Origin of the sequence: Herbiconiux sp., from assembly GCF_023264855.1 — a bacterium.
Taxonomy (GTDB): Bacteria; Actinomycetota; Actinomycetes; order Actinomycetales; family Microbacteriaceae; genus Herbiconiux.
In genome coordinates, this window is record NZ_JAHFUW010000023.1 from 1 (window position 1) to 55,421 (window position 55,421).

Here is a 55,421-nt window from a genome sequence, read left to right on the forward strand (position 1 = left end):
CCGGCGAGGTCGCGCGTCCACTGCCCGCTCGCGCGGCCGTCACCGCCGACCTGCCCGCCCAGAAGGTGCACCTCGGGCGGATCGGCCGCGAGGGCCGCCGCCATGGCGACCGGCACCGAGGCGGTCACGATCCGCACGCCCGACGCCGCGCGTGCCGGCGACCCGCCAGCCGCATCCGCTCCGCCACTCGCACCCATGTCCACTCCGCCACTCGCACCGGGAGCCGCCACCGCACTCGCACCGGCACGCGCATCCGCATGCCTTCCGGCAACCGGTACCGCGCTCGCACCGGCACGCGCGCGCTCATCCGCTCCAACCCCACTCGACAGCATTCCGGCCAGGGCCTCCCCCACCGCCCCGCCGTCGAGGTACACCGCGTCGCCATCGGCGATGCATCCGGCCACCGCCGCCGCCAGCCCGTGCACGGCGCGCACCGCATCATGATTCGAGTCGCCGGCACCGGCATCCGGATGCTGCGTCCCCCGCTCGTTCGCGATCGCCCCGCCGTGCGCCCGCCGTAGACGCCCCGCCTGCTCCAGCGCCCGCAGATCGCGGCGAACCGTCTCCTCGGCCACGCCGAGCCGCTGCGCGAGCTCGCCGACCTCCACCCGCCCGGATGCGTCCAGCACCCGCACGATCCCCTCACGTCGAGCGGCCACGCCCCCACCGGACACCTCGACTGAAGCCCCGCTCCCGGCGGCGCTCGCGTCTCCGGTCCCACCGGAGCCCGCCACCTCGACCGAAGTCGCGCTCCCGGGCCCGGTCCCGGCCGCCGCACTCGCCACAGCTCCGGCCCGGCGGCTCACGCGCTCGGTCCCGCGCCCGGCGCCGGCGCCTGTTCGGCCGCCCGCGCACTCCACCACGGCCCCATCGCCTCCGTCGCCTCGTCGAAGGCGCGGATGACCCCGGCCCAGTAACCGGCCGACTCGGCGGTGGGGTGCACCGGTTCCGACCGTGTCACCAGCTCCTGCGCCGCCTCCACCGACTCGAACACGCCGACGGCGGCCCCGGCCACCGCGGCCGCTCCGAACGCGCCGGCCTCCTCGTTCTGCACCACGGTCACCGGCGAGCGCAGCGCGTTCGCCACCAGCTGCACATAGAGCGGAGCGCGCGCGATGCCGCCCCCGAGCACCACCGGCTCGTCCCAGTCGAACCTCTCGCCGAGCGCGCGGGTGTGCCACACGTGCATCAGCGCGATGCCCTCGAGCGTTCCGCGCAGCACGTGCGCCGGCGTGTGCCAGCCGCGCACCCCGGCGAGCGCCGCCGAACTCGAGGCGCCGAGCGGCGAGTCCACCAGGAAGGGCAGCACGAGCGGCACCGGCTCCTGCGGGTCGAGGGCCGCCGCCTCGGCGAAGAGGCGGTCGCGGGCGGCCTCGCCGCCGGGAGCCGCGAGGTCGATCCCGAGCAGCCGCAGCATCCAGTTCAAGGCGGGCGACGCCGTCGCCGAGGTCGACATCGCGATGCGCAGCCCGGGCCGGATCGACAGCCGCGACTGCCAGCGCACATCCACGTCGGGTCGCGTGGTCGTGACCCCGTTCGTGCTGAACGACCCGGCCACCAGCGCGAGCCGGCCCGGAACGAGGGCGCCCATGCCGATCGACGCCGACTGTACGTCGTGCAGGCCGGCGATCACCGGTGTTCCGGCCGCCAGGCCCGTGGCCTCCGCCGCCGCCGGCAGCACCCGGCCCACCACGTCGCCACTCGCGTGCAGCGGTGGCAGCAGCCGCAGGATGTCGGCCGGCAGCCCGTAGGCCTCGATCACCTCGGGGCTCCAGGTCGCCGTCGCCGTGTCGAGGAACGAGGCGGTGGCATCCGAGTAGTCGGTCGCGACGACCCCGGTCAGGCGCAGCCGGATGACGTCTTTGCAGAACAGCATCGCCGAAGCCGCCCGCACCCGTTCGGGGTCGTGCCGCAGCAGCCAGCGCAGCAGGTTGCCCGCCGCACCGGGGGTCGGCTCCTGGCCGGAGCGCGCGAGCACCACGCGCATCCGCTCCTCGTCGGCGGCGAGCTCGGCCGCCTCGACGTGGGCGCGCGAATCCATGGCGGTGATCGCCGGACCGACAGCCTCTCCCGACGCGTCGACGAGGTGCAGTCCGTCGCCGTGACCGGTGATCCCCACCGCCACGATGTCGCGCGGATCGACCCCCGACGACTCGACGGCTTCGGCGATCGCGCCGGCAGCCGCCGCCCACAGCTCGTGCTGAGAACGCTCCGCGTGACGCGGCGTGCTGCGGTCGACCGGGCTCGAGCGCCGCCCGATGCCCAGCGGCCGCAATCGTTCGTCGTGCACCACGGCCTTCACCGCGGTCTGGCCGGCATCGATGCCCAGCAGATAGCGGCGGCCCTCGGCGGGTGTTGCCATGACGATCCTCTCCGATCGAACACCGGATGCTCGATCGGCTCCGGATGCAGCGAACGCCCGTTTCTGCCCGCTTTCGCCAGCATATCAACTCAACCGGTCATTATATCTCCCGAATCCGGACTCATTCGGGTAGAGTCGGCCCGACACGACCTGGATCGGCGGAGCAGATGTACCCAGCGGAGCGGCACGCCGCCATCCTCGCCGCTGCGCGCGCCGCCGACGCCGGCGAGGTGGAGGTGCAGCAGCTGAGTCTGCAGCTGGGGGTCACCGCCGAGACGGTGCGCCGAGACCTCACCGCTCTCGAACGCCGGGGCCTCGTGCGCCGCAGGCACGGCGGCGCCGCGCTCGTCACCCGGCCTCCGTTCGAGCCCACGCTGCACCAGCGCTCCCTCGAAGAGGCCGTCGAGCGCGCGGCGATCGCCGCCGCGGTGGTCGAGCTGCTGCCGGAGGAGGGGGTGCTGCTGCTCGACAGCGGCTCGATGACGCTCGAGGTGGCGGCACTGCTGGCTCGCCGGAAGCCACGGGCCGGTGCATCCGCCGCTCTCCTGGTCGTGACCAACAGCCTCCCCGTCGCCCGGCTGCTCGGCGGTCTGCCCGCCTTCACCGTCTACGCCCTACCCGGTGCGGTGCGCAGCGTCACCCAGGCGGTGGTGGGGCCGTGGGCCGAAGAGCGTCTGGCGGGCCTCCGCGCCGACGTGGCCGTGGTCGGCGCCAACGGGGTCGTTGCGGGCGAGGGCGCCTTCACCACACTGCCCGAGGAGGCCGCCCTGAAACAGCGGATGCTCGCCGCGGCCGCCCAGCGCATCCTCGCCGTCACCGCGACGAAGTTCGGCACCGCATCGCTCTGCCGCTTCGCCGGGCTCGACGGTCTCGACACGGTCGTCACCGACGACCGGCTCGACGCGGCGACCGCCGATCTCGTGCGTGCCGACGGCCCCGAGCTCGTGCTGGCCCATCCCGGCGGCTGACGACACCGGCCGGCCGCGCCCCACCGACCACACTCCGCACCCCGAAGTACCACCCGAGCACCCCGAAGTACCACCCGAGAGGAACCCACCCATGACCCTTGTCGCATCCGGCGGCATCCTGGCCGAGCAGCGCGCCGTGCTCGCCTTCAACGTCATCCAGCTCGAGCACGCCGAGGCGATCGTGAGCGGCGCCGAAGCCGCGAACCGCCCCGTCATCCTGCAGATCTCCGAGAACGCCGCCCGCTACCACGGCGGGCTCGCCCCGATCACGCTCGCCACCCTCGAGCTCGCCCGCCGGTCGGCCGTCGACGTGGCCGTGCACCTCGACCACGCCGAGGACGAAGCCCTCGTGCTCGAGGCAGTCGAGCTCGGCGCGACCTCGGTGATGTTCGACGCGGCCACCCTGCCCTACGACGAGAACGTCGCCCGCACCGCCGTGATCGCCCGCGCGGCGCAGGCGAAGGGTGTGTGGGTCGAGGCCGAGCTCGGCGCGATCGGGGGCAAGGGCGGCGCCCACACCCCCGGCGTGCGCACCGACCCGGCCGAGGCGGTCGCGTTCGTCGAGGCCACCGGCGTCGACGGCCTCGCCGTGGCGGTCGGCAGCTCGCACGCGATGACCTCGCGCAGCGCCTCGCTCGACTTCGCCCTCATCGCCGAGCTGGCCGCGGCCGTTCCGGTGCCGCTCGTGCTGCACGGCTCCAGCGGAGTCAGCGACGCCGACCTCGTGCGCGCCGTCGAGCACGGGATGCGCAAGATCAACATCTCCACGCACATCAACGGCATCTTCACCCGGCGCATCCGCGAACTGCTCGACGCGGATGCGGCCCTGGTCGACCCCCGCAAGTACCTGGGCCCGGCGCGCGACGCCGTCGCCCTCGAGGTGCAGCGCCTGCTCGAGCTCGTGGCGTAGCCCCGCGGTCTCGCACTCGCGCCCGTCAGCCCACCACCGCCGCCGGCCGCGGATCAGCCCTGCGCGGCCACGAGCCGCTCGACGCGCGCTTCCAGCTCGGCGGACGTGTAGTCGTGTCCGTCGCGCACGACGAGGGAGATGGAGCTCAGGCCCTCGATCGAGGCCAGGGGATCGGCATCGAGCAGGAGCAGGTCGGCGTCCATCCCCGCGGCGATCCGGCCCATCCGTTCGGTTCTGCCCAGATAGGCCGCCGGCCGGGTGGTCGTGGCCTGCAGCACCTGGAGCGGTGTCAGGCCGGCACGGCCTAGTTCGCGGAACTCGATCGCGAAGCTGTTGCCGACCCCGCGGCCGTTGCCGTCGGTGCCGGTCATCATCGGCGCGCCTTCCTTCGCCCAGATGCCCACGGTCTGGAGGACGCGCTCGTAGTACTCGTGCAGCACGTCGAGGTCGCCGGACGGCGTGGCACCGAACGCGTCGACGGCTGCGAGATGCTCCTGCTTCTCCTCGGCGGGGAGTCGCTGCAGCCAGGGGTCGTCGAGGAACTCCGGATCGTCGAGCACGTACTTGCTGCGGATGTTGGCCATGGTCGGGGTGTTCCAGGTCTGCTTCCGCACGAAGGTCCCGGCGAGCTCGGCGGCGCGGTCTTCGGAGTAGGTCGCGAAGGCCTGCTTCAGCAGAGCGAGCTGAGCAGCATCCGTGGTGCTGGTGGCCGGGCCGAGGAAGTTCTTCTTCAAGAACGTATCGAAGGCCCACCCGGCAAAGGGGATACCCGCCGCCCACGAGGGAAACGGCAGCGTGGTCGGGGTCTGCGCCCAGAGTTCGTCGGATTTCGCCGAGAGGGTGAGGAACACACTCGAACCGGTGCCGAGATGCTCGATCGAGTCGAGACCGGCCTCGGCCGCTTCATCGATGTGCACCGGCGGGGGCAGATGCCCCGCGATGCGCAGGCCCTGTTCGTGCGCCGCGTCGATGGCGGCGAAGAACACCTCTCGGTCGGTCAGGACCATCTTGATGAAGTCGGCGCCGTGATCCCACTGCCGCGCGATTTCGTTCCGGGCCTCGCCGACACTGTTCGCGTTGAACGGCAGCAGCAGGCTCCCGGGCATCTGCAGCAGCCGTGGGGCGGCCTCGTTCAGTCCGAGCCGATTCTCGGCCCGCTGAGCCAGCAGGTCGTCGGAGCCTTCCATCTGGCGGATGCCGGTGATCCCCTGCGCCAGCATCAGCGCGAACCCGAGCTCGGTGCGGGGCGACTGGAGCACGTGGGTGTGCATGTCGTTGTACCCGGGCACGGCGAATCGGCTCGCACCATCGATGACACGCAGTGACGACTCGACCGGAGCCGACGCGGTCGGCATGACATCGGCGATCCGCCCCTCGAGCACGACGATCGACTGACCGGCCCGGCGGCTGCCGTCGAGCGGGTCGACCACGGTCACGTCGTCGATCCTCACGCCGTTCGCCGCGGTGACGATGGTGCGGGGCGGCATCGCCGGCTCGGTCGCGCTCCTGATGATCTCGTCGGCAGCAGCCCCGAGCCCCACGAGAGCGACGCCGAGACCCGCACGCTTCAGGAAGGCGCGCCTGCTGCTGCGCCGCGCCGGTCTCTCGTCCGACGCCCGCGCTTCCACCGGCTCGGTACTCGGTTCGTCCGTGTTCTGCGACATCTCTTCGTCCTCCGTCGTCGACATACTGATCACATCAACAGTACTGATGATTTCATCAATATTGATGTACGTCATAGAGTCGGAGGGTGTCAGCGCCCGATCCACCGCCTCCTGCCCGGCAGGACCGCCGCAAGGAACGCACGCGCGCGGCCCTCATCGGGGCGGCGCAGCGCCTCCTCGCGGAGGGTCAGGATGCGCATGCCAGCATCCAGGCGATCACCGAACTCGCCGATGTCGGGTTCGGCTCGTTCTACAACTACTTCTCCTCCAAAGAGGAACTCTTCGACGCCGCGGCGGCCACGGCCGTCGACGACTATCTGCGCTGGCTCGACGAGCGCCTGCCCGATGGCGTCGATCCGGTCGCACGCCTGATCGAGAACGTGCGCCAGACCGGACGGCTGGCCCTCGAGCAACCCCGGATCGCCGCGATCCTCACCCGCCGCCTCGCGATGCTCGACGAGGCCGACGACCCGCGCCGCGAACGGATCAGCGCCGACGTGCGCGCCGCCATCACCGCAGGAGGCGCGCTGCCGCAGACGCTGGAGTTCGACATCCTCGTTGCCGCCGCCCTCGGTGCGATCATGGCCGTGCTCCGGCGCACGATCTCCCTCTCTCCCGGCGAGACCGCCGAAGCCGCCGAGGTGCTCGCGCAAGCAGTCGTGCGGCTGCTGAGCCTGCCGCCGGCCGGCGCGACCGGCTGAGCCGCCGCGAGACACCCGCACACACAGAAGCGGCGCCGGGGTCTCCCCCGGCGCCGCTCGTGTGTTCAGCTAGTGACTAGCAGCTGGACTTGTAGACCGCGTCCGCACCTTCACCGTCGATGTTGTCCTTGGTGAGGATGGTGAAGCCGGTCTGGATCTCCGCCTCGGTGGAGTCGCCGTTCAGCGCGGCGATGGCCTGCTCGACGCCGTCCTGCCCGATGGTGGCGGGCTCCTGGGCGACGAGCGCCTGAACCGTGCCGGCCTTCAGCTGCTTGACCTGGGCGGGGCCCGCGTCGAAGCCGACGATGGTCACCGAGTCCTGCTTGCCGGCCTGCTGCACGCCGGTGGCGGTGCCCTCGGCGGCGAACAGGTTGGCGGCGAAGATACCCACGATGTCGGGGTCCTTCTGCAGCGCGGCGGTCACGATCTCAGCCGCGGTGGCCGGCTCGTTGTGGCTGTACTGCACGCCCAGGTACTCGAACTTGCTGTCCGCCTCGGCCGCGTTCTGGAAGCCCTCGACGCGGGCGTCGGTGGTCGAGATGCCGGGGTCGACCGAGACCACGAGCACCTTGCCGCCGTCGGGGTGGGCATCCTGGATCGCCTTGAAGGCGGCCTCTCCGCCACCGACGTTGTCGGACGCGATGGCCGACACGGCGAACGACGGGTCCTCCACCGTGGTGTCGACGAGGACGACCTTGATGCCGGCGTCGGCCGCAGCCTTCAGGGGAGCCTGCATGGCGGTGACGTCGGTCGGGGCGATCAGCAGCGCGTCGGGCTTCGAAGCGATGATCGAGTCGACCAGCGGCTTCTGCAGGGTCGGGTCGAACTTCTCCGGGCCCTGCGTGGTGACCGTGGCGCCGGCGTCCTTGGCCGCAGCCTCGATGCCGCACTGCATGGAGATGTAGAACTCGTCTCCGGCGACGCCCTGCACGAAGGCGATCTTGTAGCCGTCGCTGCTCGCACCGTCGGTGCTCGTCGCCGAGCCGCCTCCGCTCGAGCAGCCGACGAGGGCGAATCCGGCGGTCGCAGCGATGGCGGCGACTCCCAGAACCTTCTTGTTCCACTTCATTGTGATACCTGTCCTTCTTGCGTATGTGCGTTGTGTGATTGGGATAGGGATGCTGGTGGTGCTAGGTGTTCTTCCGTCTGAAGAAATGACTCCAGAGGCTTGTGGAGGCTCCTCGGGCCGCGGAGGCCCGGCGGAGCTGGTCGACGTACACCGCGGCGATCAGCACGGCGCCGACCGCGACCTGCTGCCAGAACGGCTGCACGCCGGTGATGACGAAGCCGTTCTGCAGAACGGCCGGGATGAAGAGGCCGACGACGGTACCGAAGATCGTGCCGTAGCCGCCGAACAGCGAGGTTCCGCCGATGACGACCGCCGCGATGACGTTCAGGTTGGTCTGCGACTGGCCGGCGATCGCGGTGGTGGAGAACTGCGACAGCGACAGGATGCCGGCGAGACCGGCGAGAGCGCCCGACATCGCGTACACCCGGATGAGGTGCCGGTCGACCTTCACGCCGACCCGGCGAGCCGCCTCCTCGCTCGAGCCCACCGCGTAGGTGTAGAGGCCGAACTTGGTCTTGTGCAGCACGAACGCGCCGATCAGGATGACGACGAGCGCGATCACCGAGATGATCGGCACGCTGCCCAGGATGTTGCCGTAGCCGATCGTGGTGGTGAGCACGGAGGGCACGTCGCGGATGTCGACACCGCCGGTGAGGATCTGAGCCAGACCGAGCGCCATGCCGAGCGAACCCAGGGTCACGATCAGCGGCGGCACCTTGGCCTTGGAGATCAGGATGCCGTTGAACGTTCCCCAGACCAGGCCCGAGAAGATCGCGACCGCGAAACCGACGAGCGCGGTTCCCCAGTCGTCGCCGCCCATGGCCCTCATCACCATGGCCGAGACGACGCCCGAGAACACCAGCACCGAGCCGACCGAGAGGTCGATGCCCGAGGTGATGATGATGAAGGTCATGCCGACGCCCAGCACACCGAGGATGGAGGCGTTCTGCACCACCAGCCGCAGGTTGGAGAACTGCGCGAAGGTGTCGGGCGCCATGATGCTGAAGATGATCACGATCACGATCAGCACGAGGAAGATCTGGAACGCCTGCGCCTTGAAGATCTTCGGGACGCGGCTCTGGGTCTCCCGCTCGACCGCCATGTTGATGGAGGTGGTCTCGGGTCCGGCCTCAGGGCCGAACTCGGCCTTCTTGATGTCGGTGTCCCGGATGTCGTCGCTCATGCTGCACCCCTCGTGCTCGCGCCGGTCATCAGACCGACCAGTTCTTCCATGCTCGTGTCCTTCGTCTCGATCGACGCGGCGCGGTGGCCCAGACGCAGCACCTGCACCCGGTCGGAGACCTCGATCACGTGCGGCATCGAGTGGCTGATGAAGACCACGGCGATGCCCTTGTCGCGCACCCGCCGGATGGTCTCCAGCACGTTCTTGGTCTGCCGCACACCGAGAGCCGCGGTGGGCTCGTCGAGGAAGACGACCTTGTTGGCCCAGTGAACCGCGCGGGCGATCGCGATCGCCTGACGCTGACCACCCGACATCGCACCGACCGGCGAGGTGAGCGAGCGCACCGTGGCGCCCAGCTCGTCGAACGCGCGACGCGACTCCTTGGCCATGGCCTTCGTGTCCATGGTTCCGAAGAAGCCGGCGATGCCCTTGTTCATGATCTCGCGGCCCAGGTACACGTTCTGCACCGGGTCCAGGTGCGGAGCGAGGGCGAGGTCCTGGTGAACCGTCTCGATGCCCAGCGCGCTGGCCTGCTGCGGGTTGGTGAGCTGGATCGGCTGACCTTCGAACTTGATGGTGCCCTCATCCACGGCGAGGTTGCCGGAGAGCGCCTTCACGAGGGTCGATTTGCCGGCGCCGTTGTCGCCGATCAGGGCGGTCACCTCGCCGGGGTAGACCTCGAAGTCCACGTCGTCGAGTGCTCGAACGTGTCCGAACGAGCGGGAGAGGCCTCGGGCCTCCAATACGGGGGTGCTCATGTCAGTTCACTCTCTTCCGGCCTGTGCAGGCCTGCGGGTGGTTCCGGATGCGGTCATCATCTGCTCCTGGTTCATCGGGTTCGAAGGAGGGCGTCACACGATTCCCCCTTCGGCGAGTGTGCGGGGCCAGCCCACTCCGGGGGTCGCGACGAGCACACTGCCCGTGCCGCGCACCTCCCAGGGGCCGAAACCGGCGGGGACGGCGAAGACCTGCCCTGCGCGGTAGTCGATCTGCTCGTCGCCGGCACCGGCGAGCGCTCCCTCGCCCGCGAGCACGAGGGCGACGGCGAAGCCTGCGTCGACGGCCACGCCGGGCGCACCGGCCGTGACCGGCGCTGCGTGCAGCACACGGAAGTAGGGGTCGGCGGCGGCGGGAAGCGCGCTCACCACGTGCTCGGCGCGGCCGGTGAGGTCGACACGGCTGATCAGCTTCTCGAGCTCGGCGGCGGGGAGGGCCTCGGCCGACACGGCCGGCATCACGGTCTCGAAGCCGAGGCCGAGGTGCGACTCCTCGCGGGTCGAGGTGGTCACCGACCACTCCAGCACGATCGAGAAGTCGGTCGGCTCCTGCACCTCGGCGAGGAAGATGCCCTCGTCGATGGCGTGCACCTGCCCGGCCGGGACGAGCACGCCCATGCCGCGCGAGACTTCGATGCGGTTCATCCGCGAGAGCATCCATTCGGAGTCCTGCGCGTCACGGCGGCGGTCGAGCTCGTCGCGGTCGACGTCTTCTTTCCAGCCGACGTGCACGGCCGCGCCGGGCTCGGCGTCGAGGATGAACCAGGCCTCGGTCTTGCCGTACGGGCAGTCCAGGTGGCTGGCGGCGAAGGCGCGCGAGGGGTGCACGTGAACGGGGAGGCGCTGACGGGCATCCAGCAGCTTCACCAGGATGCCGGTGTCGCCGGCGCTCGCCGCCGACGCGAAGTCGGGGCCCACCCAGGCGGCGGGGTCGGCGACCACGAGGTCGCGCAGGATGTCGCCGGCCTCGGTGCGGGCCAGGCCGATGTCGCCCTGGTCGGCGCGCGAGACGGTGGCCGCGAGCCACTCCTCGGGCTGGCGCTCGGAGGTCTGCTCGATGCCGCGCAGCGCCGCGATGCGGTCGCCGCCGCGGTAGAAGTGGTCGATCAGGTTGGGGGCCAGCGAAGCGGGGATCATGCGAGCTGTCCTTCCGTGGTGGAGATGTGAGCGTGTGAGGTGGCATCGGGGGGCGCGGGGATCTCGCCCGATCCGCGCAGCAGCAGCGCGGTGGGCACGATCCACTCCCGGGGGTCGTTCTTGGGGCCCTCGCGCAGCGCGAGCAGGCGTTCGATGGCCGCGTTGCCGATGAGGAAGGGATCCTGGTCGATGCAGCTCACCCCGGGGCGCAGCACATCGGCGAAGGCGAAGTCGCCGAACGCGATCATCGCCGTGTTCTGGCGGTGGATGCGGTGCAGGGCCGTGGTGAGGCCGATGGCGGCCTTCGCGTTCGAGGCGAAGAAGGCGGTGGCCGGCCGTTCGAGGCCGAGCAGCCGCTGCGCCTCGCTGAGGTAGTCGAGGCTGCCGTCGACGGTCGAGGAGACGAGCTCGGGGTCGTAGGGCAGGCCCGCGTCGCGCAGCACGTCGAGGTAGCCGTCGAGCCGGCGGTGGATGGTGGAGAACCGCTCGTCGCGGTCGAAGAAGGCGATGCGCTCGTGACCGAGTTCGACCAGCTGCTGCACGGCGAGCGCCGTGGCGCCGCGGTCGTCGACGACGACGCAGTCGAAGCCGGCCCGCGAGCGGTCGACGGCCACCACGGGGGTGGTGGTGCGGAAGGGGTCGAGGTAAGGGTGCTCGTCGGCGACCGGGGCGAAGATGACGCCGGCGACCTGGTGGCCGGCCACGAGGCTGAGCAGCTGCTCCCGCTCGCGATCGCTGTCGAGGTTCGAGGAGGCCACCAGCACGCTGAGGCCCTCGGCTAGGGCGCGGGTCTCGATCGCGCTGACCAGGGCGGCGAAGAACGGGTCGGCCAGCGAGTCGATGACGATGCCGATGGATCCGTTGGTGCCCGACTTGAGCGAGCGTGCGGCCGTGTTGGGCACGTAGCCGAGCGTCTGGATGGCCTGGATGACACGAGCGCGGGTCTCCGGATGCACGGCCTCTTCGGCGTTGACGACGCGGGAGACGGTCTTGATGCTGACGCCGGCGCTGGCCGCGACGTCTTTGATGCCGGGGCGGCGGTTGAGGGAATGTCCGGTCATTTTCGCCACCTCCTTGACAGCGTTGTCATTTTTGGGTGAGGCCCGGATTCCCGAACCTCGTCGTTCTCGTGTCGCCTATACTGAACCCGCGACGACAACGTTGTCAAGTCGTTGCGATGTCTCGATTAGATAACCCTCGGGAGCAGCATGATCATCGTGGTCGCCGGAGCCGCCGGAAGCGGCAAGAGCACGCTCGGCCTCGAGCTCGCCCGCGCGTTCGACGCCGCGCTGCTCGACCTCGACACCCTGACCAACCCGCTGCTCGAAGGCTTGGGCGCCTCGCTCGCCGACGGCGCGCACTGGAACGACCCGGCCCTGCGGCCGACGATCCGGCCGGCGCGCTACGCCGTGCTGCGGGCCGCGCTCGCCGACCAGGTGCGCGCCGGAGCCGACGCGGTGCTGGTCGCGCCGTTCACCGCCGAGCTGCAGGGCGGGGAGGAGTGGCGGCTGCTCGTCACGGCCGCGGGCGGTGACGCACCGCACGTCGTTTGGCTGCAGGCGTCCGCCGACCTTCTGGCCGAGCGCCGGCGCCTCCGCGGGGCCGACCGCGACGTGCACGTCGTCGACCCGCCCGCCTCGGCGGTGCCGGCGGTGCCCCACCTCGTCGTGGACGCCTCGCTCTCCACCGCGCAGCAGGTCACCTCGGTGCGCCGGCGCCTCGGCGGCGGCCGCGAGCTGCCGGCCGACTCCCCCGTCTTCGGCCGCACCTTCGACGCGGCGCTGTTCGACCTCGACGGAACCCTCATCGACTCGACGCCCTCGGTCATCCGCTCGTGGGCGCAGATGGCGCGGGAGTACGGGCTCGAGGGTGATCCGCTCGCCGGGGGCCACGGCCGGCCCGCCGCGCAGGTGGTCGGCTCGCTCTTCCCCGAGCACCAGGCGGCCGAGGCGCTGGCCCGGGTCACCGCCTTGGAGGCCGCCGATCTCGACGACGTGATCGCGCTCGACGGCGCGGCTTCGCTGCTCGGCTCCCTCCCCGACGAGGCGCGCGCCATCGTCACCAGTGGCACGCACGTGATCGCGACGAGCCGTCTCGCTGCGGCGGGGCTCGCCGAGCCGGCCGTGCTGGTGACGTTCGACGACGTCACGCACGGCAAGCCGCATCCGGAGCCCTTCCTGCTCGCCGCGTCACGCCTCGGCGTCGACCCGGCGCGCTGCGTGGTCCTCGAAGACGCCCCCGCGGGCCTCGCCGCCGCCAAGGCGGCCGGCTGCACCACCGTCGCGATCGCCGGCACGCACGCTTCGCACGAGCTCGACGCCGACCTCACGGTCGACGGCCTCTTCCAGCTGCGAGCCGAGCCCGCCCCGGGCGGCGGCTTCCGGCTCGTGCCTGCGCTGCGCGCCTAGCAAGGCCCGCACCACTCGGTCAGTCCAGTTTGTCGGCTCCCAGCGCGGCTGCCAGGGTCGCCTCCGATGGAAGCGCGGTTCGGATTCCGGGCGGGAGAGTGTCGTAGCTGGCCACTCCGATCGGAGTCTGCTGAGCCCCGAGCGAGTAGCGGACGACGGCATCGTTCTTGTTCGTGACCAGGAGCAGCCCCACGGTCTCCGCGTGTTGCGGCCGGCGAAGCCTGTCGTCGACGAGAGCGACGTAGAGGCCGAGCTGACCGAGGTGTTCGGGCATGAACTTCCCCTTCTTGAGCTCGATCACGATGTATCGGAGCTGATCGACATGGAAGAACATCAGGTCGACGAAGAACTCCTCGCCGTCGACGTCGAAACGCACCTGCTTGCCGACGAAAGCGAAGCCCTCGCCGAGTTCACGGAGGGTGTCGATGATCCGGTCGACGAGAGCCTGCTCGAACTCGCGTTCCTGCGATCCGCCGTCGACGGCGAGGAAATCCAGGATGTACGGATCTTTCGTGATCTGCCGGGCGAGGTCGGAGCCCGCTCGATCGAGAACGCGGTCGAAATTCGACGGGGCCGCCTCGAACCTCGTATGGGCATTCGTCGTGATCTGATGCTCGAGAACGCTTCGGGACCAGCCGTGCAGCTGCGCTCTCTCGGAGTACCAGCTCCGCAGCGATTGATCGTCGAGCCGGTTCGACAGGATCGTCACGTGACCCCAGGGCAATTGTGCAACAGCCTGTTGCACAATTGCGATGTCCGGCCACGCCACCGCAAACGCCCGCATGTACGCCAGGTTTCTCGGCGAGAAACCTTTCATCTCGGGGAATGCCGCGCGGAGGTCGTTCGCCAGCCGGGTGATGACCTTCGAACCCCATCCTTCAGACGCCTGCCGCTCGGCGATCATGGATCCGATTCGCCAGTACAGCGCGACGAGCTCGGTGTTGACACGTCTCTGAGCGGTGAAGCGCGCGGCAAGAACCTCCTGCTTGAGCGCGACAAGGGTCGCCTCGTAGAACTGTGGAGCGGGCGTGTTCTCGGATGGCACGCCCCAGTGTCGCTCCCCCGGCACGCCGGGAGAAGGTTATCCACAACCTGTCAGCGGGAGACCAGCGCCTCCAGGGTGGCTCGGGCGCCGTCGGCCGCCAGGCGGGAACGCGCGGCGACGAACGCCGTGCGGAGGCGGGTGTCGGCGCCGAGGTCGCCGAAGACGGGGGCGTAGTCGAGGAAGGAGCCCGGGGCATCCGCTTCGCCGGCGACGGCCGCGCGCAGCTCGTCGAGGCGCTTGTCGACCGGATGCAGCGCACTGCCGTCATCGGCGACACCCTCGATGAAGCGGCTCCAGGCCGCCAGCACGAGCACCGAGCGCTCGATCTCGCCGCCCGTGCGCAGCTGCTCGCGCACGACGGGCAGCAGGAACTTCGGGATGCGGTCGGAGCCGTCGACGATCTGGCGCATCAGCGTGTCCTTGATGGCCTCGCTGCCGAAGCGGCGCATCAGCTCGGCACTGTACTCGTCGAGGTCGACGCCGGGGACGGGGGCGAGGGTCGGCCGAGCCTCCGACGTCATGTAGCCGAGCAGGAAGTCGGCGAACAGCCGGTCGCGGCACACCTCGTGCACGTACACCGCGCCCGACAGCAGGCCCAGGTAGCTCATCGCCTGGTGCGAGGCGTTCAGCAGGCGCAGCTTCATCAGCTCGTAGGGCTCGACGTCGGCCACGAGCTGCACACCCACCTCGTCGAAGGCGGGGCGGCCGGCCGTGAAGTCGTCTTCGAGCACCCACTGCACGAACGACTCCGAGAGCACCGGCCAGCGGTCGTCGAGGCCGAACTCGGCCGACACCCGCTCGCGCGACTCGTCGGTGGTGGCCGGCGTGATGCGGTCGACCATCGAGTTCGGAAAGCTGACCGAAGACTCGATCCACTCGGCGAGCGCGGGGTCGATGCGCGCGGCGAACGCCAGCACGGCGGCGCGCGCCACGTGGCCGTTGCCCTGGATGTTGTCGCACGACATCACCGTGAACGGCACCTGGCCGGCGTCGCGGCGCTCCCGCAGGCCGACCGTCACGAAGCCGAGAGCGCTGGTCGGCGCGGCTCCGGCGGGCAGGCCTTCGAGGTCGGCGAGGGTCGCCGGATCGCGCGGCTCGAAAGCGCCGGTGGCGTCGATGATGCCGTAACCGCCCTCGGTGATGGTGAGCGAGACGATGCGGGTGGCGGGGTCGCGCAGGGCGGCGAGCACGGCATCCGGATGCCCCGGAGCGAAGATGTAGTCGACGATCGAGCCGATCACCCGGGCCTCGACCTCGCCGTCGGGCGCGGTGGTGACGAGGGTGTAGAGCCCGTCCTGCGCGCCGAGGGCGTCGCGCATGGCGGCGTCGCCGTCGAGGGTGCCGACGCCCGCGATGCCCCAGTCGGAGGCGCCGGCCGCGAGCAGGCGGTCGACGAACATCGCCTCGTGCGAGCGGTGGAACGCCCCCACGCCGAAGTGCACGATGCCGCGTGTCACGGCGGAACGGTCGTAGGCGGGCACGGCCACGGCCGGGTCGAGCTCGCCGAGGGTGCCGGTGTTCAGTTCAGTCATCGGTTCGGGTCTCCAAGTCTCACAGCACCGTGGTGAGGTGCATCAGCAGGTCGGCATTCGTGCGGGCGGTCTCGACGATCTCCGCGTTCTTCTCGTCGACCTCGCGCACCCAGTCGGCGGAGGCGTCGGCCGAGTGGCCGAACGACACCCGGCGGCGCACGAGCCGCTCGTGCCGCACCTCGGGTGCCACGTCGATGAACCACGACTCGTGCAGGTGCTCGCGCACCCGGTGCCAGCCGTGGTCGTCGTTCAGCAGGTAGTTGCCCTCGGTGATCACGAGGGGAACGGATGCCGGCACGGGAACCGCGCTTCCGATCGACTCCTCGAGAGCTCGATCGAAGATCGGCGCGTAGACGGGGGGAGCATCCGTCGACGTCGGCGGGCTCGCGAGCCGGCCGAGCAGGGCCACGTAACCGTCGATGTCGAAGGTGTCGGGGGCGCCCTTGCGGCCGCGGCGGCCCAGGCGCTCGAGTTCTTGGTTGGCGAAGTGGAAGCCGTCTTGCCCCACCAGCACGGCATCGGCGCCGAGTGCGGCGATCAGCGCGCTCGAGAGCGTCGACTTGCCCGCACCGGGCGTGCCGGCGATGCCCAGGATGCGGCGCTCGCCGCTCGCGATGAGCTGACGGCAGCGGGCGATCAGCTCGTCGAGGGCGACCGGGCGGGCCTCGGCGGATGCGGCTGTCGTGTGGTCGCTCACTCGATCCTCCTGGTCGTCGTCGACGGGCGCGCGGATCATCGGCCGACGCTCCGCCGGGCCTACGGTACGCATCAAGAGGACGCACTGTCAACCTCGATGACACCGGTGTCACCGAATTTCATGACACGGGTGTCATCCGCACGATTCCGTGGCTATGATGGTGCCGCCCGGCAGAGCCCGGGCCACACCCTCACTCGAACGGAACAACCATGACTGACTTCACCGGCCGCACCGTCCTCGTCACCGGGGCCAGCGGCGGAATCGGCGGCGCGACGGTGCGCCACCTCGTGGCCGCGAACGCCACCGTACTGGTCGCGGGCCGCAACGTCGAGCAGCTCGAGGCCATCGCGGCCGAGACCGGCGCCACCCCCCTGCCCTTCGACCTCACCGAGGAAGACAGCATCCGCGAAGCCATCGAGGGTCGCGACATCTGGGGCGTCGTCAACTCGGGCGGCTGGGGCGGCGAGATCGCCAGCCCGCAGGAGACCGACATCGACGTGTTCGACAAGGTGATGCGCATCAACGCCCGTGGCTCGCTGCTGGTCACCAAGTACGCCTCGCGCGAGATGATCCGCCAGGGCAACGGCGGCGCCATCGTGAACGTCTCCAGCCAGGCTTCGCTCGTCGCCCTCGGCGGCCACATCTCCTACGGCTCGTCCAAGGCGGCGCTCGACAACATCACCCGCGTCTCGGCGCTCGAGCTCGGCGGCTTCGGCATCCGTGTGAACGCCGTGAACCCCACCGTCGTGATGACGCCGATGTCGGCCTGGTACTGGGGCCGCCCCGAGATCGAGGGCCCCTTCCTCGAGGCCATGCCGCTCGGCAAGTGGGCCACCGAAGACGACATCGCGGGCCCGATCGTCTTCCTCCTGAGCGACGCCGCCGGCATGATCTCGGGCGTCTCGCTCCCCATCGACGGCGGCTACACCGCCCGCTGACGCTCCGGGGTGCGGATGCGCTGACCCCACCATCCAAAACGAAGGAGTTCTTCGCCGACGCGCCGGGCGCCCCCGGCGCCGGCCGTTGTGGCGCTAAGGAACTCCTTCGTCTTGGCCGGTTCCCACCCGCGTGGATGAGCATCCGTCGCCTCCCACCACCGAATCCACCGCCCGAGGAGGGCCCATGGCCACCATGCGCGAGGTCGCGGCGCACGCCGGCGTGAGCCCGAAGACGGTGTCGCGTGTGCTCAACGACGACCCGCACGTGCTGCCGGCCACCCGGGCGCACGTCGAGCAGTCGATGCGCGAGCTCGACTACGTGCCGAACGCGATGGCCACCACGTTCCGTTCGGGGCGGTCGCCGGTGGTGGGGGTAGCGGTGCCCGACCTCGTCGACCCCTTCTTCGCCGCGATCGTGAACGCCGTGGAGGAGCGGGCGCTGGCCGAAGACCTCTCCACCCTGGTGACGAGCCTCGGCCACGATCCCGCCCGCGAGCAGCCGGTGCTCGAGTCGATGCTGCGGCGCCAGCTCAGCGGACTCGTCGTGGCGCCCACCACGAACGACCACGCCTACCTCGAGGCCTGGTCCGCGCGCATCCCGATCGCCTTCGTCGACCGTGCGCCGGGGAGCCTCACCGCCGACGCCTTCACCCAGGACGACCGCGGCGGCGCCCGCGAGGCCACGGCTCACCTGATCGAGCACGGGCACCGGCGGATCGGCTTTCTCGGCGACGCGCTCTCGGCGCCCACCATCGCCGAGCGCCTCGAGGGCTACCGCGAGGCGCTGGCCGCGGCAAGGCTGCCCTACGACCCCGCGCTCGTGGCGCTCGGCGCGACCACGCGACCGGGTGCGGCCTCGGCACTCGTCCGGCTGCGGGGTCCGGATGCCGGCGCGACCGCCGTGTTCTCCTCGGATGCGCGGTGCACGATGGCCGTCGTGCCCGCGGTCACGGCGCATCCGATCGCCCTGACGGCCTTCGGCGACTTCCCGCTCGCCGACACGCTGACGCCGTCGATCACGGTGATGGCTCAGGATCCGGCAGCCCTCGGCCACCTGGCCGCGGCCCGCCTCTTCGAGCGCGCCGCGCATCCGCAGCGCTCCCTGCCCCGCCGCACGGTGCTCCCGGTCGCCCTCATCGAGCGCGACTCCTGCCGCATCCCGGCGCCGCACCCCGCCTGACCCCCGCAGCCGACCGCAGCGGTGGGATGCGGTTCGCCCCAGCGATTCTGAGGCGAAGCTCTGCCATAGTGCACGAGCTCGGGCCGAAACTCGCTGGAGTGAACCGCACCCCCACCCGCAGAGCCCTCACCCTGCTGAGTGCCGGAATCCGCGGGCCGCGACGGGGTTCGCTCGAGGTGGTGTGAAGCGCCTCTCGTGGCAACGACGGAGGATGCGCCGGTCGGAGCGCAACGACGGAGTCTCAGCCCGAAGGTGGGCCGAGACTCCGTCGTTGGCATCGGGCGGGGGTGGTGCCGGATGCCGGCGGGCGGGCGCTACAGGGTGACCGCGCGGGCCTCCGCGTGCGAGACGGCCGCCGCGCGGTAGATCGCGTGGGTGAGCGCCGCCTCCTCGGGTCGGGCCGCACCGAAGCGGTCGCCCAGGGAGCCGTGGCGTTCGGCCAGGAAGGCCGCCCACATCTGCAGGATCGAGTCGGAGAAGCCCGACTCGAAGATGCCGCCGGTCACAGTCGGCCACACCGACTGGCTGCCCACGTCGATCTGCTGCCAGACCTGCTCGCGAGAGCCCCCGGGCACATCCACGACCGAGAACACCTGCACCGACTTCGGGTTCTTCGTGCTGAAGCGCACCCCGCCGTCGAGCCCGATGGCCTCGAACTCCCAGGTGTTCTTCTGCCCGGGATCGATGCGCTTGGTCTCGGTGGTGAGCGGGAAACGCACGCCCTCGTGCCGCGACCAGCTGTGCAGCACCGCGTTGTCCCAGGTGTCGCAGGGCACCGGCGTGCCATCCGGGCCCGGGCGCGTCGGCACGATGTCCTGCAGCACCGCGTACACCGACTCCGGCGCCCAGCCGAGCCGCAGCGGCACGTGCCAGGTGTGCATTCCGAGGTCGTTCATCACGCCGGCCTCGCCGCAGAACTGCGTCTGCCGTTTCCAGTTGATCGGCTTGGTCACGTCGAGGTCGCTGGAGTGCAAGAAGCTGTTGCGCGCCGAGATGATGGTGCCGAGCGCCCCCGACTTCACGTAGTCGATCGCCAGCTGCGCGCCCGGGAAGAACGGCATCTCGCTCGAGCAGCGCACGAAGCTCTCCGGATGCTCGGCCATCACCGCGAGCACGGCCTGTGCCGCCGCCCCGTCGATGCCGAAGGGCTTCTCGGCCAGCAGGCTCTTGCCGCTCGCGATGACGTCGCTGTAGATCTTCTCGTGCAGGTCGTGCCGCACCGCCACGTAGACCACGTCGATGCTGTCGTCGGCGAGGATGTCGGCGTAGTCGGTGGTCTTGGTGACCACCGTGTCGATCTCGTCGAACCACTCCAGCGCCGCCGGGTTGATGTCGCACACCGCGGTCAGCCGCGGGCGCACCGGGTGGTCGATCAGCGCGGGCCAGCGCTGGATGGCGGCCGCGATCTCGCGACCCATCAGGCCGCCGCCGACGATGGCCACGTTCACGCGCTGGGCGGTCATGCGGACACCTCGCCCGAGTCGGCGCGGGTGGCTCCGGATGCAGCACGCGCGGCATCCGACTCGGCCAGGATGGCGAGACCCTGCTCGACGTCGGCCCCGTCGTGCAGCACGGCGAGCAGTGCCGCCGTGATGCCGGCCGGGTTCTCGTGCTGCACGATGTTGCGCCCGTACACGATGCCCTTCGCACCCGCCTCGAGAACGGCGACCGTGCGCTCGAGGAGCGTGCGGTCATCCACTCGCCCGCCGCCGCGCACGAGCACCGGGATGTCGCCGGCGACCTCGATCACGCGGCCGTACTGGCTGATGTCGTCACTCGGGTCGGCCTTGATCAGGTCGGCGCCGAGCTCGACGCCCTGGCGCACGAGGGTGACGATCTTCTCGATGTCGCCGTCGACCATGTAGCCGCCGGCCTTCGAGTTGTCCTGCATCACGAGCGGCTCAACCATCAGCGGCATGCCGTAGCGGGTGGCCTCGCGGCGCAGCGCCATGATCGAGTCGATGTTCTTCTCGCGCACCTCGGGGTGCCCGGGCAGCTCCATCAGGTTCACGCAGACGGCGACGGCGTCCAGCCGCACGGCCTCTTCGATGGCGTTCGGAACGTGCTTGCTGTAGAGCACCGAGTCGAGCGGGTTGCCGTAGACGTTGGCGATGTCGGTGCGCAGCACCAGGCCCGGCTTGTTCTTGCCGGGGTAGCTCTGCAGGCGGCGGGCCTGGCCGATGGTGAGCTGCACCGCGTCGGGGCCGGCGTCGACCAGGGTGCGCACCACGGCATCCATGTTCTCGATGCCGGTGATGAACGAGCGCTCGCCGAAGAAGCCGTGGTCGACCGCGACGTCGAGGGCGCGGCCCGAGCGCGGATTGAAGAGGCGGTTGAGGCGATACAGCGTCATTGCGGTGCTCCTGATCATGAGGGAGGTCGTGGGGTTCGTCGTGCGGGGCTTTCGCACAGCCCCTCGATGTGTCAGAGTAGTGCCGTGAGACAACGTTGTCTAGCCGGAATGTCCGGCCCCGTCTTCCATTCGATCTCGACGCTGAGAGGAGCGCTGTGAGTTCTATCGTTGTGGCCGGCCACATCTGCCTCGACCTCACCCCCGAGCTCGGCGCGAGCGCCCGGCTCGATCCGGGCCGCCTGATCGACGTCGGCGCCCTGCGCATGGGCCTCGGCGGCTGCGTGGCCAACACCGGGCTCGCGCTCGCCGACCTCGGGGCCGAGGTCTCGCTGCACTCCACCGTCGGCGACGACGAGCTCGGCCGCATCATCGCCGACACCATCGCCCGCCGCCCCGGCCTGCACGCCGACCTGCACATCGTGCCCGACCACGCGACCTCGTACAGCCTCGTGCTCGAGCCCGCGGGCCACGACCGCACCTTCTGGCACCACACCGGGGCGAACGCGGTATTCACCGGTTCGGAGCTCGACGTCGGTTCGGCCCGCCTGCTGCACCTCGGCTATCCCCCGCTGCTGCCGGCCTTGCTGACGGATGGCGGAGCGCCGCTCGAGGCCGTCCTGCGCCGCGCCCGGTCGCGCGGGGCCACCACCTCGCTCGACCTCGCGGTCGTCGACCCGGCGTCGTCGGTGGGGGCGGCCGACTGGGCCGGCATCCTGAAACGGGCGGCGGCCGTGACGGATGTGCTGACGCCGAGCCTGGACGATCTGACCTCGGCACTCGGGCCGGCCCTCGGCATCCCGGCGCAGCCGGCGGCCGTGGCTGCGGGCGCCTACGCCGATCTGCTGATCGAGTGGGGCGCGGCGGTCGTGGCCATCTCGGCGGGCGCCGACGGGCTGCTGTTGCGCACCGCGAGTGCCGAGCGCCTGGCGCGCGGCGGTGCGATGCTGGCGCCGCTCGCCTCGCGCTGGGCCGACGTGTCGCTTCGGGTGCGCCCCCTCCCGGTGGAGCGGGTCGTCACCACGAACGGCGCGGGCGACGCCTCGACGGCCGGGCTGCTCTTCGCGCTCAGCCGGGGGGCTTCGCCCACGCTGGCGGCGCACCTTGCCACCGCCTCGGCCGCCGCGATCATCGCGGGCGGCCGCCCCACTCCCGACGTGATCGTCGCGATGCTCCCCGCCGCCCGCGCGCTCTTCGCTCCGGAGCCTCCGGCGGTGCCTGACTCGCCATCCGAGACGAAGGAGTTCTCGCCCGACGCGCCGGGCGCTGCCGGCGACGGAAGGCGAGTCGACGAAGAACTCCTTCGTTTTGGATCACCCCCGACCCACGCACACGAGCACGTCCAGCCCGGCAGCGCGCCTACCTCGCCTGCCGAAGCTGAGCCGGCCGTCCCCGAGGGAGCCGCGCAGCGGCCAGAATGAATCCCATGCCCAAGCCGCCCACCATGAACGACGTCGCGGCGGCGGCCGGAGTGAGTCTGAAGACCGTCTCCCGCCATGTCAACGGGGCCACCAACATCGACCCCGCGCTGGCGGCCCGGATCGCGGCGGCGATCGTCTCGCTCGGGTACCGGCACAACCTCGCGGCAGCGAGCATCCGGCCGGGTCGCTCGGCGAAGGTGATCGGCCTGGTCATCAGCGACCTCGCCAACCCCTACTGGGCGATGCTCGCGCGCTCGGTGGAGCGCACGCTCAGCGCCAACGGCTACCTGCTGATGACGGTGAGCTCGGAAGAGGACGCCGAACGGCACCGCCTGCTGGTCGACCGCCTGGTGGCCCAGCGCGTCGACGGACTGATCGTCTCCCCGCCCCGGCACGACACCACCGGCTGGCAGGCCGCGGCCGGACTGCCCCCTCTGGTCGCGATCGACCGCCCGCTCGTCGGAGGCGTCGACGCCGGCGCCGCCCCTCCATCCACCGGATCCGCTTCACCCGACGACTCCGCACGGTCAGCCAAGGCCACACCACCCGCCGCCTCCGCATCCGCCGGCACCACACCACGCCCCGACACAGCGCCACCCGCGGCCTCCGCACCACCCGCGGTCACCGGCACGGTGCTCGCCGACAACCGCGGGGGTGCCGAGGCGGCCACGCGCGAACTCCTGCGCCACGGGGCGCGTCACGTGCTCTTCCTCGGCGACTCGCTCGAACTGCACACCATGCGCGAGCGGCTCGACGGCTATCGCCGCGCACTCGGGCAGGCGGCATCCGGTACCGGCTCGCCGAGCAGCTCCGACGATCTCGTCGTCACCACGGCGCACTCCGCCGCAGAGGCCTCGGCCATCCTCGGCGGCCTGCTCGGCACGGAGCGCATCGACGCCGTGTTCGCCGCGAACAACCGATCCTCCATCGGCGCACTCGAGGCCTTCACCCGCGCCGGTACGCGGCTGCCCCTGATCGGCTTCGACGACTTCGAGTCGGCCACGCTGATGCGCCCGGGCGTCTCGGTCGTGGCGCAAGACGTGGCGTCGATGGGCGAGACCGCCGCCCGCACGCTGCTCGCCCGGCTCGAGGGTTCCGCCGAGACGGTCGGCCCGTCGGCCGCGTCCGTCACGGTGCTGCCGACCCGGCTGGTGCTGCGCGGCTCCGAGCGGCCCTGACTCCGAGCGGTCCTGACTCCGAACGGCCCCACGACTCCGGCCGCCCCACGACCCCGAGCCGCCCGACGACTCCGACCGCCCGCGCTGCCGTTGCCGACCCACGACTCCGGCCGCCGCCGGTTCCGAGCGGCCCCGACTCCGCCGCCCCACGACCTCCACCGACTCACGACTTCGGGCGCCTCAAGACCCGGAGCCGCCCGACGACTCCGGCGCCGTCACCCCGTCGATTCGAGGAACGCCGCCACCGCATCCGCCGCCGCCGCGAGATGCTGCGCGTGGGTGTGCCCCGAGATCTTCACGCGCGGCTTGAACTCGTGCTCGCCGTCGTCGAGCCAGAGCAGGCGGATGCCCGGCGCGAGCGGGTAGGCCGGCACCTCGTCGACGGTGCCGAACGGATCACGCGTACCCTGCACGATCAGCGTCGGCGTCTGCAGCGCCTCGAGGTGCGCCGTGCGCAGCTTCTCGGGCGATCCGGGCGGATGGAACGGGTAACCGAGGCACACCAGCGCGCTCACCTCGCCCGCCGCGTGCAGCTCGTCGGCCACCATGCTGGCCACCCGGCCGCCCATCGACTTGCCGCCGATCGCCACGGGCCCACCCGTCTCGGCGATCACCCGCTCCACCACGGCGCGGTACTCGTCGATCACCTTCTCGGCCCGCGGCGGCGGCTTGCGCGCTCCCGGCCCGGCCGCACTCGGCCGCCGTGCCGCCATGTACGCGAACTCGAACCGGGCCGTGCGGATGCCGCGCTCGGCCAGCAGTGCCGCCATCCGGTTCATCCAGTCCGAGTCCATGGCCGCGCCCGCCCCGTGCGCGAGCACCAGCACCGGCCCCTCGGCGGGCCCCTCCCACAGCAGTTCGGCGTCCATGCCCTCACGCTACCGGCCTCGCGCGCCGAGTCCCCGTAGCGATCTGCATCCGTCAGTTCCGGCCTCGACACGGCGCAGCACGTGCTGAACGCGAAGGATGCGGGACCCCCTTCACGCGAGCACGGCACAGGGCGCCTCACGGCGCTGTTCACTCCAGCGACCGTGAGCGCCAGCTCGTGCACAGTGGCGGAGGCTCCGCTGAGAATCGCTGGAGTGAACGCGTCCGCCGGCAGAGCGAGACCCGGGGCGAGGCCCGGACGTCAGTTGTTGCCGACGGAGCAGGTGTAGTCGGCGGCCGTCTGGCCCTTCACGTTCGAGGGCAGCACGGTGGAGCCGTCGGCGTTCACCGAACCGGGCGCGGGCTCGGTGGTGACCGGTGCGTCGGGGTCGACGGGAGCGTCCGGGTCCACGGGCACCGCCGGGTCGACCGGCGCGGTCGTCGCCGCCGGATCCGACGTCACCGGAGCGTTCGGGTCGAGCTCCGAGGCGATGCCGCCCGGGGCCGCCACGGCCACCGACTGGTCGGCCTGGATGGCCGCGAACAGGATGTCGGCCGCGTCGGTGTCGGGCGCCACCTTGCCCTCGGGCACCCAGTCGGCCGAGTAGCTCGGATACGCCACGAAGGTGACCTTCGACAGGTCGATGTCCTTGAGCGAGAGCGCGATCGACACCATCGTGTCGGGCGAGGCGAGCCGCTGCGAGAGCGTCATGTCGCTCGCCGCGGCCTTCGCGAGCCCGTACAGCTTGCCGAAGTCGGTGAGGGTCGAGTCGCTCTTGATGGTGCGCACGAGCGACGACAGGAACACCTGCTGCGACGAGATGCGCCCCAGGTCGCTGCCGTCGCCGACCCCGTGCCGGGTGCGCAGGAAGCCGAGCGCATCCGCACCGCTCAGGTTCGAGGTGCCGGGCTCGAGGTACACGCCGGTGTACGGATCGTCGATCAGCTCCGCCACGCACACGGGCACGCCGCCCACCGCGTTCGACATCTCGATCACACCGTTGAACTGGATCTCGGCGGCGAACGGGATGCTGAGCCCCGACAGGCTCTCCACCGTCAGCACCGTGCAGGCCAGGCCGCCCTGCGAGAGCGACTCGTTGATCGGCGCGGTGTAGCCGCCGCCCTCGGGGCACTCCGGGATGTCGACGACGAGGTCGCGCGGGAAGCTCACCACCGTGGCGTTGGTGTGGTCTTGCGAGATGTGCATCAGCATCGTCACGTCGTTGAGCTCGGCGCCCTCGTCGTCGCCGTAGGCGTCGCCCTGACCGGTGCGGCTGTCGCTGCCCACCAGCAGCAGGTTGACGCCGCCGTCGATCGCCGAGATCTCGGGCGGGGCTGCGGCGCCGGGCTCGGCGGCGGCCTCGTCGGAGAGCAGGGTGACGGTGGTGATGGAGCTCGTGACGTCCCAGGCGGCGTAGGCCGCGAGCGAGGCCCCGCTGACCAGCGCGACGGCGAGCGACGCGGTGAGCACGGTGACGATCGCGCGCACCGGATGCGCCGACGTCTGCCGGCCGTGGCGTGCCACCGGCACCTGCTTCGTGCGTGCGCTAATAGTCGTTCCCCTTCGAGCAGGTGTACTCCGCTGCCGTCTGCCCCGTGATCGATTGTGGCAGGGCGGTGGCCGCGACGGCCGCATTCGCGCCACCGGCCGTGTCGGCGGCCGCATCCGGTGCCGTGGTGGTGGGCTGCGATCCGTCGGTCGCGGCACCGCTCGCCGCCGCCTCGCCCGCCGCCGCATCCGTCACCGCGTTCGGATCGACCACCGCGCCCACCCCGGTGTTCGCCGGATCGGCGGTCACCACGGCCCGGTCGTCGGCGATCGCCTGGAACAGCACGTCGGCGTCGTCGTAGAGCGGCTCGACCTTGCCGGCGTAGACACCCTCGCCGTCGGTGCTGCCGGGATACGCCACGAAGGTGACCTTCTCGAGCGGGATGTCCTTCAGCGCCAGCGCGATCGACACCATCGTGTCGGCCGAGGCGAGGCTCTGCGAGAGCATCATGTTCCCGGAGGCGGCCCGCGCGAGCCCGTACACCTTGCCGAAGTCGCTCAGGGTGGAGCCGCTCTTGATGGTGCGCACGAGCGACGACAGGAACACCTGCTGCGAGGAGATGCGCCCGAGGTCGCTGCCGTCGCCGACGCCGTGCCGGGTGCGCAGGAAGCCCAGCGCATCCGCCCCCTGCAGCATGTGCGTTCCGGTGTCGAGCACGACGCCGGTGTACTCGTCGTCGATCGGGTCGACCACGCACACGGGCACGCCGCCCACCGCGTTCGACATCTCGATCACGCCGTTGAACTGGATCTCGGCGGCGAACGGGATGCTGAGCCCGGTGAGCGCCTCGACCGTCAGCACCGTGCACGGCAGGCCGCCGTAGGAGAGGGTGACGTTGATGGGCTGCGCGCTCATGGCGTCGAAGCTGCCGCCGGCGGGGTCGGGGCAGGAGGGGATCGGCACCACCATGTCGCGCGGAAAGCTCACGACGGTGGCGCTGGAGTGGTCTTGCGCGATGTGCATCAGCATCGTCACGTCATTGAGGTTGCCCTCGGTGTCGCCGTACGCGTCGCACTGACCGGCGCGACTGTCGCTGCCGACGAGCAGCAGGTTCACGCCGCCGTCGATCGCCGAGATCTGCGGCGGCGGGCCGGCGGTCTCCCCGGCGAGCGCGACGGTCTGCACCTCGCTCGAGACGCTCCAGGTGGCGTAGCCGGCGAACGCCGCTCCACTCACGGCCACCACGGTGGCGGCGACGGCGGCGAGACGGGCGACGAAGGCGAGACGATTCGGCGTCTTCAGCCGGCCGTGTCGGGCGATCGGATGGCTCATGCTCGGGTGGGTTCTCGGTGCTTCGGGTCGGACGAACGGATCTTTCATGATGACGTATGAAACTGAGAGTCCCATTGAGAGCGCTCTCCCGGATGGGTCTTGACGGCATCCTCGCTCGGCTCTATATTCAACTTATTGGTTGATAAAGGAAGTAGTTGATTATGGATGACGACGAGCTCGACCGGGCCTTCCTGGCCCTGGCCGACCCGGTGCGGCGGCGCATCATCGCGCGGCTGAGCCGGGGGCCGGCCACGGTCAACGAGCTCGCCGAGCCCTTCGAGATCACGGTGCAGGCGGTGTCCCGCCACATCCGGGTGCTCGAAGAGGCCGGTCTCGTCACCCGCAGCCGAGACGCCCAGCGCCGGCCCGTGCACCTCGCGCCGGCCGCGCTGGAGCCGCTGACGGCGTGGATCGACCGCTACCGCCTGGCGCAGGAGAGCCGCTTCCGGCGGCTCGACGCCGTCTTGGAGACACCCGTCGCGTCAGAAACACAGAAGGAGAAGGAACGATGACCAACCCCGTCACCATCACCGCGCCCGAAGGGCTGCCGTTCATCGAGATCGTGCGCGAGTTCGACGCACCGCTCGCCGCCGTCTACAACGCCTACGCCGATCCGCAGCTCGTAGCCCAGTGGCTCGGCCCGAACGGCTACGAGATGCATCTCGAGGCCTACGACCTCACGTCGGGCGGCCGTTACCGCTACGTGCACACGAATCCGGCGGGCGACCGGTTCGCCTTCGCGGGCGTGTTCCACACGGTGCGCCCCGAGGAGCTGATCATCCAGACCTTCGAGTGGGAGGGGATGCCGGATGCGGTCTCCCTCGAAACCCTCCGCTTCGAGTCGATCGACGAGGGCACCCGCACGCGCATCACCGGCTGGAGCGTCTACCCGCAGGTGGAGTGGCGCGACGGCATGGTGCAGAACGGCATGGAGCACGGCGTGCGCGAGGGCTACGAGCGCCTCGACGCGCTGCTCGCCGGCCCCGCCTGAGCGTCGCCAGAAACGAGGTGCGGTTCAGAAATGCAGAAATCCTGCCGAGCGAGGCCGTATATGGCTTCACTCCTCGATATTTCTGCATGTCTGAACCGGACGGCCTCCGTCAGGCGGCGGGGAGGCGCAGCGTGGCGCGCGTGCCGGTGAGCGTCGAGACGAGGTCGAGCGTGGCGCGGTTCGCGAGCGCGAGCTTGCGCGCGATCGTGAGTCCGAGGCCGAGGCCCGGCACGGCCTGCTGCTCGGCGTAGGGGGTGCGGTAGAAGGCATCCGTCGCCTGGCGCAGCTCGTCGGCCGTCATGCCCACGCCGGTGTCGGCCACCTCGATGACGACCTCCGGGTCTTCCGCCGGAACGTCGAACGGGGCGCGGGACCCGGATGCCACGGCGCCCGCGTCGCGTGAGGATGCCGCCGCGCGCCCCAGTGTCACCGTCACCGAACCACCCGGCGGCGTGAACGCGACCGCGTTCGACACCAGGGCCTCCACGATCTGCACCAGGTCACGGGCATCGGCGCGTGCGGCGCCCGCGCCGTCGTCGACCACGAAAAGGTCGACACCCGCCGCCCGAGCCCGCTCGTGGAAACGCGTGCGGACGCCTTCCAGCAGCGGCGCCACCGCCACGAGCGAGGGTACTGCCTCGGCGATCTCGCTGCGCCCGGCCGCGAGCAGCTGGTTGACCGCGGTGAGCAGCCGCTCCCCCGCCGCCCCGATGATCTCCGCCGACCGCCGGCTCGCCTCGTCGCCGCCCTCCAGCAGGGCCGCGTGACCGAGGATGGCGGTGAGCGGCGTCTTCAGCTCGTGGCCGACGGTGTCGAGGAAGTGGTCGCGCACCTCCACGGCCTCGATCAGCGAGGTCACGTCGTGCCCCACGATCACGGCCCCGAGCACCTCGCCGTCGGGGCCCTTCACCGGACGGGCCACGAACGAGATCGCGAGCTGCGAGCCGGGCTGACCCACCCACACCAGCGAGGCGTCCCTGAAGGCGCCGGAGAGCGCCTGCTGCACCAGGTCGGCCCGCACCGGCCGCCGGGTCACGCGGTCGGCGCCGAACACGTCGGGCTCCCGCGCGGGATCGGAGACGCCGCCGGGCATCCCGGCCCGCACGGCCACCTCGCGCGCCAGCGAATTCACCATCAGGGGCGTTCCCGCCGCGTCGAACATCGCGACGGCGTCGGCCGTGGTGTCGGAGATGGCGCGCAGGGTGAGGGCGCGCTCGGTGCTGGAGCGCACGGCGTCGCGCATCCGGCTGGAGGCACCGCGACGGCGCTGCTCCGACCGGCGCAGCGCCTGCGCCGCACTGTAGGTTCCGGCCGCGAGCAGACCCACCAGGATGGGCAGCAGCCACACCCGCGCCCACTGCTGGAAATCGATCGGCCAGCCGCCCGCCGCCAGCAGCGGGTACAACGTCACGCCGACCGTGGCCAGCACGCCGAGCACCGCCAGGTACCAGGGGAACGAGAAGGCGAGCCACAGCACCGGGAAGACCACGAGCATGCCCACGGCGGGCAGCGCGTCGACGAGTTCGGCCCGGATGATCGCGCAGGCTGCCAGATCGGCCAGCGGCACGACAGCCATCCACAGGCTCGCCCGCACCCCCGGCCGGCGGCCGAGCACGAGCGTCAGGGCCGTGAGCACGACCACCGTGCCGGCGGCGAGCAGCAACTCCGGTGTCAGCACGGCGGCGTCGATGAAGCCGCCGAACACCACCACCACGCCTGTGGCGACCACCAGCAGCAGCTGCACGTAGGGCATGCTCCGTGTGCGTGCCAGCGGATCCGTAGCGGCCATCCAGAACCCCCCGAGTCCGCGATCCCCCGATCGAGCGCGGCGCTGGAACGCCCCACCGCGGAGGGCTAGGGATTCGAACCCTAGAAGGCTTTAACACCTCACCAGTTTTCAAGACTGGCTCCATCGGCCGCTCGGACAGCCCTCCCGACCGCGCTCCGCCCGAGAGCGTCACACGACCAGCCCCGATCTTATCGCGGGTGACGGATGCGCGGCGGATGCGCCATGGACGCGGCCGGCGCGGGTGCGTGTCAGAGGGTGGCCAGCGCTCGGGCCACGCCGTCCTCGTTCAGCGAGGTGGTGACCTCGGTGGCCGCCTCGATCACGTCGGCGGGAGCCTGCGCCATGGCGACGGCACGGCCCTCGGCGCCCGCCCAGCGGAACATGTCGACGTCGTTGCGGCCGTCGCCGATCGCCATCACGCGGTCGCGCGGGATGCCGAGCAGAGAGCGCACGCGCTCCAGTCCGGTGGCCTTGTTCACCCCGTCGGGGGCGATGTCCAGCCACGCCGTCCAGCCGATGGAGTAGCTCACCCGGTGCAGCCCCATCCGCTCGACCACGGCGAGGAAGTCCTCCATGTCGTGGTCGGGCGAGATCACCACCACACGGGTGGCCTCCACCTGCAGCAGCTCGTCGAAGCCGACCTGCACGTGGCCGGCGCCGAGCACCGACTCGGGGAACGCCTCGGTGTGGAAGAAGCGGCCGTCGTCGTCCTCCACCGCGAACAGCGCCTCGGCCAGGTGGGAGCGGATGGTGGTGAGCACGGGGCCCGGGTCGAAGGTCTCGATGTGGTCGGGGCTGTAGCCGAGCGGCGCATCCGGATCCCGCTTGAGGGTGACCGCGCCGTTGGCGCACACCACGTACTGCGGAGCGATGCCGAGCAGGCCCAGCACCGGCAGTGTCGAGCTCACCGAGCGGCCGGTCGCGAGCATCACCTCGCTGCCGTCGGCCACCACGCGGCGCACCTCGGCGCCGACGATGTCGCTCAGCGAGCCGTCTTCGTGCAGCACGGTTCCGTCGATGTCCAGGGCGACCAGCCAGCGGTCGTGCCCGGTCGCGTCGCCCGCGAGCGCCCCGCTCACGGGGCCGGCGCTTCGATCAGCTCGAGCCCACCGAGGTAGGGCCGCAGCACCTCGGGCACCACGACCGATCCGTCGGCCTGCTGGTGCGTCTCGAGCAGCGCGACGATCCAGCGGGTGGTGGCGAGCGTGCCGTTCAGGGTCGCGACCGGCGCGGTCTTACCCGACTCGGTGCGGTACCGGGTGTCGAGGCGGCGCGCCTGGTAGGTGGTGCAGTTCGAGGTGGAGGTGAGCTCGCGGTAGGTCTCCTGCGAAGGCACCCAGGCCTCGGTGTCGAACTTGCGCGCGGCGCTGGAGCCCAGGTCGCCCGCCGCCACGTCGATCACGCGGTAGGCGAGGCCGAGATCGGTCAGCATCCCCTCCTGGTAGCTCAGCAGGGCCTCGTGCTCGGCCTCGGCGTTCTCGGGCAGCACGTAGCTGAACATCTCCAGCTTGTTGAACTGGTGCACGCGCAGGATGCCGCGGGTGTCCTTGCCGTGCGAACCGGCCTCGCGCCGGTAGCAGGTCGACCAGCCGGCGTAGCGCTTCGAGCCCTTGGAGAGGTCGAGGATCTCGCCCATGTGGAAGCCGGCCAGCGCCACCTCGCTGGTGCCCGTGAGGTAGAGGTCGTCGGCCGGCAGGTAGTACACCTCGTCGCCGTGCTCGCCGAGGAAGCCGGTGCCGTCCATCGTCTCGGGGCGCACCAGCGTGGGGGTGATCAGCGGCGTGAAGCCGGCGCCGAGCGCGCGGTCGAGTGCCAGGTTCATCAGGGCGATCTCGAGCCGCGCACCGATGCCGGTGAGGAAGTAGAAGCGGGCGCCCGAGACCTTCGCGCCGCGCGCGAGGTCGAACAGCTCGAGCGATTCGCCGAGCTCGACGTGGTCGCGCGGCGTGAAGTCGAAGGCGGGCTTCGTGCCCACTTCGCGCAGGGTGACGAAGTTCTCCTCGCCGCCCTCAGGAACTCCGTCGATGACGATGTTCTGGATGGCGCGGGCCGTCGTGGTGAATGCGGCCTCGGCATCCGTCGCCCGCGTGCCGGCCGCCTTCACGTCGGCGGAGAGCTGCTGTGCCTGGGCGACGAGTGCCTTCTTCTCGTCTTTCGGCGCGGCCGCGACCTGCTTGCCGAAGGCGTTCTGCTCGGCCCGCAGGTTCTCGAACTCGAGGATGGCGGCCCGGCGCTCGGTGTCGGCGGCGAGCGCCTGGTCGACGAGTTCGACGGAGGAGCCTCGGGCCCGCTGCGATTCTCGGACGACGTCGGGCTGTTCGCGCAGGAGCACTGGATCGATCACGGGTTCCATCCTACTTCGCGGCTCCGGCGCGGATTCGGCGCGGGCCTGGCGGCTCGGCGCAGGGCAGGGCGGGTACGGTGAGTCCGTGGGCGAGACTATGGGGGACGCGGGGGCGCCGGTTCCGCGCGCGGCCGTCGTGCTGAACCCCGTGAAGGTGGATGCCGCCCGCCTGCGCACGATGGTGGCCGCTGCCGAGGCCGCCGCCGGCTGGGGCGAGACGCTGTGGTTCGAGACCACGGTCGAAGACCCGGGCCAGGGCGTGACGCGGGACGCCGTGGCATCCGGAGCCGTCGTGGTGATGGCCGCGGGCGGAGACGGCACCGTGCGCGCCGTGGCCGAGGGACTCCGAGGCAGCGGAGTGGCGCTGGGCCTGCTGCCGGTCGGCACCGGCAACCTGCTGGCCCGCAACCTCGACATGAACCTCACCAACGTCGAGCTCGCCGTGAAGAACGTGTTCACCGGCGTCAGCAAGCCGATCGACCTCGGGCTCACGCGCATCACGCGGGCCGACGGATCGGCGTCGGAGCACGTGTTCCTCGTGATGGCGGGGCTGGGCATCGACGCGAAGATGATCGCGAAGACCAACACCACGCTCAAGCGGAAGGTGGGCTGGCTGGCCTACGTCGACGGCATCGGGCGCGCCCTGCCCGAGCTGCGGCCGGTGAAGCTGCGGTACTCGCTCGACGGCTCGCCGTGGCGCACCACCTCGGCGCACTCGGTGATGGTGGGCAACTGCGGGTTGCTGCCGGGCGGGCTGCTGCTGATTCCGGATGCCCGTCCCGACGACGGCCACCTCGACATCGTGACCCTGCGGCCGGAGGGTCCCTTCGGGTGGCTGAAGGTGTGGAACAAGCTCGCGTTCGAGAACGGGGTGCTGCGCAAGTCGGCGGCGGGCCGCAAGATCATCGACCTCTCGCGCGACGTGCGCTCGGTGCGCTACGCGACCGGCAAGGACTTCGAGCTGACGCTGGAGACGGCGCAGGAGATCCAGCTCGACGGCGACGAGTTCGGCGTCGCCACCGCCGTGCACACCTGGGTGCACCCGGAGGGCCTCATGGTGCGCGTCCCGGCGCCGGCCGCAGCGGCCTCCGCCGCGCCGGTGGGCGGGGTTCGTGCAGAAATAGCGGGCACCGAGCCCGTATAGAGCTCGGCGGCGCGTATGTGCGCAAGAACCCCGGACACCTGACTGAATCGCGCGATCAGCGCGAGCCGCGGCGGCGGCCGGGGGCTCGCGTGCGGCCCGCGATCGGCTTCGCGGCGGCCTTCTTCTTCTGCGGATGCTTGCGGGCCTCCGCGGCGCGGGCTTCGGCCGCGCGCGCCTTCGCCTTGGCCGTGGGCTTCTGGGCGCGCAGCTCAGCCGTCTCGGCGGCGGTCATGCGCGAGCTGTTCGCGGTGCGCCCGCGCACCACGCCCACGAACTCCTGCACCCGCGCATCGCGTTCCTCGTCGAGGCCGGCGCGCCAGGCGAGGGCCACGCGCGTCTCCGGAGCGCCCTCGACCGGCCGCGCCACCACGTCCTTCCGCGCGAACAGGCGGGCGACCGCCTGCGGAACGACCAGCAGCCCGACTCCCGCGGCGACGAGCTCCATCGCATCCGCCCCGCCCGTCGGGCCCGGCGCGACCGACAGCATCCGCAGGCCCGGGCGGCCGGCCTCGTCGTCGATGCGCCCGAGCTCGGCCAGCTCGGCGAGGGAGGTCGCCTCCACGGCGCTCACCTCGTGGTCTTTGGGAACCACCACGACGGGCTGCTCGGTGTAGAGCGGGATGGCGTGCACGCCGTCGCCCGGCACCGGCAGGCGCACGAAGGCGACGTCGGCGAGGTCGTCGGCCAGCATCCGCAGGGCGTCGTCGGAGCCGGTGGGCACCGATTCGACCGGGAGCGCCTCGATCGGGTCGCCGGGGAACCGTTCGTTCCACACCCGGAACCACTTCGCGGGGGTCACGCCCGCCACGAACGCCACACGGAAGGCCATGCCGGCTCCCTCCGCCGTTCGATGCCGCCCCTCCGGCGGCGCACCCGACAAGCGGGCAGGCCCAGGATACGCTGTGCAGATGAGCCCCGAGAAGACGCCGCAGACCATGAAGCCCGCCACGGCCGCGAAGAAGCTCGGCATCTACCTGCCGGCGGCCCCCGCCGAGTTCCAGGAGGGGCCGGTCACCCGCGCCACCCTGAACGAGCTGCTGGCCACGCCTCCGGAGTGGCTCGTCGAGCTGCGGCTGAACGGGCCGCACCCGCGCGACATCGTGGCCCGCAAGCTCGGCGTCTCGATCTCGGGCCTCGCCCGCGCCGAGATCACCGAGGCGCTCACCACCGCCCAGATCTCCGAGCTGCTGCAGTCTCCGCCGGCGTGGCTCGTCACCGAGCGTGCCACCCAGGCCGAGGTGCGCAGCGAGAACCGCCGCATCAAAGACGAGAAGGCCGGCAAGGCGGCGCTGGCCGCCGAGCGCACCGACGACTGACCTCCGGATCCCCCGCCGAAGCCTGGCGGGTCGGTGCGGCTCGGCGTAGTGTCCGAGCATGAGCGTCTCCTCGGTGAGCATTCCCCGTACTCGCGAAGTCCGGCCGGCGCTCGCCGAATGGATGACGCACCAGCGCTGGTATTCGTCCGCCGGCGTCGAGCCCGGAGCGCTGCCCGAGCTGTCCCTGGTCGGCGTCTGGTCGCTGGTCGACCATCGCCACCAGGTGGCGTTGCAGACGCACCTCATCCTCGACGAGTCGGGCGCCGATCCGGTGCTCTACCAGGTGCCGTTGACCTTCCGCTCGTCGAGCCTGCTGGGCGGCGACAAGGCCCTGATCGAGCGTGCCACCATCGACGGATCGCCGCTGTTCATCTACGACGCCCCGCACGACCCCGCGTTCACGCGCGCCCTGCTCGGCCTGATGCTCGACGACGAGCACGAGCGCGGTGAGCACTCCGACGGCGTCGAGGTGACGGGCCATCACGCGCTCACGAGCGGCGAGGTGCGGGTCACCGATTCGCACGTGCTGCGCGGCGAGCAGTCGAACACCTCGATCATCTACGACCTCGTGCACCTGAACGGCAAGCCCGCCACCCCGGTGATCTGCAAGCTGTTCCGGGCGCTCTCCGACGGGCAGAATCCGGATGCCGTGGTGCAGTCGGCGCTGTCGGATGCCGGCTCCCGCCTGGTTCCGCGCTCGATCGGCTCGGTCACCGGCAGCTGGGCCGACCCGAGGCAGCCCGGCGGTCACGCCTCCGGGCACCTGGCGTTCGCGCAGGAGTTCATCCCCGAGGTCGAAGACGCCTGGCGGGTCGCACTGCGCTCGGCCGAGTCCGGGGAGTCGTTCGGCGCGCTCGCGTTCGCGCTCGGCGAGGCCACCGCGCAGGTGCACAGCGAGCTGGCCCGGTTGTTCCCGGCACGCGAGGCGACCGCCTCCGATGTCGCCGGCATCCTCAGCAGCATGCGCGAGCGGGCGACCCAGGCGTTCGCCGACGTGCCGGCGCTGGAGTCGGAGGCCGAGGCGATCGAGGGCGTGTTCCGGATGGCGGAGGCGTCCTCCTGGCCGGCCTTCCAACGCATCCACGGCGACTACCACCTGGGCCAGGTGCTCGCCGTGCCCGGCCGCGGCTGGGTGCTGCTCGACTTCGAGGGCGAGCCGTTGCGGCCGCTGGCCGAACGCAGCGAACCGGATGTGACACTGCGCGACGTGGCCGGCATGCTGCGCTCGTTCGACTACGTGGCGGGGACGCTGGCGTCGACACCGCATGCGTCGGCGGCAGCCGCGTGGGCGCACGAGGCCCGGGACGCGTTCATCGACGGGTACAGCGCGCGGTCGGGGCTGCCGCTGCGGGAGCAGCGTGAGCTGCTCGACGCCTTCGAGCTCGACAAGGCGCTCTACGAGGTGGGCTACGAGGCCCGCAACCGGCCCGACTGGGTGGCCATCCCGGCGGGCGCCATCCGCTATCTGGCGAACCGGCCGCGGTAGTTCTGCACAGGCCGCCGTCCGCGGCGGGTTCTCCACAATCCGGGCCGCGTTTCGGCGCCGGGGCCGCGGGCAAATAGGATCGACACCATGTCCAAGGTTCTCAGCACCCTTCCCGTCGGCGAACGCGTCGGCATCGCCTTCTCCGGCGGCCTCGACACCTCCTGCGCCGTGGCGTGGATGCGCGAGAAGGGCGCGGTGCCCTGCACCTACACGGCCGACATCGGCCAGTACGACGAGCCCGACATCGACGCGGTGCCCGGCCGCGCCCTCGAGTACGGCGCCGAGATCGCGCGCCTCGTCGACGCGAAGGCCGCGCTGGTCGAGGAGGGCCTGGTCGCCCTGGCCTGCGGTGCGTTCCACATCCGCTCGGGCGGCAAGACCTACTTCAACACCACGCCGCTCGGCCGTGCCGTCACCGGCACGCTGCTCGTGCGCGCCATGAAGGAGGACGGCGTCGACATCTGGGGCGACGGCAGCACCTATAAGGGCAACGACATCGAGCGGTTCTACCGCTACGGCCTGCTGGCCAACCCGCGCCTGCGCGTGTACAAGCCGTGGCTCGACTCCTCGTTCGTGAACGAGCTGGGCGGCCGCACCGAGATGAGCGAGTGGCTGGTCGAGCGCGGCTTCCCCTACCGCGACTCCACCGAGAAGGCCTACTCGACGGATGCCAACATCTGGGGTGCCACGCACGAGGCCAAGCGCCTCGAAGAGCTGAGCACGGGCCTGGAGATCGTGGAGCCGATCATGGGCGTCGCCGCCTGGCGCGACGACGTCGAGATCGCCACCGAGGTCGTCACGGTGCGCTTCGAGGCGGGCCGCCCGGTCGCGCTGAACGGCCAGGAGTTCCCGGATGCCGTTGCGCTCGTTCTCGAGGCGAACGCCATCGGCGGCCGCCACGGCCTGGGCGCCTCCGACCAGATCGAGAACCGCATCATCGAGGCCAAGAGCCGCGGCATCTACGAGGCGCCGGGCATGGCGCTGCTGCACATCGCCTACGAGCGCCTGCTGAACGCCATCCACAACGAAGACACCCTGGCGAACTACCACGCCGAGGGCCGCAAGCTCGGCCGCCTGATGTACGAGGGGCGCTGGCTCGACCCGCAGTCGCTGATGCTGCGCGAGTCACTGCAGCGCTGGGTGGGCTCGGCGGTCACCGGCGAGGTCACGCTGAAGCTCCGCCGCGGCGACGACTACACCATCCTCGACACCACGGGCCCGAGCCTCAGCTACCACCCCGGCAAGCTCTCGATGGAGCGCGTGGGCGACGCGGCCTTCGGCCCCGACGACCGCATCGGCCAGCTCACCATGCGCAACCTCGACATCGCCGACTCCCGTGCGCGCCTCGAGCAGTACGCCGCGCTCGGTATCGTGGCCGGCGCCACGGCTGACCTGGTCGGCCGGCTCGAGCCCGGCGAGTCCGAGGGCATCCTCGCGGGCGACCCCGCTGCGTCGTCGGCCGAGTCCGACGCGCTCGACCGCGCCACCGACCTGGCCTCCGAGGGCGCCGCCTTCGACTCCGGCACCGACTAGCGGCTCTCGCCTCCGCCCTCGCGCGGGGCGCCCCGCAATCCCACCCCCACCTCACCTTTGCCGACCCGTCACTCAATGCCGTTCTGGGCACCTCTGAGCGGGACTGAGTGTCGGGTCGGCGGCGATTTCGGCGGAGATGGGGGTGGGGAGCTCAGGCCGTGGGTTCGCCTGAGATCAGGCCTCGGAGCCAGTCGCGGGCCTCGACGAAGACCTCGTTGTCGTAGCGGGGCACGTACTCCACGGGGGCCTTGTCGGCGCGGGGATACGAGCCCAAGAAGATGATGTTCGGGCTGAAGCGGCGCACACCGAGCAGGGCGTCGGCGACCCGCTCGTCGGTGATGTGCCCGTCCGCGTCGATCACGAAGCGGTACCGGCCGAGGGCGTCGCCGATCGGCCGCGACTCGAGCAGGGAGAGGTTCACGCCACGGGTCGAGAACTGCTCGAGCAGTTCGAGCAGGGCGCCGGCCCGGTCTTCGGGCAGCTCGGCGATGATGCTCGTCTTGTCCGCTCCCGTGGCCGGCGGGATCGCCGCGTTGCGCGAGACGAGCACGAAACGGGTGACGGCGTTCGCGTTGTCGGCGATGTTCTCGGCCAGCACCTCGAAGTCGTGGTGCTGCACGATCTGCGGGGGCGCGATCGCCGCATCCGCCTGGTCGTTCTCGAACAGGTTGAGTGCCGCGGCGACGTTCGAGGTGGCCGGGATGTGCCCGTGCGTCGGCACGTGCGCGTCGAGCCAGTTGCGGGTCTGCGCGTAGGCCACCGGATGCGCGTTGACCACCTTCACGTCCTCGAGCCGTGTGCCGGGCCGGGCCACGAGCACGAACTGCACGTGCACGAGGTACTCGCCCACGATCCGCAGGTTCGGGATGCTCGCCAGCGCGTCCTGCGTGGCGGAGACCCCGCCCTCGATCGAGTTCTCGATCGCGATCATCGCCGCGACGCTGCGCCCCGACACCACGTCCTCCAGCGCCTCGCCTACATTGTTCACCGAGCGCCAGGTCTTGCCCTGCGCCTCCGGCACCTGCGCCAGCGCGGCCTCCGTGAACGTCCCCGAGGGCCCCAAGTAGCTGTACGTCTCCGACATGCCTCCGAGCCTACCGACCGCGCCACCCACCCCGTCCCACGCGAGGGCACGCCCGGGTGGTGTGATCGCAAGGCGGAGGAGGTCCCGATAGCGGCGCTATCGGGTCCGACGACAACGCCGCGAGCGCGCCACCCGGGCGGGCCCTCGTAGTGCCAGACTTGGGGCATGCATGAGCGCGCAGGCACAGTCGCCCTTCCCGAAGACCTGATCGATGTCGACGCCCTCGTGGCGGCCTACTACGACGGGCATCCGGATGTCACCGACCCCGAGCAGAAGGTGATCTTCGGCACCAGCGGCCACCGCGGGTCGAGCTTCAACACGGCGTTCAACGACGACCACATCGCCGCCATCACGCAGGCGATCGTGGAGTACCGGGCCGGCCAGGGCATCACCGGTCCGCTGTTCATCGGCCGCGACACCCACGGGCTGTCCAAGCCCGCCGAAGACACCGCCCTCGAGGTGCTGAACGCCAACGGCGTGACCGTGTGGACCGACTCCCGCGACAGCTGGACCCCGACCCCGGCCGTGAGCCACGCCATCCTCGCCTACAACAGGGCGGGCCACGCCGACCAGGCCGACGGCATCGTGGTGACCCCGAGCCACAACCCGCCCGGCGACGGCGGCTTCAAGTACAACCCCCCGCACGGCGGCCCGGCCGACTCGGATGCGACCGGCTGGATCGCGAACCGGGCGAACGAGCTCATCGCCGGCGGCCTGCACGACGTCAAGCGCGTGAGCCGCGACGAGGCGACCCCCTCCGGCACGTACGACTTCCGCGAACACTACGTGGCCGACCTGGTGAACGTCATCGACCTCGACGCCATCCAGAAGTCGGGCATCCGCATCGGTGCCGACCCGCTGGGCGGCGCCTCCGTCGAGTACTGGGAGCTCATCCGCGACCGCTACGGCCTGAACATGGAGGTCGTGAACGAGACGGTCGACCCGCGCTGGGCATTCATGACGCTCGACTGGGACGGCAAGATCCGGATGGACTGCTCGAGCCCCTACGCCATGGCCTCGCTCGTCGCGCGCCGCCACGACTACGACATCTCCACGGGCAACGACGCCGACGCCGACCGCCACGGCGTGGTGACCCCGGATGCCGGCATCATGAACCCGAACCACTACCTGGCGGTGGCCATCCAGTACTTGTACTCGCGGCGCGAGGGCTGGCAGCCGGATGCGGCGATCGGCAAGACGCTGGTCTCCAGCTCGATGATCGACCGCGTCGCCGCCTCGCTCGGCCGCACCCTCTGGGAGGTGCCGGTGGGCTTCAAGTGGTTCGTGCCGGGCCTGGTCGACGGATCCGTCGGCTTCGGCGGCGAGGAGTCGGCGGGAGCATCATTCCTGCGCTTCGACGGCACCGTGTGGACCACCGACAAAGACGGCATCCTGCTCGCCCTGCTGGCCTCCGAGATCCTCGCCGTCACCGGCAAGACCCCCTCGCAGCTCTACGCCGAGCTCACCGAGGAGTTCGGCGACCCGGTCTACGAGCGGATCGACGCCCCCGCGAGCAAGGCGCAGAAGGCCGAGCTCGCCAAGCTCGACGGCGACGCCATCCCGGCCACGACCCTGGCCGGCGATCCGATCATCGCGAAGCTCTCGCACGCCCCCGGCAACGGTGCGGCGGTCGGCGGCGTGAAGGTGGTCACCGAGAAGGCCTGGTTCGCCGCCCGCCCCTCGGGCACCGAAGACGTCTACAAGATCTACGCCGAGAGCTTCGTGGGCCCCGACCACTTGGCCGCCGTGCAGGCGGAGGCCAAGCAGATCGTCGACGCCGCCCTGGGCGCCTGACCCGGGGCCGCCGGGTCAGGCGGCCGGGGGCTCGGCGAGCACCCAGCCGCCCACCACGTCTTGGCTGAAGGGGACCGAGTAGGCCATCAGGGCGCCCGCCTGGGCGTCGCGGAAGATGCGCTGGATGGGCGAGCGGGCGAGGTAGGCACCGCCGCCACCCACCTTGAGGGCTAGGGCGGCCGCCTTCTTGGCCACCTCGTTGGTGAGCATCTTGCCCTCGGTGGCCGCCGCCATCGCCGTGGGGTCTGCGCGGTCGGCGAGCCAGGCGGTCTGCTCGGCGATCAGTCGGGCGGCGCGGAGCTCCGCCCACACCATCGCCGTCTCCGAGCGCACCCAGGAGGCGTCGGCCAGCCGTTCGGCCGCCGGATCCTTGCGCCGGTTCGCCGAGGCCACGAGCGCATCGATCGCCGACTCGGCGATACCGATCGACAACGCCGAGAAGCCGATCGTGATGAGGTTCGCGTAGCCCTCCGGCGGCGGACCGCAGAGCCGTGACCGCTGCAGGATCGTGCCGTCGAACTCCACCGTGCGGCTTCGGGTGGCCCGCATCCCGATGGTCTGGTCGATCGGCGGGAGCGACAGGGTGTCGTCGCGGTCGACGCCGAAGAACCCCGGCCCGCCGTCGATCCGCACGTTGAGCAGCAGGTGGTCGGCCACCTCGGCACCCGAGACGAAGAGCTTGCGGCCGGTGAGCATCCACCCGCCGTCCACGGGCGAGACGTCTTGCTGTGAGGCGAGGAAGTGGTTGCCGCCCGCGGGCTCGGAGAGCGCGTTCGAGAAGCGGTCTCCCGCGCGCAGCCGCTCGGCGAAGAAGGCGGCGGCCGGCGGCGCCGACATGGTGACGAGCGCGTGCGCCGCGCCGATGTGCATCAGCCAGACCGCGGCGACGGCCGGATGCGCGGCCGCGAACACCCGCACCACCTGGGCGAGGGCGGCGTACGAGAGCGCTTCTCCCCCGTGCTCCACGGGCAGGAAAGCCACGTCCAGCCCACTGGCCGAGATGGCGCGCAGGTGCTCGATCGGCAACTCTCCCGACTCGTCGTCGGCGGCCACGGTGGCCCGCATCCCCTCGGCGAGCGCTGACGCGGTTTCGAGCCAGCGCTGCTCCGACTCCGGGATGGCGGAGACGAACGGTGACGGTCGGGTGAGCATTAGGGTCCTTTCGGAGGAAGGTTCAGAACTGGTAGCGCGCCGTGGAGAACACCTGCGGCGGCCGGATGGTGCGCATCATCGAGTACGACACGGTCTTGGGGTCGTGCAGCTCCCGCGCGTGGAACAGCCGTCGCCCGCTCAGCCCGATGCCCACGATGTCGAGGGTGAGCACCGGGGTGCCCACCGGATGCTCGAACAGGGCGGCATCGGATTCGCTGAGCACCTCGGCCGAGGGCGTCGCCACCTCCCAGGCGATGGCCTCGTTCCACACCTGCTTGATCGCGGTGTAGATGGAGTCGCCGAGATCGATCTCGCCCCGCGGGAACGGCAGCGGAACCGTGCCGAACGCGAGCATGGCCACGGCCCCGTCGGCCCGCCAGCGCTTCACGATGCGGGCGGCGGGGCGCCCGGCCTCGGTCATCAACAGACCCGCGATCTCCTTCGGCATCTGCACGTCGGAGGTCTCGAGCACCTCGACACTGCTCTCGTAGCCGAGCTGGCGCAGCAGCACGCTGTACTCCAGCTGGTCTTCGAAACGCACGCTCATCCGGGTGGCCACCGGGTCGACCTCGGTGGCCGCCCCCTGGCGCCGCAGCACCATGCCCTGCTGCTCGAGCGAGGCGAGCACGTCGCGCACCTGCTTGCGCGTGCTGCCGAGCCGCTCGGCCATCTCCACCTCGCCGGGCAGGGTGGAACCGGATGCGGCGGCGTCGCGCACGAAACGCAGCACGCCCGCGAGCACCCGCTGGCTCTCGTTGGTCATGTGGCCCTCACCCTCGTCGTTCTGGACAGCCGTCGCAGCTGGTTGCGCGAGGTGATCACCAGCACCACGAGGGTCACCAGATACGGTATCGACTGGTAGACCTCGCTCGGCAACGTGAGCGCCGTCGACTGCGACAGCAGCGCGAAGCTCTGCAGGAACGCGAACAGCAGGGCGCCGAGCGCGATGCCGATCGGGCGGCTACGGCCCATGATCACCACGGCCAGCACGATGTAGCCACGCCCGGCCGTGATGTCGGGGGTGAACGATCCGATCGTGCCCACCGTGATCACCGCCCCGCCGAGACCGGCGAGTGCTCCGCCGATCAGCAGAGCGGATGCGCCCGTCTTCTGCACGCGCACGCCCCGCAGGGCGGCCGACGCCGGGTCGGTTCCCACCGCCTGCACCGCCAGGCCGAAGCGCGTGAACCGCATCACGGCCCAGGCCACCACGAGCAGCAGCGCGGCGGCGTACACCAGGGGGCTCTGGCCGAACAGGATGGGTCCGACGACCGGGATGTCGGCGAGCGGCCCCAGGCCCGTGCGCGGAACGGTCTGCACCGTGACATTCGTCTGGCCGCTCGGGATCCAGAGCTGGTAGAGGTAGGTGCTGAGGCCGAGGCCGAGCATGGTCACGGCCAGGCCCACCACGATCTCGTTGGCGTGCAGGCGGTAGATCACGAGGTTCATGCCGACGGCCAGCACGAGCCCCACGGCGACCCCGGCCGCGAGGCCGAGCAGGGGCCCGCCGATGCTGGCGGCCCACACGCCCGTGAAGGCGCCCATGATCATCATGCCCTCGATGCCGAGGTTGATCCGGCCCGCGCGCTCGACGAAGCCCTCGCCGATGCCGGCGAAGACGAGCGGGGCCGCGAGGGCGAGGGCACCGGCGATGATGGCGACCCAGAGTTCGACGCTCACGGGCGGCCTCCTTCGTGTTCGGCGTGCTCGGATTCGGCGAGGGTGCCGATCGTGACTTCGCGTTCGGCGACCGAGCCACCACCGGCTCCGCCCGGCTCGGGGGCGAGCACCGCCGTGTCGTCGGCGGCATCCTTCGCTCCGACGGGCCCCAGCACGGCCGCAGCGCTGCGCTGATAAGCCGCGATGCAGGCCACGCCGATCAGCAGCACCCCCTTGATCACCTCGGCGATCGAGGAGGGCACGGTCCCGGTGGCCGACTGCATGCCGACGGCCCCGGCGGTCAGCGCGGAGAAGAACAGCGCAGCGAGCACGATGCCGATCGGCGCGAGTCCGCCGAGCAGCGCCACGGCGAGGCCGGAGAAGCCCACCCCTCCGGAGACCGAATTGAGGAGCCGGTCGTTGACGCCGGCCACCTGGATCCAGCCCACCACTCCCGCGCCGAGCCCGGAGACGAGCATGGTCGAGTAGACCGTGCGGGCCCGGGTGGCGCCGAGCCGCAGGGCGAGCTTCGGCCGGCTGGCGAACACCGTCAGCCGGGTGCTCGCGGCCGAGCGGCGCCAGAGGAAGAACGCCACGGCGATCACGATCACCAGCAGGATGCCCCAGTGCGCCCGGGTGCCGGGGATCAGGGAGGGCAGCGCGGCCGCCTCGGGCAGCTTGGCGCTCTGCGGCGTGGCCGTCTCGTCGGGGCTCGCCAGCCAGGTGCGCAGCGTCCAGCCCAGCAGTCCGGCGGCGAGGTAGTTCAGCAGCAGCGTGCTGAGGATCTCGTTCACCCGCCAGCGCACGGCGAGGAAGGCGGGCAGCATCGCCATCGCCCCGCCGCCGGCCGCGCCGGCGAGAAGGCCCACCGGCCAGAGCAGGATGCTCGGGGCCGTTCCCTGCAGCAGCGAGTCGACGGCGAACACGGCGCCCGTGGCCGCGATGGCGCCGACCACGATCTGCCCCTCCGCCCCGACCGAGAACACCCCGGCGCGGAGGGCCGGGATGAGGGTGAGCGCCACGATCCCGATCGGAACCGCGCCCACGAGCACCTCGCCGACGCGGTACGGCGAGCTGGAGACGCCCTCGACGAGGCCCTGGATGCCCACCACCGGGTCGGCCCCGGCGAACACGATCAGCGCACCCGCCACCACCAGGATGGCGAGCACCACCGAGGCGGTGAGCACCCAGCGGCGCCGGTCGAAGGCGCTCACGAGTGCTCCCCGTCGTGACCGCAGCGGTCGACGGGGCCGGGCACCAGCACGTCGACGAACGACTGGGTGAGCGCGTCGATCAGTCCGAGCTCGGTCAGCCCGAGGTCGGGCACCACGTACAGGCCCACGAACGACAGGATGATGTACGGCGAGGGGATCGTGCAGCCGAGCGCGTGGGTGGCCTCGTGGCCGAGACGGAGCGCCTCGGCCGTCTCCTCGAACGGGGCGGCGCTCATCATGCCGCCCACCGGGAGCGGTACCCTGCCCACGACCTCGCCGTCGGCCACCGTCACGAAGCCGCCCTGCATCATCCGGAGTTCTTCGACGGCGTGCAGCATCGAGGCGTCGTCGGCGCCCACCACGGCGATGTTCATGTTCGGGCAGTTCATGGTGATGGCGATGGCGCCGCGGTGCAGGCCGAAGCCCTTCACGAAACCGATGCCGGTGAGGGCGTCGCCGTGGTGGCGGTCGACCACGGCGATCTTCAGCACGTCGTTCGCGGTGTCGCCCTGCACGAGGCCGTCGACCACGTCGAGCTCGGCCTCGAAGGCGTGCTTGAAGTAGCCCTTGTACATCTCCATGGCCCGCACGCGCACACGATCGGGCGACCCGCCGGCCGCCCCCGCCGCATCCGCTCGCACCTGGAACATCGCCGGGTCGAGGGTCTCGGGCAGGTGCACGGTATCGGTCATCCACTCGGGCAGCTCGTCGGTGTTCTCGAACAGCGCGCGGCCGTCGCGGGCCACGATCCGCCCCTCGACCACGACTACCGACGGTCGTACCTCGGCAAGATCGGGGATGATCTGCAGGTCGGCCAGCCGCGACGGGGCCAGGATGCCGAGCACCTGGTCGAGCCGGTAGTAGGCGGCGGGCTGGGTGGTGGCCATCCGGTAGGCCAGCTGCGGGTCGACCCCGAAGCGGATGGCCTGGCGCACGTGGTGGTCGATGTGTCCCTCGGTGTGCAGGTCGAGCGCGTGCTTGTCGTCGGCGCAGAAGCACAGGCTGCGGAGCGCGGGCGCCACCTTCTGGAGGTCGGAGAAGATCGGCACGGTGTTGTCGGTGAGCGAGGCGCCCATCACCGTGATCATGGCCCCGAGCCGCACCCGCTCGAGCACCTCGTCGATGGTGGCGGAGTTGTGGTCGTCGCCCACGCCCGCCGCGAGGTAGCCCCAGAGCGACTCGTTCGTCTGAGCGGCCGTGTGGCCGGTGATCCGCCGGCCGGCGGCGAGCGCCTCGCGGAAGCGGCCGGTCGACTCCTCGCCGTAGTCGAAGGGGTTGCCTTCGCCGAGGTTGGTGGTGACGTCGTCCCACAGCCGGCCGCGCACGACCTCCTCGGGGATGACCGCGCCGCCGCGCTCGAGCTGCGGCGAACCGGGCGTCTTCGGCGACACCTGCTGGAAGATGTGCAGCGGAGTCGTGGTGGACAGCAGCTGGTCCATGCCGCGCGCGCCCCACACGTTGGCCGCGCCGTTCGGGTCGGTGAGCACGGTTCCGGTGCCGCGAGCCACGCTGAGGCGGCCGAGTTCCCCGGGGGTGAGGTTGGTGTACTCGATGTGCAGGTGCGCGTCGATGAAGGTGGGCACCACGTGGCATCCCGAGGCGTCGATCTCGTCGAAGGCCCCGGATGCGTCGCTCCCGTCGGCCGCGGCGGGCACGGCGGCCACGTGCTCCCAGGGCGTGAGCGCCGCGATGTGCCGGCCGGCGATCACGATGTCGCGTTCCAGCCACTCCTCGGTGCCCGGCGACTGCACGAGGCCTCCGCGGATCACGAGATCGGGCCGCTCGGCGCCGATGGCCACGGCCCGCAGCCGGCCGAGTTCGGCGGCCGTCGGGTAGAGATCGGTCTTCTCGGTCATGCGGGATCGCTCTCTGCGAGGGGGGAATCGGATGCGTGTGCGGACGTCGGCCCGTCGCCCGGCAGCCCGGCCATCGCCCGGCCGAGCCGTTCGGTGCTCGCCTCGGCGATCGGCAGGTCGGCCACCACGCGGCCACCGAACATCACCAGCACGCGGTCGGCCACCCCGAGCACCTCGTCGAGGTCGTGCGAGGCCACCAGCACGGCGGCCCCGGCGGCGGCGAGGTCGATCAGGCGCTCCCGGATGGCCTGTGACGCCCGTAGGTCCAGGCCCTGCGTCGGCCCGTACGCGAGCACGGCGGTCGGCGTCGGCGAGGCGCCGAGCTCCCGCGCAGCGAGCAGCTTCTGCTGGTTGCCGCCGGAGAGCCCCGAGGCCACCAGGTCGGGGCGGGCGGGGCGCACGTCGAAATCGAGGAGCCGCGTGGGGGCATCCGGTGCGCCCGCTCCGGCCCGGCGCCCGGCTCCGACCGCCGTCGCGTACAGCCCGAGGTTCTCGCCCAGGCTCATCGTGGGCACCACGGCCTCCGAGCGCTCCTCGGGGATCCAGGCGAGCCCGGCGCGCTGCAGGGCGACCGCGGATGCGGCGGCCGGCGCCCCGGTGAGGGTCACGGTTCCGGCATCCGGCTTCACGAATCCGCCGAGCACGTCCAGCAGCAGGTTCTGTCCGCTGCCGGCCACTCCGGCGATGCCGACGATCTCGCCCGATCGCACGGCGAGATCGACGCCGTCGAGCCGGGCGTCGCGGGGGGATCCCGCCACGATGCCGGAGGCCGCGAGCACGACCTCGCCGATCGCGCGCGCGGCTCGGGCCGGGGGCGCCGCGAGCTCGCCCACCATCAGCCGGGCGATCTCGGTGGGCTCGAGTCCGGCGGCGGCGCCGTGGTGCACGTTCTCGCCGTGCGAGAGCACCGTGAGGTCATCCGCCACCTGCCGCACCTCGTCGAGCCGGTGGGTGATCAGCAGCACCGCGGTGCCGAGCTCACAGAGCGAGCGCAGGTGCTCGAACAATCCGCCCACCTCGAGCGGGCCGAGGCTGGCGGTGGGCTCGTCGAGGATGAGGGTGTGGGCGCCCTCGGCGAGCGCCACCACGATCTCGCCGAGCTGCCGGTGCGCCTGGGTGAGCGAGGAGGTGGGGGCCTCCAGATCAACCTCGACGCGGGCGCGCTCGAGCGTGGCGCTCAGCAGCGACCGGGCCGAGCGCCGGTTCGCCAGGCGTCGCGGGCCCACCAGGAGGTAGTTCTCCACCAGGCTCAGCTCGCCCACGAGGCTCAGCTGCTGCGGCACCATGTTGATGCCGGCGTGCTTGGCGGCGGCGCGATCGCGCGGGGCGAAGGCGCTGCCGCCGAGGGTCATCGAACCGGAGGTGGGCTGCTCGATGCCGGCCAGCACTTTGGCCAGCGTGGACTTGCCCGCGCCGTTCTCGCCCACCAGGGCGTGCACGGCGCCCGGTCGCACGACCAGCGACACGTCGCGGAGCGCGTGCACCGGTCCGAAGCTCTTGGAGATGGACCGCGCGTGGAGCACGCGGTCCATCTCCTGGGGTGAGACGGTCATCAGCCGATCGTGACGGATCCGTCGGTGATGCCGGCGATCAGCTCGTCCACCTTGGTGCCGACGTCGGCGGGCACCTTGCCGTCGACGGTGTTGATCGGGTGGTAGACGATTCCGCCGTTCTGCAGCGTGGAGGTGACTCCCTTGCCGCCGAAGTCGCCCGCGGAGACCTCTTCGACCCAGCCCTTGATGATCGGGTACATGTCGAGGTCGACGGTGGACACGTTGGTGGCCAGCGCCGCCTCGCCCGCCGCGGAGGAGACGCCGACGCTCAGCACGCCCGCTTCGGCCGCAGCCGATCCCACACCGGTGGCGATGCCGTCACCGGTCGTGTAGACGAGCTGGGCGCCCTGTCCCACGAGCCCGGTGGTGGCGGCAGCGGCCGCCTGCGCGTCGTCGAAGCTGCCGGCGTAGACCACGGGCAGCAGCGTGGCGGCGGGGTTCGCGGCGGTGACGCCCTGCTGGAAGAACGCGTCGGTGGCCTTCACGAAGTCGAGCTCGAGGCTCTCGACCCGGCCGATCGGCGTGGCGCCGGTGAGGCCTGCGATGTAGCCCGACAGGTAGCCCACCTGCGGGGTGTCGTAGGTCCAGGTCTCGACGTTGTCGGTGTACTTCTCGAGGATGTCGGGGCCGCCCGAGGCGGTGAACTTCACGTCGGGGAAGTCGCCGGCCACCGAGAACATCGCGTCGCCCAGCTCGATGCCGTGACCGATGATGAGGTCGTAGCCCTGGCTGGCGAAGTCGGCGATCACCGGCTCGCTCGTGGCGGGGTCGGACATCTGGTCGCGCAGCTCGTACTCGATCAGCCCTTCGTCCTCGAGCTTCTGCAGCGCGTCGGCGAGCGCCTGGTTGAAGGCGCCGTCGTTGGTGTTGCCGGGGGTGAGCGCGCCGACCTTGATCGGTTCGGCGCCCGAGGCGGCGGGGGTTCCGGCGTCGGTCGACGCGGTGCTGCCTGAGCTGCAGCCGGTCAGGGCGAGGGCTGCGACGGTGACGAGGACCGCTCCGCTGAGGAGGGCTCCTTTTCTTCTGGACATGGTGTTCCTTTCGGGAGTGACATAGGGATGGTGTTCGGGTGGTGCTGTGGTGCAGTCAGGGGGCCGGTCGGGTAGTTGGTCGGCGGGGCAGGTGGGTCAGCGGGGCAGGTCGCTCAGGCCTTCGGCGAGGGTCGGGCCCACGAAGGCGTCGCTGTCGGTGGAGAAGTGCCCGAGCAGGGCGCCGGTCGCGATCGAGAAACAGGGGTCGAGGCCGTCGACGGTGGGCGGGGCATCCGGATGCAGGGCCAGATCCGGGACGCAGACCACCGGATGCCCGTGCAGCGTTCGGGCGACGCCGGTGGCGGGGAGCGTGCCGGTGCGGTCGGCGGCGAGGAGCGCGGCCTGCGAGAGGAAGCCGCGCAGCCCCCGGTCGTCGAGGCACTCCGCAGCGGTTTTCGTGCATCCGACGATCCAGCGGATTCGGCCGTCGGCCTCGAGCGCGACCTCACCGGTCTGCACCCCGAGCGCACTCTCGCCCTGCGACTTCACGTCGATGCGGAGCCGGTACACCGCGCCGTCTCGGGTGGAGGTGATGTGCTCCACGTAGAGCGGCTCCGACTTGGTGCCGGTGACGGTGTAGCCGTCCGGCCAGGCCGCTACCAGCGGGGCGAGCTCGACCTCGGCACCATCGGCGGGCGCGGTAGCAGGAGCGGAGTCGGCATCGGCGACCGCGTCCGCGAGTTCCGGGGCCTCGGCGCGCGAGGCGGCCGACCCGGCCACCACGGCGGCGACGACCGCGATCACCGCCACGAGTCCGACCTGCCCGAGCACTCCGGTGACGATCCTGCTCGGGCGTCGTGCCGCCCGGATGCTCATGTCGCCACCTCGAGATCGCTCAGCTCCGCGAGCAGGTCGCGCTTGAGGTCGTCGTCGGCGAAGGAGGCCCGGATCGATTCCGCGGCGAAGCGCACCAGCTCGGGCCGGCCGTAGCCGAATGCTCCCGCCGCCACGGCCCAGTCCTCGTCGAGCGTGCAGGCCAGCGGCGCCGGGTCGTCGGTGTTCAGCGTGACGCGCACGCCCGCCTCCACCAGCAGCGGCAGCGGATGCGAGGCCCAGTCCGGGTAGAGGCCGAGCGTGATGTTCGAGCGCGGGCACACGTCGAGCGGGATGCCCTCGTCGACGAGCCGCTGCACGAGCACCGGGTCTTCGATCGAACGCACGCCGTGGTCGATCCGTTCGGCGTGCAAGTGGTCGAGGGCGTCCCACACTCCCGCGGGGCCGCTCGACTCGCCGGCGTGAACCGTGCGGTGCAGGCCCGCCGCCTCTGCGGCCCGGAAGGCGGTGCGGAACTTCTCCCCGGTGGGGCCGCTTGCCTTCTCGTCGCCGTCGATGCTGAGGGCGACGACGCGGGAGGGGCGGTGGCCGACGAGGGCGGCGACCGCCTGCTCCGCCTCGATCGCGGTCTGGGTGCGCAGCAGCGAGTAGGCGATGTTGGTGACGCAGAGGCCGTCCTGCTCGGCCTCGTCCAGCCCCGCGGCGAGCGCCTGCATCAACTCGATCTCGCGGCCGTGCCAGGCGTTCCAGTGGGTCGGGTTCACGATCACGTCGGAGTAGCGGATGCCCGAGGCCGTCTGCCGTGCGGCGAACGCGTAGGCGATCCGGGCCGCCTGCTCGGGGGTTCGCACCAGGCCGCACTGCCAGTCGAGGAAGCGCAGGAAGCCGCTGAGCCCGGCTCCGCCGACCCCGTGGGCGGTACCGCCGGTCGTGATCTCCGGCCGCACGAAGGCGTCGTGCGTGCTGACGTCGAAGATGGTGGCTGCCGGACCGGGCAGGGCGACGCCGTTCTCCTTCGCGAGCCGCAGCAGGTCGACCAGCGCGAAGGTGCCCTCCAGGTGCACGTGCACCTCGGCCTTCGGCAGCAGCCGGATGTCCTGCTCGTCGATGCGGACGGCGGCGGGGGCGAGGGCGGGCATGCTGACCTTTCGGGTGCGTTGAGCGCGATCGGACGGGCTCCACGGGGTGTGCACAGCAGGCTAACCGCGGCGCAGCACTTGTTGACAAGTAGAGTGGAACTTGTTCGAAGACCGTAACCGCGGCGTAACACTGTGACGTGAATCCGGGGTTTTATGACTGAGTGTGACGGCAGACGACCGTTCTTGTGCACATGTGAAGGACACCGTGACTGATACCCTGACCGAGCTCGAGGCCGGCTTCCTGCAGCAGAGCCTGCGTGCGGCGGAGACCTCGCGAGCCGAGGGCCGGCATCCGTTCGGCGCCATCGTCGTCGATGCGGCCGGCAGGGTGGTGGCCTCGTTCGGCAACAACTCGCTGCCGCCGGAGGGCGATCCCACCCAGCACGCCGAGATGCGGGCCGTCGCGGCCGCCTTCCACGCGCTCGGAGCCGAGGGGATGGCCGGCAGCACGCTCTACACGAGCGCCGAGCCGTGCGCGATGTGCTCCGGCGCCGTCTACTGGACGGGCATCGATCGCGTGGTCTACGCGCTCTCCGAGCGGCGCCTGCTCGAGCTCACCGGCGACCACCCCGAGAACCCCACGTTCTCACTGCCGTGCCGCGAGGTGTTCGCCCGCGGCCAGCGCTCGATCGCCGTGTCGGGGCCGCACCTCGAAGAGGAGGCCGCCCAGGCGCACCTCGGCTTCTGGAGCTGACGCGCAGCCCTAGCCGGGCAGCGCGCCCGACAGCACGCGGCCTCGGCTGACGACGGCGACGATCCGCTCGGGCGTGAGCTCGGCCAGGTCGTCCCACGGCCGCCCGCGCACCACCACGAAGTCGGCGGCGTGGCCCTCTTCGAGGCGGCCGAGGCGATCGCCGAGACCCAGGCTGTCGGCCGCATCCGAGGTGGCGGAGACGAGCGTGCGCTCGGCGCTCCAGTCGAAGGCGGAGCGCATCGCGCGCAGCTCGTCGAGCTGTCCGCCGTGCCGCACGAAGCGCCCGTTGGCGTCGGTGCCGAGCACGAACCGCACGCCCGCTCGGGCCGCGGCGAGGAACGCGGGGTCGCGCCCGGCCACCACCTCGCGTGCCTTGCCGCTCGCCTCGGCTCGGATGCCGTCGCCGCCCGCGGCCACGAGGTCGTTGATCAGCAGGGTGGGGCTCACCGGCATGTTGGCCGCCACGAGCGCAGCGAACTGCTCGGTCCGGATGCCCGTGGCGTGCTCGATCGAGTCGACGCCCTCCTCGAGCGCGATGTCGATGCCCTCCGCGGTGTGCGAGTGGGCGGCGACGAGCATCCGCAGGGCGTGGGCCTCGTCGACCGTGGCGGCGATCTCGGCGCGGGTCTGGTTGCGCCAGCCCACGTGGTCGCCCATCGAGAAGATGCCGCCGCTGGTGTAGATCTTGATCCCGGTCGCTCCCTCGCGGGCCCACTGGCGCACGAGCCGACGGCACTCGTCGGGCGAGTCGGCGACGGGCGGCCGGTCCCGGTGGCGTGGCGGGGTGAAGAGGTCGCCGTGCCCGGCCGTCATGCCGACGGGGCCGCTGGAGAGCAGGCGAGGGCCTTCGAGCACGCCCTGGTCGAAGGCCCGGCCCACGGCGATCTGGATCGGCGTCGCCGCGAGATCGCGCATCGTCGTCACCCCGAAGGAGGCGAAGCGCAGGGCGTGCGCGGCGACGTGCATCGCCTTCTCCTCCGGCGGCGTCACGAGCGGCCAGGCGTCGCCCGGGCCGGCGCCGTCGAGAACGCTGGTGTCCAGGTGTACGTGGGTGTCGATCAGCCCCGGGATGACGGCGAGCCCCGGATGCCGGTCCTCGGCCGGGCCGACACCCGTGATGCGGTCACCCGTCCACTCGAGGCGGGCCGGGCCCGTCAGGCGGGTGCCGTTCCAGACGGTGATGCCGTCGAGTGCGTGGCTCATGACGCTCCTGATCCGTGTTCGGGGCCGGCGGGGCCGGCGCCGGGCCGAGTCCCGCCGGGCGCGGTGCAGACAACGATATCCGTCGCTGTGTGACGAATTCCCCCGCGGAGCCGTCTGACCTATGTGGCGGAAATCTGATCCACACCCCGCTCGCGACGAAGGAGACCCCCATGAATGACGCCCTGACCGGTGATGCCCGGCATCCTCAGCCCGTTCCCGTCGACGTGAACGTGAACGTGAACGTCACGGACGTGCACGGTCCGTTCGAGCCGGTGTCCGACGCCACCGAGCAGCACCGATGAGGGCCCGAGGCCTCGGCACGCGCCGCCGCAGCCGCAGCCGCAGCCGCAGCCGGGCCGTCTGGGCCGCGCTCATCACCGGCGTGGCGCTCTGCATCATCATCGTGGCCGGTGTGCTGTTCCCGGTGCTCGGCCTGATCGGAGCAGCCGACGCGACCACGATCGGCGCCCTGAACGTGCCCGTCGGGGCGATCGCCGCCTCGATCGCGATCAGCTACCTCGTCGCCCTCGGCTTCCTCGCGCTCACGGCCGTCTCCCGCATCGGCGCCCTGGCCTGGATCACGGCCACCGCGGCGGTCATCGCCACCCTCATCGGTTCGGTCTGGCCGCTCGTCGCCACGGCCCTCGCCAGCGTGGACCAGGTGCAGAGCATCATCCCGTTCATCCAGCAGCTCGTCGCCCAGGTGATGAACCGCTGATGGTGCCCGGCAGGCCGCCCCGTCGCGCTGCAGAATACGATGATCGATGGCGGGTGCGGCTCTCCCGCGGGAGGGATGGCGCATGTTCGGCAGCGAGGTGCGCGTGGGGCGCACCGTTCTCGTGGTGCTGGAGCCCGGCGACGACGTGATCGGGGAGCTCGCCGCCGCCTGCCTCCGGTTCGGGATCGACGGCGCCTACATCCCCGTCTTCCTCGGGGCCTTCAGCGAGATCTCGCTGATCGGGGCCGAGCATCCGCCGGCCGACGAGGATGCGCCGATGCCGTCATCCGTTCTCGTGCGCAACTGCGAGGGACTCGGCTCGGGAACCGTCACGAGGGGCGCTGACGGCCCACAGGTGCACCTGCACGCCTCCGTGGGCGCGAAGGGCGACTCCGCCCGCGCCTCGGCCGGTCACGTGCTCGGCGGAACGGTGCAGTACCCCACCGAACTGGTGCTGACCGAGATCCTCTCCCCCGTGCTCGATCGAGTGGCGAATCCACGCGCGCACGGCCTCGCCACCCTGAGCTTCGACCCGAGCTGACGCGGCGCCGCTACTCCCGCGCGCCCGAGCCGAGGTGCGCGTCGATCTCCTCGATCGAGCGCTGCACCACGAACGAGACGATCGCCTCGCCCTTCTGGGCGGTCGAGAGGCGCGGGTCGCCGAACACGCCCGACTCGGACAGGGTGTCGAAGCGGATCGGCCGGGTTCCGAAATCGGCGGGCATCTCGGGATACTCGGCCACGTAGCGATCCGGATGCACCAGCTCGGGCTCCAGGGCCAACACCATCGAGGTCTCCAGCTCGTCGGCGTGGCAGAGCCCGGGTGCGGCCCACGGCGACTCCTTCACGGCGTCGCCGACCTCCACGAGGCCGGGGTAGTCGAGCACGAGCACGTCGGCGCCGGCGTCGATCAGCTGGGCGGCCGCGGCGTGCACGGGGGCGCGGTTGCCGTAGTCGCCGTTGACGATCACGAGCGTGGTCACCCCGAACGACCGTGCCGAGGCGGCGATGTCGAGGCAGATCGCGGTGACCGTCGACGCGGCGAGCGAGATCGTGCCGGGGTAGCCCCCGTTGTCCCAGGTCTGGCCGTAGGGCACGGCCGGCAGCAGCAGTCCGGAGTAGTGCTCGGCCAGCCGCGCGGCGATGCCGGCGCACTGGATCGTGTCGGTGGAGAGCGGCAGGTGCGGCCCGTGCTGCTCGAGCGCGCCGAAGGGCAGGAACGCGATGGTGTTGCCGGCTGCGACATGGTCGCGCACGTCGGTCCAGCTGCTTCGCGCGGTGTCGATCATGGCCATCCGCCCACGATAGCCGCGGATGCCGGGCGGCTCGGTCGGAGAATCCGGCTCAGTGGGAGATTCCGGCTCAGTCGGAGAACTGGTGGCCGTCGGCTCCGAAGTGCATCGTCACCGAGCCGCCGCCCTGGTCGCTCAAGCGCTTGGCGATGTCCCGAGGATGCGCGAAGCCGTGCCGACCGACGACACTCCAGATCGAGACGCAGTCGACCTCGTAGGGGTTGTGGATGCGGTGCGGCACCGCGGCGTCGAAGGTGAGGCTGTCGCCCTCCTGCACGGTGTCGCGGTCGAAGCCGACCTGGATGTCCATCTGCCCGCTCACCACGTGCATGTATTCCAGGCCCGTGTGCCGCATCATGTTGTCGGCCGGGCTGGACTCGCTGCCGGGTGAATAGGTGACCCGCACGAACTCGACCAGCGGGTCGTCGCCCGGCGTCAGCCGCTCCC

General features: G+C 71.3%; 52 protein-coding genes and 1 tRNA gene (1 of these 53 running past the window's edge). 19 read left to right on the top strand and 34 right to left on the bottom strand.

Annotated elements, in window-relative coordinates; translation table 11 throughout:
• On the bottom strand, nt 1-659 hold a 659-nt coding region (locus Q0D75_RS10800), incomplete at its 3' end, for a DeoR family transcriptional regulator (RefSeq protein WP_291053056.1).
• Nucleotides 660-802: 143 nt separating this feature from the next.
• Nucleotides 803-2,362 carry an FGGY family carbohydrate kinase gene (locus Q0D75_RS10805; RefSeq protein ID WP_291053059.1) on the bottom strand — a complete coding sequence of 520 codons (1,560 nt, stop codon included), beginning with the start codon at nt 2,360-2,362 and terminating at the stop codon, nt 803-805.
• Between the two features lie 167 nt (nt 2,363-2,529).
• Between Q0D75_RS10805 and Q0D75_RS10810 the strand changes: the two genes are divergently transcribed.
• Both Q0D75_RS10810 and Q0D75_RS10815 read left to right on the top strand, forming a co-directional pair.
• Nucleotides 2,530-3,330, top strand: coding sequence for a DeoR/GlpR family DNA-binding transcription regulator (locus tag Q0D75_RS10810; RefSeq protein WP_291053062.1), 801 nt, complete (start codon nt 2,530-2,532; stop codon nt 3,328-3,330).
• A 91-nt stretch (nt 3,331-3,421) separates the two neighbouring features.
• Complete coding sequence (locus tag Q0D75_RS10815) at nt 3,422-4,240, top strand: class II fructose-bisphosphate aldolase (RefSeq protein ID WP_291053065.1); 819 nt, start codon at nt 3,422-3,424, stop codon at nt 4,238-4,240.
• 53 nt (nt 4,241-4,293) lie between these two features.
• Here the strand turns inward: Q0D75_RS10815 and Q0D75_RS10820 are convergent, their stop codons facing one another.
• Entirely contained in the window at nt 4,294-5,904 is a 1,611-nt protein-coding gene (locus tag Q0D75_RS10820) for an amidohydrolase family protein (RefSeq protein ID WP_291053068.1), read from the bottom strand.
• 86 nt (nt 5,905-5,990) lie between these two features.
• On the opposite strand from Q0D75_RS10820, the gene Q0D75_RS10825 reads away from it, so the two are divergent.
• Nucleotides 5,991-6,605: a TetR/AcrR family transcriptional regulator gene (locus tag Q0D75_RS10825; RefSeq protein WP_291053070.1), complete on the top strand. Its 615-nt coding sequence runs from the start codon at nt 5,991-5,993 to the stop codon at nt 6,603-6,605.
• A gap of 76 nt (nt 6,606-6,681) precedes the next feature.
• Here the strand turns inward: Q0D75_RS10825 and Q0D75_RS10830 are convergent, their stop codons facing one another.
• The 5 genes from Q0D75_RS10830 to Q0D75_RS10850 form a co-directional block, all read right to left on the bottom strand.
• On the bottom strand, nt 6,682-7,674 hold the full coding sequence (locus Q0D75_RS10830; RefSeq protein ID WP_291053073.1) for an ABC transporter substrate-binding protein: 993 nt from the start codon (nt 7,672-7,674) through the stop codon (nt 6,682-6,684).
• A gap of 61 nt (nt 7,675-7,735) precedes the next feature.
• The gene (locus Q0D75_RS10835; RefSeq protein ID WP_291053076.1) at nt 7,736-8,857 is read right to left on the bottom strand and encodes an ABC transporter permease; all 1,122 of its coding nucleotides are present in this window, start codon (nt 8,855-8,857) and stop codon (nt 7,736-7,738) included.
• The gene (locus Q0D75_RS10840) at nt 8,854-9,615 is read right to left on the bottom strand and encodes an ATP-binding cassette domain-containing protein (protein ID WP_291053078.1); all 762 of its coding nucleotides are present in this window, start codon (nt 9,613-9,615) and stop codon (nt 8,854-8,856) included. The genes Q0D75_RS10835 and Q0D75_RS10840 overlap by 4 nt, the downstream gene beginning before the upstream one ends.
• 93 nt (nt 9,616-9,708) lie before the next feature.
• Complete coding sequence (locus tag Q0D75_RS10845; protein WP_291053081.1) at nt 9,709-10,770, bottom strand: class I mannose-6-phosphate isomerase; 1,062 nt, start codon at nt 10,768-10,770, stop codon at nt 9,709-9,711.
• On the bottom strand, nt 10,767-11,831 hold the full coding sequence (locus Q0D75_RS10850; RefSeq protein ID WP_291053083.1) for a LacI family DNA-binding transcriptional regulator: 1,065 nt from the start codon (nt 11,829-11,831) through the stop codon (nt 10,767-10,769). The genes Q0D75_RS10845 and Q0D75_RS10850 overlap by 4 nt, the downstream gene beginning before the upstream one ends.
• Before the next feature lie 147 nt (nt 11,832-11,978).
• On the opposite strand from Q0D75_RS10850, the gene Q0D75_RS10855 reads away from it, so the two are divergent.
• Entirely contained in the window at nt 11,979-13,178 is a 1,200-nt protein-coding gene (locus tag Q0D75_RS10855) for an HAD-IA family hydrolase (protein WP_291053086.1), read from the top strand.
• A 19-nt stretch (nt 13,179-13,197) separates the two neighbouring features.
• Here the strand turns inward: Q0D75_RS10855 and Q0D75_RS10860 are convergent, their stop codons facing one another.
• Genes Q0D75_RS10860 through Q0D75_RS10870 form a run of 3 tightly spaced genes read right to left on the bottom strand, consistent with a single transcriptional unit; the run spans nt 13,198 to nt 16,491 of the window.
• Nucleotides 13,198-14,223, bottom strand: a complete 1,026-nt coding sequence (locus Q0D75_RS10860) for a PDDEXK nuclease domain-containing protein (RefSeq protein WP_291053090.1) — start codon at nt 14,221-14,223, stop codon at nt 13,198-13,200.
• Between the two features lie 50 nt (nt 14,224-14,273).
• On the bottom strand, nt 14,274-15,755 hold the full coding sequence (locus tag Q0D75_RS10865; RefSeq protein ID WP_291053092.1) for a mannitol dehydrogenase family protein: 1,482 nt from the start codon (nt 15,753-15,755) through the stop codon (nt 14,274-14,276).
• A 19-nt stretch (nt 15,756-15,774) separates the two neighbouring features.
• Nucleotides 15,775-16,491 carry a nucleoside/nucleotide kinase family protein gene (locus tag Q0D75_RS10870; RefSeq protein WP_291053096.1) on the bottom strand — a complete coding sequence of 239 codons (717 nt, stop codon included), beginning with the start codon at nt 16,489-16,491 and terminating at the stop codon, nt 15,775-15,777.
• Between the two features lie 170 nt (nt 16,492-16,661).
• Here Q0D75_RS10870 and Q0D75_RS10875 point away from each other — a divergent pair, with 170 nt between their 5' ends.
• Nucleotides 16,662-17,390 (top strand): SDR family oxidoreductase, encoded by a 729-nt coding sequence (locus tag Q0D75_RS10875; RefSeq protein ID WP_291053099.1) that lies wholly within the window; start codon nt 16,662-16,664, stop codon nt 17,388-17,390.
• A 184-nt stretch (nt 17,391-17,574) separates the two neighbouring features.
• The gene (locus tag Q0D75_RS10880) at nt 17,575-18,570 is read left to right on the top strand and encodes a LacI family DNA-binding transcriptional regulator (protein WP_291053102.1); all 996 of its coding nucleotides are present in this window, start codon (nt 17,575-17,577) and stop codon (nt 18,568-18,570) included.
• A 314-nt stretch (nt 18,571-18,884) separates the two neighbouring features.
• Here Q0D75_RS10880 and Q0D75_RS10885 read toward each other — a convergent pair whose 3' ends face one another.
• Both Q0D75_RS10885 and Q0D75_RS10890 read right to left on the bottom strand, forming a co-directional pair.
• A complete protein-coding gene (locus tag Q0D75_RS10885) occupies nt 18,885-20,033 on the bottom strand; it encodes a Gfo/Idh/MocA family oxidoreductase (protein ID WP_291053105.1) in 1,149 nt (382 codons plus the stop codon).
• Entirely contained in the window at nt 20,030-20,923 is an 894-nt protein-coding gene (locus tag Q0D75_RS10890; RefSeq protein WP_291053107.1) for an aldolase, read from the bottom strand. Before Q0D75_RS10890 ends, Q0D75_RS10885 begins: the two co-directional genes overlap by 4 nt.
• A 155-nt stretch (nt 20,924-21,078) precedes the next feature.
• Between Q0D75_RS10890 and Q0D75_RS10895 the strand changes: the two genes are divergently transcribed.
• Nucleotides 21,079-22,341 carry a PfkB family carbohydrate kinase gene (locus Q0D75_RS10895; RefSeq protein ID WP_291053110.1) on the top strand — a complete coding sequence of 421 codons (1,263 nt, stop codon included), beginning with the start codon at nt 21,079-21,081 and terminating at the stop codon, nt 22,339-22,341.
• A gap of 5 nt (nt 22,342-22,346) precedes the next feature.
• Nucleotides 22,347-23,519, top strand: a complete 1,173-nt coding sequence (locus Q0D75_RS10900) for a LacI family DNA-binding transcriptional regulator (RefSeq protein ID WP_291053113.1) — start codon at nt 22,347-22,349, stop codon at nt 23,517-23,519.
• 215 nt (nt 23,520-23,734) lie between these two features.
• Here the strand turns inward: Q0D75_RS10900 and Q0D75_RS10905 are convergent, their stop codons facing one another.
• From Q0D75_RS10905 to Q0D75_RS10915, 3 genes are all read right to left on the bottom strand, one after another.
• On the bottom strand, nt 23,735-24,388 hold the full coding sequence (locus Q0D75_RS10905; protein WP_291053116.1) for an alpha/beta fold hydrolase: 654 nt from the start codon (nt 24,386-24,388) through the stop codon (nt 23,735-23,737).
• Between the two features lie 260 nt (nt 24,389-24,648).
• Nucleotides 24,649-25,911 (bottom strand): LCP family protein, encoded by a 1,263-nt coding sequence (locus tag Q0D75_RS10910; RefSeq protein ID WP_291053119.1) that lies wholly within the window; start codon nt 25,909-25,911, stop codon nt 24,649-24,651.
• A 22-nt stretch (nt 25,912-25,933) separates the two neighbouring features.
• Nucleotides 25,934-27,208, bottom strand: coding sequence for an LCP family protein (locus Q0D75_RS10915; protein ID WP_291053122.1), 1,275 nt, complete (start codon nt 27,206-27,208; stop codon nt 25,934-25,936).
• A gap of 161 nt (nt 27,209-27,369) precedes the next feature.
• Between Q0D75_RS10915 and Q0D75_RS10920 the strand changes: the two genes are divergently transcribed.
• Nucleotides 27,370-27,720: a metalloregulator ArsR/SmtB family transcription factor gene (locus Q0D75_RS10920; RefSeq protein WP_291053126.1), complete on the top strand. Its 351-nt coding sequence runs from the start codon at nt 27,370-27,372 to the stop codon at nt 27,718-27,720.
• The gene (locus Q0D75_RS10925; RefSeq protein WP_291053128.1) at nt 27,717-28,199 is read left to right on the top strand and encodes an SRPBCC family protein; all 483 of its coding nucleotides are present in this window, start codon (nt 27,717-27,719) and stop codon (nt 28,197-28,199) included. Before Q0D75_RS10920 ends, Q0D75_RS10925 begins: the two co-directional genes overlap by 4 nt.
• A gap of 109 nt (nt 28,200-28,308) precedes the next feature.
• Here Q0D75_RS10925 and Q0D75_RS10930 read toward each other — a convergent pair whose 3' ends face one another.
• From Q0D75_RS10930 to serS, 4 genes are all read right to left on the bottom strand, one after another.
• Nucleotides 28,309-29,952, bottom strand: coding sequence for a PAS domain-containing sensor histidine kinase (locus Q0D75_RS10930; protein ID WP_291053132.1), 1,644 nt, complete (start codon nt 29,950-29,952; stop codon nt 28,309-28,311).
• A 94-nt stretch (nt 29,953-30,046) separates the two neighbouring features.
• Nucleotides 30,047-30,133, bottom strand: a tRNA-Ser gene (locus tag Q0D75_RS10935).
• A gap of 103 nt (nt 30,134-30,236) precedes the next feature.
• A complete protein-coding gene (locus Q0D75_RS10940; protein ID WP_291053135.1) occupies nt 30,237-31,067 on the bottom strand; it encodes an HAD family hydrolase in 831 nt (276 codons plus the stop codon).
• Nucleotides 31,064-32,332: a serine--tRNA ligase gene (gene serS, locus Q0D75_RS10945; protein WP_291053137.1), complete on the bottom strand. Its 1,269-nt coding sequence runs from the start codon at nt 32,330-32,332 to the stop codon at nt 31,064-31,066. The genes Q0D75_RS10940 and serS overlap by 4 nt, the downstream gene beginning before the upstream one ends.
• 85 nt (nt 32,333-32,417) lie before the next feature.
• Here serS and Q0D75_RS10950 point away from each other — a divergent pair, with 85 nt between their 5' ends.
• Nucleotides 32,418-33,476, top strand: a complete 1,059-nt coding sequence (locus Q0D75_RS10950) for a diacylglycerol kinase family protein (protein ID WP_291053140.1) — start codon at nt 32,418-32,420, stop codon at nt 33,474-33,476.
• A gap of 55 nt (nt 33,477-33,531) precedes the next feature.
• On the opposite strand, the gene Q0D75_RS10955 is transcribed toward Q0D75_RS10950, so the two are convergent.
• Nucleotides 33,532-34,305, bottom strand: a complete 774-nt coding sequence (locus tag Q0D75_RS10955; protein WP_291053141.1) for a LysR family transcriptional regulator substrate-binding protein — start codon at nt 34,303-34,305, stop codon at nt 33,532-33,534.
• A 79-nt stretch (nt 34,306-34,384) separates the two neighbouring features.
• Between Q0D75_RS10955 and Q0D75_RS10960 the strand changes: the two genes are divergently transcribed.
• The 3 genes from Q0D75_RS10960 (at nt 34,385) to argG (ending at nt 37,811) form a co-directional block, all read left to right on the top strand.
• On the top strand, nt 34,385-34,792 hold the full coding sequence (locus Q0D75_RS10960; protein WP_291053145.1) for a DUF5997 family protein: 408 nt from the start codon (nt 34,385-34,387) through the stop codon (nt 34,790-34,792).
• A gap of 58 nt (nt 34,793-34,850) precedes the next feature.
• Nucleotides 34,851-36,278: a phosphotransferase gene (locus Q0D75_RS10965; RefSeq protein ID WP_291053148.1), complete on the top strand. Its 1,428-nt coding sequence runs from the start codon at nt 34,851-34,853 to the stop codon at nt 36,276-36,278.
• Between the two features lie 87 nt (nt 36,279-36,365).
• A complete protein-coding gene (gene argG / locus Q0D75_RS10970) occupies nt 36,366-37,811 on the top strand; it encodes an argininosuccinate synthase (RefSeq protein WP_291053150.1) in 1,446 nt (481 codons plus the stop codon).
• Between the two features lie 151 nt (nt 37,812-37,962).
• Here the strand turns inward: argG and pheA are convergent, their stop codons facing one another.
• A complete protein-coding gene (gene pheA / locus Q0D75_RS10975) occupies nt 37,963-38,895 on the bottom strand; it encodes a prephenate dehydratase (RefSeq protein WP_291053153.1) in 933 nt (310 codons plus the stop codon).
• A 165-nt stretch (nt 38,896-39,060) separates the two neighbouring features.
• Between pheA and pgm the strand changes: the two genes are divergently transcribed.
• Nucleotides 39,061-40,689: a phosphoglucomutase (alpha-D-glucose-1,6-bisphosphate-dependent) gene (gene pgm, locus Q0D75_RS10980; RefSeq protein WP_291053155.1), complete on the top strand. Its 1,629-nt coding sequence runs from the start codon at nt 39,061-39,063 to the stop codon at nt 40,687-40,689.
• Between the two features lie 15 nt (nt 40,690-40,704).
• Here pgm and Q0D75_RS10985 read toward each other — a convergent pair whose 3' ends face one another.
• From Q0D75_RS10985 to add, 9 genes are all read right to left on the bottom strand, one after another.
• Nucleotides 40,705-41,841, bottom strand: a complete 1,137-nt coding sequence (locus Q0D75_RS10985) for an acyl-CoA dehydrogenase family protein (protein WP_291053157.1) — start codon at nt 41,839-41,841, stop codon at nt 40,705-40,707.
• A 22-nt stretch (nt 41,842-41,863) separates the two neighbouring features.
• Nucleotides 41,864-42,604, bottom strand: coding sequence for a GntR family transcriptional regulator (locus Q0D75_RS10990; protein WP_291053159.1), 741 nt, complete (start codon nt 42,602-42,604; stop codon nt 41,864-41,866).
• The gene (locus Q0D75_RS10995; protein ID WP_291053162.1) at nt 42,601-43,521 is read right to left on the bottom strand and encodes an ABC transporter permease; all 921 of its coding nucleotides are present in this window, start codon (nt 43,519-43,521) and stop codon (nt 42,601-42,603) included. Before Q0D75_RS10995 ends, Q0D75_RS10990 begins: the two co-directional genes overlap by 4 nt.
• Nucleotides 43,518-44,714, bottom strand: coding sequence for an ABC transporter permease (locus tag Q0D75_RS11000; protein WP_291053165.1), 1,197 nt, complete (start codon nt 44,712-44,714; stop codon nt 43,518-43,520). The genes Q0D75_RS10995 and Q0D75_RS11000 overlap by 4 nt, the downstream gene beginning before the upstream one ends.
• The gene (locus Q0D75_RS11005) at nt 44,711-46,570 is read right to left on the bottom strand and encodes an adenine deaminase C-terminal domain-containing protein (protein WP_291053168.1); all 1,860 of its coding nucleotides are present in this window, start codon (nt 46,568-46,570) and stop codon (nt 44,711-44,713) included. The genes Q0D75_RS11000 and Q0D75_RS11005 overlap by 4 nt, the downstream gene beginning before the upstream one ends.
• The gene (locus Q0D75_RS11010) at nt 46,567-48,123 is read right to left on the bottom strand and encodes an ATP-binding cassette domain-containing protein (RefSeq protein ID WP_291053170.1); all 1,557 of its coding nucleotides are present in this window, start codon (nt 48,121-48,123) and stop codon (nt 46,567-46,569) included. The genes Q0D75_RS11005 and Q0D75_RS11010 overlap by 4 nt, the downstream gene beginning before the upstream one ends.
• Complete coding sequence (locus Q0D75_RS11015; protein ID WP_291053172.1) at nt 48,123-49,154, bottom strand: BMP family ABC transporter substrate-binding protein; 1,032 nt, start codon at nt 49,152-49,154, stop codon at nt 48,123-48,125. The genes Q0D75_RS11010 and Q0D75_RS11015 overlap by 1 nt, the downstream gene beginning before the upstream one ends.
• Nucleotides 49,155-49,250: 96 nt before the next feature.
• The gene (locus Q0D75_RS11020; RefSeq protein WP_291053175.1) at nt 49,251-49,970 is read right to left on the bottom strand and encodes a hypothetical protein; all 720 of its coding nucleotides are present in this window, start codon (nt 49,968-49,970) and stop codon (nt 49,251-49,253) included.
• Nucleotides 49,967-51,067, bottom strand: coding sequence for an adenosine deaminase (gene add / locus Q0D75_RS11025; RefSeq protein WP_291053178.1), 1,101 nt, complete (start codon nt 51,065-51,067; stop codon nt 49,967-49,969). Before add ends, Q0D75_RS11020 begins: the two co-directional genes overlap by 4 nt.
• Before the next feature lie 205 nt (nt 51,068-51,272).
• Here add and Q0D75_RS11030 point away from each other — a divergent pair, with 205 nt between their 5' ends.
• Entirely contained in the window at nt 51,273-51,761 is a 489-nt protein-coding gene (locus tag Q0D75_RS11030) for a nucleoside deaminase (RefSeq protein ID WP_291053180.1), read from the top strand.
• 9 nt (nt 51,762-51,770) lie between these two features.
• Here Q0D75_RS11030 and Q0D75_RS11035 read toward each other — a convergent pair whose 3' ends face one another.
• Nucleotides 51,771-52,964 carry an amidohydrolase family protein gene (locus tag Q0D75_RS11035; protein ID WP_291053183.1) on the bottom strand — a complete coding sequence of 398 codons (1,194 nt, stop codon included), beginning with the start codon at nt 52,962-52,964 and terminating at the stop codon, nt 51,771-51,773.
• A gap of 170 nt (nt 52,965-53,134) precedes the next feature.
• On the opposite strand from Q0D75_RS11035, the gene Q0D75_RS11040 reads away from it, so the two are divergent.
• From Q0D75_RS11040 to Q0D75_RS11050, 3 genes are all read left to right on the top strand, one after another.
• The gene (locus Q0D75_RS11040; protein WP_291053186.1) at nt 53,135-53,266 is read left to right on the top strand and encodes a hypothetical protein; all 132 of its coding nucleotides are present in this window, start codon (nt 53,135-53,137) and stop codon (nt 53,264-53,266) included.
• Nucleotides 53,263-53,682: a hypothetical protein gene (locus Q0D75_RS11045; protein ID WP_291053189.1), complete on the top strand. Its 420-nt coding sequence runs from the start codon at nt 53,263-53,265 to the stop codon at nt 53,680-53,682. The genes Q0D75_RS11040 and Q0D75_RS11045 overlap by 4 nt, the downstream gene beginning before the upstream one ends.
• 82 nt (nt 53,683-53,764) lie before the next feature.
• Nucleotides 53,765-54,223, top strand: a complete 459-nt coding sequence (locus tag Q0D75_RS11050) for a DNA-binding protein (protein WP_291053191.1) — start codon at nt 53,765-53,767, stop codon at nt 54,221-54,223.
• A gap of 10 nt (nt 54,224-54,233) precedes the next feature.
• Here Q0D75_RS11050 and Q0D75_RS11055 read toward each other — a convergent pair whose 3' ends face one another.
• Together Q0D75_RS11055 and Q0D75_RS11060 are read right to left on the bottom strand one after the other, a co-directional pair.
• The gene (locus Q0D75_RS11055; protein ID WP_291053193.1) at nt 54,234-54,977 is read right to left on the bottom strand and encodes a creatininase family protein; all 744 of its coding nucleotides are present in this window, start codon (nt 54,975-54,977) and stop codon (nt 54,234-54,236) included.
• A 67-nt stretch (nt 54,978-55,044) separates the two neighbouring features.
• Nucleotides 55,045-55,421 carry the 3' end of an XRE family transcriptional regulator gene (locus tag Q0D75_RS11060; protein ID WP_291053195.1) on the bottom strand. It continues 385 nt past the right edge of the window, so the window shows 377 of its 762 coding nt (coding positions 386-762); its start codon lies off the right edge, out of view; its stop codon occupies nt 55,045-55,047.

Coding starts and splice junctions, on each gene's coding strand:
- Q0D75_RS10805 (WP_291053059.1), bottom strand. CDS start 2,362: ATGGCAACACCCGCCGAGGGCCGCCGCTATCTGCTGGGCATCGATGCC.
- Q0D75_RS10810 (WP_291053062.1), top strand. CDS start 2,530: ATGTACCCAGCGGAGCGGCACGCCGCCATCCTCGCCGCTGCGCGCGCC.
- Q0D75_RS10815 (WP_291053065.1), top strand. CDS start 3,422: ATGACCCTTGTCGCATCCGGCGGCATCCTGGCCGAGCAGCGCGCCGTG.
- Q0D75_RS10820 (WP_291053068.1), bottom strand. CDS start 5,904: ATGTCGCAGAACACGGACGAACCGAGTACCGAGCCGGTGGAAGCGCGG.
- Q0D75_RS10830 (WP_291053073.1), bottom strand. CDS start 7,674: ATGAAGTGGAACAAGAAGGTTCTGGGAGTCGCCGCCATCGCTGCGACC.
- Q0D75_RS10835 (WP_291053076.1), bottom strand. CDS start 8,857: ATGAGCGACGACATCCGGGACACCGACATCAAGAAGGCCGAGTTCGGC.
- Q0D75_RS10840 (WP_291053078.1), bottom strand. CDS start 9,615: ATGAGCACCCCCGTATTGGAGGCCCGAGGCCTCTCCCGCTCGTTCGGA.
- Q0D75_RS10845 (WP_291053081.1), bottom strand. CDS start 10,770: ATGATCCCCGCTTCGCTGGCCCCCAACCTGATCGACCACTTCTACCGC.
- Q0D75_RS10850 (WP_291053083.1), bottom strand. CDS start 11,831: ATGACCGGACATTCCCTCAACCGCCGCCCCGGCATCAAAGACGTCGCG.
- Q0D75_RS10855 (WP_291053086.1), top strand. CDS start 11,979: ATGATCATCGTGGTCGCCGGAGCCGCCGGAAGCGGCAAGAGCACGCTC.
- Q0D75_RS10865 (WP_291053092.1), bottom strand. CDS start 15,755: ATGACTGAACTGAACACCGGCACCCTCGGCGAGCTCGACCCGGCCGTG.
- Q0D75_RS10870 (WP_291053096.1), bottom strand. CDS start 16,491: ATGATCCGCGCGCCCGTCGACGACGACCAGGAGGATCGAGTGAGCGAC.
- Q0D75_RS10875 (WP_291053099.1), top strand. CDS start 16,662: ATGACTGACTTCACCGGCCGCACCGTCCTCGTCACCGGGGCCAGCGGC.
- Q0D75_RS10880 (WP_291053102.1), top strand. CDS start 17,575: ATGGCCACCATGCGCGAGGTCGCGGCGCACGCCGGCGTGAGCCCGAAG.
- Q0D75_RS10885 (WP_291053105.1), bottom strand. CDS start 20,033: ATGACCGCCCAGCGCGTGAACGTGGCCATCGTCGGCGGCGGCCTGATG.
- Q0D75_RS10890 (WP_291053107.1), bottom strand. CDS start 20,923: ATGACGCTGTATCGCCTCAACCGCCTCTTCAATCCGCGCTCGGGCCGC.
- Q0D75_RS10900 (WP_291053113.1), top strand. CDS start 22,347: ATGCCCAAGCCGCCCACCATGAACGACGTCGCGGCGGCGGCCGGAGTG.
- Q0D75_RS10905 (WP_291053116.1), bottom strand. CDS start 24,388: ATGGACGCCGAACTGCTGTGGGAGGGGCCCGCCGAGGGGCCGGTGCTG.
- Q0D75_RS10915 (WP_291053122.1), bottom strand. CDS start 27,208: ATGAGCCATCCGATCGCCCGACACGGCCGGCTGAAGACGCCGAATCGT.
- Q0D75_RS10920 (WP_291053126.1), top strand. CDS start 27,370: ATGGATGACGACGAGCTCGACCGGGCCTTCCTGGCCCTGGCCGACCCG.
- Q0D75_RS10925 (WP_291053128.1), top strand. CDS start 27,717: ATGACCAACCCCGTCACCATCACCGCGCCCGAAGGGCTGCCGTTCATC.
- Q0D75_RS10930 (WP_291053132.1), bottom strand. CDS start 29,952: ATGCCCTACGTGCAGCTGCTGCTGGTGGTCGCCACAGGCGTGGTGGTG.
- Q0D75_RS10955 (WP_291053141.1), bottom strand. CDS start 34,305: ATGGCCTTCCGTGTGGCGTTCGTGGCGGGCGTGACCCCCGCGAAGTGG.
- Q0D75_RS10960 (WP_291053145.1), top strand. CDS start 34,385: ATGAGCCCCGAGAAGACGCCGCAGACCATGAAGCCCGCCACGGCCGCG.
- Q0D75_RS10965 (WP_291053148.1), top strand. CDS start 34,851: ATGAGCGTCTCCTCGGTGAGCATTCCCCGTACTCGCGAAGTCCGGCCG.
- argG (WP_291053150.1), top strand. CDS start 36,366: ATGTCCAAGGTTCTCAGCACCCTTCCCGTCGGCGAACGCGTCGGCATC.
- pheA (WP_291053153.1), bottom strand. CDS start 38,895: ATGTCGGAGACGTACAGCTACTTGGGGCCCTCGGGGACGTTCACGGAG.
- pgm (WP_291053155.1), top strand. CDS start 39,061: ATGCATGAGCGCGCAGGCACAGTCGCCCTTCCCGAAGACCTGATCGAT.
- Q0D75_RS10985 (WP_291053157.1), bottom strand. CDS start 41,841: ATGCTCACCCGACCGTCACCGTTCGTCTCCGCCATCCCGGAGTCGGAG.
- Q0D75_RS10990 (WP_291053159.1), bottom strand. CDS start 42,604: ATGACCAACGAGAGCCAGCGGGTGCTCGCGGGCGTGCTGCGTTTCGTG.
- Q0D75_RS11005 (WP_291053168.1), bottom strand. CDS start 46,570: ATGACCGAGAAGACCGATCTCTACCCGACGGCCGCCGAACTCGGCCGG.
- Q0D75_RS11010 (WP_291053170.1), bottom strand. CDS start 48,123: ATGACCGTCTCACCCCAGGAGATGGACCGCGTGCTCCACGCGCGGTCC.
- Q0D75_RS11015 (WP_291053172.1), bottom strand. CDS start 49,154: ATGTCCAGAAGAAAAGGAGCCCTCCTCAGCGGAGCGGTCCTCGTCACC.
- Q0D75_RS11020 (WP_291053175.1), bottom strand. CDS start 49,970: ATGAGCATCCGGGCGGCACGACGCCCGAGCAGGATCGTCACCGGAGTG.
- add (WP_291053178.1), bottom strand. CDS start 51,067: ATGCCCGCCCTCGCCCCCGCCGCCGTCCGCATCGACGAGCAGGACATC.
- Q0D75_RS11035 (WP_291053183.1), bottom strand. CDS start 52,964: ATGAGCCACGCACTCGACGGCATCACCGTCTGGAACGGCACCCGCCTG.
- Q0D75_RS11040 (WP_291053186.1), top strand. CDS start 53,135: ATGAATGACGCCCTGACCGGTGATGCCCGGCATCCTCAGCCCGTTCCC.
- Q0D75_RS11045 (WP_291053189.1), top strand. CDS start 53,263: ATGAGGGCCCGAGGCCTCGGCACGCGCCGCCGCAGCCGCAGCCGCAGC.
- Q0D75_RS11050 (WP_291053191.1), top strand. CDS start 53,765: ATGTTCGGCAGCGAGGTGCGCGTGGGGCGCACCGTTCTCGTGGTGCTG.
- Q0D75_RS11055 (WP_291053193.1), bottom strand. CDS start 54,977: ATGGCCATGATCGACACCGCGCGAAGCAGCTGGACCGACGTGCGCGAC.